This window comes from Pseudomonas sp. NY15437, assembly GCF_048068435.1.
In the GTDB taxonomy this organism is placed as follows: domain Bacteria; phylum Pseudomonadota; class Gammaproteobacteria; order Pseudomonadales; family Pseudomonadaceae; genus Pseudomonas; species Pseudomonas nitroreducens_B.
In genome coordinates this window covers 227,259-283,413 of record NZ_JBLUQC010000003.1, presented here as the reverse complement: position 1 = coordinate 283,413, position 56,155 = coordinate 227,259, and the positions used below count along the sequence as shown (strand labels likewise).

The 56,155-nt window shown below is 68.4% G+C and carries 49 protein-coding genes and 1 pseudogene (2 of these 50 only partly in view); 25 read left to right on the top strand and 25 right to left on the bottom strand.

Annotation, left to right across the window (positions count from 1 at the left end):
- From ACNFIA_RS08785 to gtdA, 5 genes are all read right to left on the bottom strand, one after another.
- A protein-coding gene (locus ACNFIA_RS08785) for a 3-hydroxybenzoate 6-monooxygenase (protein ID WP_416784120.1) crosses the window boundary here: on the bottom strand, positions 1–1,002 show its 5' portion. The gene continues 192 nt to the left of window position 1, outside the view; only the first 1,002 of its 1,194 coding nucleotides appear in the window; it begins with the start codon at positions 1,000–1,002; its stop codon lies off the left edge, out of view.
- A gap of 54 nt (positions 1,003–1,056) precedes the next feature.
- Complete coding sequence (maiA, locus tag ACNFIA_RS08780) at positions 1,057–1,698, bottom strand: maleylacetoacetate isomerase (RefSeq protein WP_416784118.1); 642 nt, start codon at positions 1,696–1,698, stop codon at positions 1,057–1,059.
- An 18-nt stretch (positions 1,699–1,716) separates the two neighbouring features.
- On the bottom strand, positions 1,717–3,066 hold the full coding sequence (locus ACNFIA_RS08775) for an MFS transporter (protein WP_416784116.1): 1,350 nt from the start codon (positions 3,064–3,066) through the stop codon (positions 1,717–1,719).
- Positions 3,067–3,148: 82 nt separating this feature from the next.
- Complete coding sequence (locus ACNFIA_RS08770) at positions 3,149–3,847, bottom strand: fumarylacetoacetate hydrolase family protein (protein WP_416784114.1); 699 nt, start codon at positions 3,845–3,847, stop codon at positions 3,149–3,151.
- A gap of 14 nt (positions 3,848–3,861) precedes the next feature.
- Positions 3,862–4,917 (bottom strand): gentisate 1,2-dioxygenase, encoded by a 1,056-nt coding sequence (gene gtdA, locus ACNFIA_RS08765; protein WP_259755559.1) that lies wholly within the window; start codon positions 4,915–4,917, stop codon positions 3,862–3,864.
- Between the two features lie 152 nt (positions 4,918–5,069).
- Here gtdA and ACNFIA_RS08760 point away from each other — a divergent pair, with 152 nt between their 5' ends.
- The gene (locus tag ACNFIA_RS08760; RefSeq protein WP_259755560.1) at positions 5,070–6,002 is read left to right on the top strand and encodes a LysR substrate-binding domain-containing protein; all 933 of its coding nucleotides are present in this window, start codon (positions 5,070–5,072) and stop codon (positions 6,000–6,002) included.
- A 125-nt stretch (positions 6,003–6,127) separates the two neighbouring features.
- Here ACNFIA_RS08760 and ACNFIA_RS08755 read toward each other — a convergent pair whose 3' ends face one another.
- From ACNFIA_RS08755 to ACNFIA_RS08735, 5 genes are all read right to left on the bottom strand, one after another.
- Complete coding sequence (locus ACNFIA_RS08755; RefSeq protein ID WP_416784112.1) at positions 6,128–8,092, bottom strand: heavy metal translocating P-type ATPase; 1,965 nt, start codon at positions 8,090–8,092, stop codon at positions 6,128–6,130.
- 55 nt (positions 8,093–8,147) lie between these two features.
- Positions 8,148–9,188, bottom strand: coding sequence for a protease modulator HflK (gene hflK, locus ACNFIA_RS08750; RefSeq protein ID WP_259755564.1), 1,041 nt, complete (start codon positions 9,186–9,188; stop codon positions 8,148–8,150).
- Entirely contained in the window at positions 9,175–10,221 is a 1,047-nt protein-coding gene (gene hflC / locus ACNFIA_RS08745; protein ID WP_416784109.1) for a protease modulator HflC, read from the bottom strand. Before hflC ends, hflK (ACNFIA_RS08750) begins: the two co-directional genes overlap by 14 nt.
- Positions 10,218–12,197: a protease modulator HflK gene (gene hflK, locus ACNFIA_RS08740; RefSeq protein ID WP_416784107.1), complete on the bottom strand. Its 1,980-nt coding sequence runs from the start codon at positions 12,195–12,197 to the stop codon at positions 10,218–10,220. The genes hflC and hflK (ACNFIA_RS08740) overlap by 4 nt, the downstream gene beginning before the upstream one ends.
- 355 nt (positions 12,198–12,552) lie before the next feature.
- Positions 12,553–13,647 carry an NAD(P)-dependent alcohol dehydrogenase gene (locus tag ACNFIA_RS08735; RefSeq protein ID WP_416784106.1) on the bottom strand — a complete coding sequence of 365 codons (1,095 nt, stop codon included), beginning with the start codon at positions 13,645–13,647 and terminating at the stop codon, positions 12,553–12,555.
- A 346-nt stretch (positions 13,648–13,993) separates the two neighbouring features.
- On the opposite strand from ACNFIA_RS08735, the gene ACNFIA_RS08730 reads away from it, so the two are divergent.
- From ACNFIA_RS08730 to ligD, 3 genes are all read left to right on the top strand, one after another.
- Complete coding sequence (locus ACNFIA_RS08730) at positions 13,994–14,683, top strand: GNAT family N-acetyltransferase (RefSeq protein ID WP_416784104.1); 690 nt, start codon at positions 13,994–13,996, stop codon at positions 14,681–14,683.
- Between the two features lie 139 nt (positions 14,684–14,822).
- Entirely contained in the window at positions 14,823–15,152 is a 330-nt protein-coding gene (locus ACNFIA_RS08725) for a DUF2892 domain-containing protein (protein WP_416784102.1), read from the top strand.
- Positions 15,153–15,167: 15 nt separating this feature from the next.
- On the top strand, positions 15,168–17,708 hold the full coding sequence (gene ligD / locus ACNFIA_RS08720; protein WP_416784100.1) for a DNA ligase D: 2,541 nt from the start codon (positions 15,168–15,170) through the stop codon (positions 17,706–17,708).
- 120 nt (positions 17,709–17,828) lie between these two features.
- On the opposite strand, the pseudogene ACNFIA_RS08715 reads toward ligD, so the two are convergent.
- Positions 17,829–17,978, bottom strand: a pseudogene (locus ACNFIA_RS08715) (general stress protein); the annotation flags it as partial.
- A 379-nt stretch (positions 17,979–18,357) separates the two neighbouring features.
- Here ACNFIA_RS08715 and ACNFIA_RS08710 point away from each other — a divergent pair.
- Entirely contained in the window at positions 18,358–18,540 is a 183-nt protein-coding gene (locus tag ACNFIA_RS08710; RefSeq protein ID WP_259755576.1) for a DUF3606 domain-containing protein, read from the top strand.
- 181 nt (positions 18,541–18,721) lie between these two features.
- On the opposite strand, the gene ACNFIA_RS08705 is transcribed toward ACNFIA_RS08710, so the two are convergent.
- The 3 genes from ACNFIA_RS08705 to ACNFIA_RS08695 all read right to left on the bottom strand — a co-directional run bounded on the left by ACNFIA_RS08705 (position 18,722) and on the right by ACNFIA_RS08695 (position 20,090).
- The gene (locus ACNFIA_RS08705) at positions 18,722–18,937 is read right to left on the bottom strand and encodes a hypothetical protein (protein ID WP_259755577.1); all 216 of its coding nucleotides are present in this window, start codon (positions 18,935–18,937) and stop codon (positions 18,722–18,724) included.
- A gap of 73 nt (positions 18,938–19,010) precedes the next feature.
- Positions 19,011–19,163 carry a hypothetical protein gene (locus ACNFIA_RS08700; RefSeq protein ID WP_416784098.1) on the bottom strand — a complete coding sequence of 51 codons (153 nt, stop codon included), beginning with the start codon at positions 19,161–19,163 and terminating at the stop codon, positions 19,011–19,013.
- A gap of 45 nt (positions 19,164–19,208) precedes the next feature.
- Entirely contained in the window at positions 19,209–20,090 is an 882-nt protein-coding gene (locus ACNFIA_RS08695; RefSeq protein WP_416784096.1) for a manganese catalase family protein, read from the bottom strand.
- Positions 20,091–20,313: 223 nt separating this feature from the next.
- Between ACNFIA_RS08695 and ACNFIA_RS08690 the strand changes: the two genes are divergently transcribed.
- A complete protein-coding gene (locus ACNFIA_RS08690) occupies positions 20,314–20,823 on the top strand; it encodes a ferritin-like domain-containing protein (RefSeq protein WP_259755581.1) in 510 nt (169 codons plus the stop codon).
- On the top strand, positions 20,820–21,116 hold the full coding sequence (locus ACNFIA_RS08685) for a DUF2061 domain-containing protein (protein WP_416784093.1): 297 nt from the start codon (positions 20,820–20,822) through the stop codon (positions 21,114–21,116). The genes ACNFIA_RS08690 and ACNFIA_RS08685 overlap by 4 nt, the downstream gene beginning before the upstream one ends.
- A gap of 63 nt (positions 21,117–21,179) precedes the next feature.
- Here ACNFIA_RS08685 and cydB read toward each other — a convergent pair whose 3' ends face one another.
- The 3 genes from cydB to ACNFIA_RS08670 form a co-directional block, all read right to left on the bottom strand.
- Positions 21,180–22,187: a cytochrome d ubiquinol oxidase subunit II gene (cydB, locus tag ACNFIA_RS08680; RefSeq protein ID WP_259755583.1), complete on the bottom strand. Its 1,008-nt coding sequence runs from the start codon at positions 22,185–22,187 to the stop codon at positions 21,180–21,182.
- 3 nt (positions 22,188–22,190) lie between these two features.
- Positions 22,191–23,621, bottom strand: coding sequence for a cytochrome ubiquinol oxidase subunit I (locus ACNFIA_RS08675; protein ID WP_416784091.1), 1,431 nt, complete (start codon positions 23,619–23,621; stop codon positions 22,191–22,193).
- Between the two features lie 125 nt (positions 23,622–23,746).
- Positions 23,747–24,001: a hypothetical protein gene (locus tag ACNFIA_RS08670; protein ID WP_259755586.1), complete on the bottom strand. Its 255-nt coding sequence runs from the start codon at positions 23,999–24,001 to the stop codon at positions 23,747–23,749.
- A gap of 218 nt (positions 24,002–24,219) precedes the next feature.
- On the opposite strand from ACNFIA_RS08670, the gene ACNFIA_RS08665 reads away from it, so the two are divergent.
- From ACNFIA_RS08665 to ACNFIA_RS08610, 12 genes are all read left to right on the top strand, one after another.
- Positions 24,220–25,986: a S8/S53 family peptidase gene (locus ACNFIA_RS08665; RefSeq protein WP_416784089.1), complete on the top strand. Its 1,767-nt coding sequence runs from the start codon at positions 24,220–24,222 to the stop codon at positions 25,984–25,986.
- 132 nt (positions 25,987–26,118) lie between these two features.
- On the top strand, positions 26,119–28,134 hold the full coding sequence (locus ACNFIA_RS08660) for a PAS domain-containing protein (protein WP_416784087.1): 2,016 nt from the start codon (positions 26,119–26,121) through the stop codon (positions 28,132–28,134).
- Between the two features lie 116 nt (positions 28,135–28,250).
- Positions 28,251–29,264 (top strand): ligase-associated DNA damage response exonuclease, encoded by a 1,014-nt coding sequence (locus ACNFIA_RS08655; RefSeq protein WP_416784085.1) that lies wholly within the window; start codon positions 28,251–28,253, stop codon positions 29,262–29,264.
- Complete coding sequence (locus ACNFIA_RS08650) at positions 29,261–30,916, top strand: ATP-dependent DNA ligase (RefSeq protein ID WP_416784083.1); 1,656 nt, start codon at positions 29,261–29,263, stop codon at positions 30,914–30,916. The genes ACNFIA_RS08655 and ACNFIA_RS08650 overlap by 4 nt, the downstream gene beginning before the upstream one ends.
- Positions 30,916–33,504, top strand: coding sequence for a ligase-associated DNA damage response DEXH box helicase (locus ACNFIA_RS08645; protein WP_416784081.1), 2,589 nt, complete (start codon positions 30,916–30,918; stop codon positions 33,502–33,504). The genes ACNFIA_RS08650 and ACNFIA_RS08645 overlap by 1 nt, the downstream gene beginning before the upstream one ends.
- The gene (gene pdeM, locus ACNFIA_RS08640; protein WP_416784079.1) at positions 33,501–34,187 is read left to right on the top strand and encodes a ligase-associated DNA damage response endonuclease PdeM; all 687 of its coding nucleotides are present in this window, start codon (positions 33,501–33,503) and stop codon (positions 34,185–34,187) included. The genes ACNFIA_RS08645 and pdeM overlap by 4 nt, the downstream gene beginning before the upstream one ends.
- 97 nt (positions 34,188–34,284) lie before the next feature.
- Positions 34,285–35,130, top strand: a complete 846-nt coding sequence (locus ACNFIA_RS08635) for an STAS domain-containing protein (RefSeq protein ID WP_259755594.1) — start codon at positions 34,285–34,287, stop codon at positions 35,128–35,130.
- Positions 35,131–35,140: 10 nt separating this feature from the next.
- Positions 35,141–35,566: an STAS domain-containing protein gene (locus ACNFIA_RS08630; RefSeq protein ID WP_259755596.1), complete on the top strand. Its 426-nt coding sequence runs from the start codon at positions 35,141–35,143 to the stop codon at positions 35,564–35,566.
- 4 nt (positions 35,567–35,570) lie between these two features.
- Complete coding sequence (locus ACNFIA_RS08625; RefSeq protein ID WP_259755597.1) at positions 35,571–35,924, top strand: anti-sigma regulatory factor; 354 nt, start codon at positions 35,571–35,573, stop codon at positions 35,922–35,924.
- Entirely contained in the window at positions 35,921–36,895 is a 975-nt protein-coding gene (locus ACNFIA_RS08620; protein ID WP_416784076.1) for an ATP-binding protein, read from the top strand. The genes ACNFIA_RS08625 and ACNFIA_RS08620 overlap by 4 nt, the downstream gene beginning before the upstream one ends.
- On the top strand, positions 36,888–38,651 hold the full coding sequence (locus tag ACNFIA_RS08615) for an ATP-binding protein (RefSeq protein WP_416784074.1): 1,764 nt from the start codon (positions 36,888–36,890) through the stop codon (positions 38,649–38,651). The genes ACNFIA_RS08620 and ACNFIA_RS08615 overlap by 8 nt, the downstream gene beginning before the upstream one ends.
- Positions 38,641–39,747, top strand: coding sequence for a response regulator (locus ACNFIA_RS08610; RefSeq protein ID WP_416784072.1), 1,107 nt, complete (start codon positions 38,641–38,643; stop codon positions 39,745–39,747). The genes ACNFIA_RS08615 and ACNFIA_RS08610 overlap by 11 nt, the downstream gene beginning before the upstream one ends.
- 132 nt (positions 39,748–39,879) lie before the next feature.
- On the opposite strand, the gene ACNFIA_RS08605 is transcribed toward ACNFIA_RS08610, so the two are convergent.
- Positions 39,880–41,292 carry an amino acid permease gene (locus tag ACNFIA_RS08605; protein WP_416784071.1) on the bottom strand — a complete coding sequence of 471 codons (1,413 nt, stop codon included), beginning with the start codon at positions 41,290–41,292 and terminating at the stop codon, positions 39,880–39,882.
- Between the two features lie 355 nt (positions 41,293–41,647).
- Here ACNFIA_RS08605 and ACNFIA_RS08600 point away from each other — a divergent pair, with 355 nt between their 5' ends.
- Genes ACNFIA_RS08600 through ACNFIA_RS08590 form a run of 3 tightly spaced genes read left to right on the top strand, consistent with a single transcriptional unit; the run spans position 41,648 to position 44,692 of the window.
- Positions 41,648–43,069, top strand: a complete 1,422-nt coding sequence (locus ACNFIA_RS08600) for a PLP-dependent aminotransferase family protein (protein ID WP_416784069.1) — start codon at positions 41,648–41,650, stop codon at positions 43,067–43,069.
- A 7-nt stretch (positions 43,070–43,076) separates the two neighbouring features.
- The gene (locus tag ACNFIA_RS08595) at positions 43,077–44,321 is read left to right on the top strand and encodes an NAD(P)/FAD-dependent oxidoreductase (protein ID WP_416784067.1); all 1,245 of its coding nucleotides are present in this window, start codon (positions 43,077–43,079) and stop codon (positions 44,319–44,321) included.
- A 17-nt stretch (positions 44,322–44,338) separates the two neighbouring features.
- Entirely contained in the window at positions 44,339–44,692 is a 354-nt protein-coding gene (locus ACNFIA_RS08590) for a RidA family protein (protein WP_416784066.1), read from the top strand.
- 54 nt (positions 44,693–44,746) lie between these two features.
- On the opposite strand, the gene ACNFIA_RS08585 is transcribed toward ACNFIA_RS08590, so the two are convergent.
- Both ACNFIA_RS08585 and glsB read right to left on the bottom strand, forming a co-directional pair.
- Positions 44,747–45,706, bottom strand: a complete 960-nt coding sequence (locus ACNFIA_RS08585) for a bifunctional helix-turn-helix transcriptional regulator/GNAT family N-acetyltransferase (RefSeq protein WP_416784064.1) — start codon at positions 45,704–45,706, stop codon at positions 44,747–44,749.
- A gap of 164 nt (positions 45,707–45,870) precedes the next feature.
- On the bottom strand, positions 45,871–46,779 hold the full coding sequence (gene glsB / locus ACNFIA_RS08580) for a glutaminase B (RefSeq protein WP_259755609.1): 909 nt from the start codon (positions 46,777–46,779) through the stop codon (positions 45,871–45,873).
- Positions 46,780–47,014: 235 nt separating this feature from the next.
- On the opposite strand from glsB, the gene ACNFIA_RS08575 reads away from it, so the two are divergent.
- Both ACNFIA_RS08575 and ACNFIA_RS08570 read left to right on the top strand, forming a co-directional pair.
- Entirely contained in the window at positions 47,015–48,595 is a 1,581-nt protein-coding gene (locus ACNFIA_RS08575; protein ID WP_416784061.1) for a bifunctional 3-(3-hydroxy-phenyl)propionate/3-hydroxycinnamic acid hydroxylase, read from the top strand.
- A gap of 64 nt (positions 48,596–48,659) precedes the next feature.
- Entirely contained in the window at positions 48,660–49,316 is a 657-nt protein-coding gene (locus ACNFIA_RS08570; RefSeq protein ID WP_416784059.1) for a TetR/AcrR family transcriptional regulator, read from the top strand.
- Between the two features lie 4 nt (positions 49,317–49,320).
- Here the strand turns inward: ACNFIA_RS08570 and ACNFIA_RS08565 are convergent, their stop codons facing one another.
- Genes ACNFIA_RS08565 through ACNFIA_RS08545 form a run of 5 tightly spaced genes read right to left on the bottom strand, consistent with a single transcriptional unit; the run spans position 49,321 to position 55,365 of the window.
- A complete protein-coding gene (locus tag ACNFIA_RS08565) occupies positions 49,321–50,550 on the bottom strand; it encodes an NADH:flavin oxidoreductase/NADH oxidase family protein (protein WP_416784057.1) in 1,230 nt (409 codons plus the stop codon).
- Between the two features lie 54 nt (positions 50,551–50,604).
- The gene (locus ACNFIA_RS08560; protein ID WP_259755613.1) at positions 50,605–51,678 is read right to left on the bottom strand and encodes an amidohydrolase family protein; all 1,074 of its coding nucleotides are present in this window, start codon (positions 51,676–51,678) and stop codon (positions 50,605–50,607) included.
- A 33-nt stretch (positions 51,679–51,711) separates the two neighbouring features.
- A complete protein-coding gene (locus ACNFIA_RS08555) occupies positions 51,712–52,092 on the bottom strand; it encodes a hypothetical protein (RefSeq protein WP_259755614.1) in 381 nt (126 codons plus the stop codon).
- Between the two features lies 1 nt (position 52,093).
- Positions 52,094–53,740: an FAD-dependent monooxygenase gene (locus tag ACNFIA_RS08550; RefSeq protein ID WP_416784054.1), complete on the bottom strand. Its 1,647-nt coding sequence runs from the start codon at positions 53,738–53,740 to the stop codon at positions 52,094–52,096.
- Complete coding sequence (locus ACNFIA_RS08545) at positions 53,737–55,365, bottom strand: bifunctional 3-(3-hydroxy-phenyl)propionate/3-hydroxycinnamic acid hydroxylase (protein WP_416784053.1); 1,629 nt, start codon at positions 55,363–55,365, stop codon at positions 53,737–53,739. Before ACNFIA_RS08545 ends, ACNFIA_RS08550 begins: the two co-directional genes overlap by 4 nt.
- Positions 55,366–55,628: 263 nt before the next feature.
- Between ACNFIA_RS08545 and ACNFIA_RS08540 the strand changes: the two genes are divergently transcribed.
- A protein-coding gene (locus ACNFIA_RS08540) for a TetR/AcrR family transcriptional regulator (RefSeq protein ID WP_416784051.1) crosses the window boundary here: on the top strand, positions 55,629–56,155 show its 5' portion. It continues 88 nt past the right edge of the window; only the first 527 of its 615 coding nucleotides appear in the window; it begins with the start codon at positions 55,629–55,631; the stop codon falls past the right edge of the window.

Genomic DNA, 56,155 nt, shown 5'->3' with positions numbered 1-56,155 from the left:
GAGGCGGAAGGCCGCTTCCAGGTCGCGGTCGCACGCCTTCACGGCCTGCCCGAGCACCACCGCATCCTCCAGTGCCATGCAGGCGCCCTGGGCCAGGTACTGGGTCATCGGGTGCGCGGCGTCGCCAAGAATGGTGGCGCGGCCCTCGCCCCAGCGCTCCACCGGGTCGCGGTCGGCGGTGGCCCAGCGGCGCCACGAGGTCGGTCGGTCGAGCATGCGCCGCGGGCGTTCGTGGATGCCTTCGAAGTAGGACAGCACTTCTTCCTTGCTGCCGTCGGTGACGCCCCACTGTTCCTCGTGGCGGCTGTGGAAGGTCACCACCAGGTTGTACTGCTTGCCGCCGCGCAGCGGGTAATGCACCAGGTGGCAACGCGGGCCCGCCCAGAGCATGGGGGCATTGACCCGCAGGTCCTCCGGCATGTTCTCCACGTCCACCACGGCGCGGTAGACGACCTGGCCGGTCACGCGCGCCGCATCGCCCACCAGCTTGCCGCGCACCAGCGACTTGCCGCCGTCGCAGCCGATCACCGCATCGGCCTGGTAGCGATTGCCACGGCTGTCGGTGAGGGTCACGCCGCGGTCGTCCATCTCCATGGCGGTGATCTGGGTGGAGGTCTGGAAGCGGATCAGCGGGTTCTTCTGCACCGCCTCGAAGATCGACAAGTGGATGTCGGCGCGGTGAATGACGCCGTAGGGATTGCCGAATCGCTGGCGGAACTTCTCGCCCACTTCCATCCGCCCCACTTCGTGGGCGTCGATGGCATCCATCATGATCAGGTGGTCGGTGAACACCGAGCGATTGCGCGCCGCCTCGCCGGCGCCCAGGGCGTCGAGGGCGGAGTAGGCGTTCGGGCCGAGCTGGATGCCGGCGCCGATCTCGCCGATCTGCTCCGCCTGTTCCAGCAGCAGCACCTGGATGCCTTGCGCGGTGAGTGCCTGGGCAGCGGCGAGGCCACCGATGCCGCCGCCGACGATGATGATCGATTGTTGTTGGGCAGTCATGATTCGGATCTCCACGGGAATGATTCGGGGTCCGCGCCGGGCGGACCGTTGTTCTTATTGGATGAAGTCAGGCTGGCGCTCGGGCGCGGCGCGCTGGAAGGCTTCCTGGGCCAGGCAGTGGCGATACACCGCGAGGATGCGCGGGTAGCCGTCCAGGTCGCAGCCCATGCGCAGGGCGTTGGCGACCTGGGGAACCAGGCAGCAGTCGGCCAGGGTCGGGGTGTCGCCAAAGCAGTAAGGACCGGTGCCGTGGCGCTGCAAGAGGACCTCCAGGGCCGAGAGCCCCTCGGCCACCCAGTGCGCGTACCAGCGGTCCTTTTCCTCGCCGCTGACCTCCAGCACCCGCTGCAGATAGCCCAGCACGCGCACGTTGTTCAGCGGATGGATATCGCAGGCGACCAGCAGGGCGGCCTCCAGTACCCGCGCGCGCAGCACCGGCTCGTTGGGCAGCAGCGGCGCGTGCGGGTAGCGGGCATCGAGGTAGTCGATGATCGCCAGGGACTGGGTCAGGCTGACGCCGTTGTCGTCCACCAGCACCGGCACGCCGCCAATCGGGCTGAGCTCGCGATGCTGGCTGGTGCGCTGCTCGCCGGCGCGCAGGTTGACGCCATGGTAGTGCGCGTCCAGCCCCTTGAGCGCCAGGGCGATACGCACCCGGTAGGACGTGGAACTGTTGAAGAAGCTATAGAGTTGCATGGCTGGCTTTCCGCAGGATCAGTAGGTGGCTTGGGTCTTGGCGTGCAGGGCGACGGGCCGCCCCGCGCCCTTGAGGAAGATCGCCACGGCGGCGACGAAGGCGGGCAGCATCAGCAGGGCGAACAGCGCCTGGAAGGACAGCCCGAAGCCGAGCACGTACGCACCGCCGAAGGTGCCGAAGACCGAGCCGATACGCCCCACGCCATGGGCCCAGCTGACCCCGGTGGCGCGGCTGCCGGTGGGGTAGAAGGCGGCCGCGAGGGCGTTGGCGCCGACCTGCGAACCGCTCACGCAGAAGCCCATGCCCAGCACGCTCAGCCCGAGCAGGCGGTAGTCGGCATGGCATTGGCCGATGGCGAAGAGGAACCCCGCGCCCGCCAGGTAAGCCGCCACCAGCACATGGTGCGGGTTGAAGCGATCCATCGCCGCGCCCAGGCAAACGGCGCCCAGGGTGCCGCCGATCTGGAACAGCGCGCTGATCAGCGCAGCCTGGCTCAGGGTCAGGCCGGTGTCCTTGATCAGCAGCGGCAGCCAGTTGGTCATGCCGTAGATGATCAGCAGGCTCATGAAGAAGGTCAGCCAGAGCGTGAGGGTGCCGCGACGCAGCGGCGCCGCGAGGATCTGCCGCACCGGCGAGTGCTGGGAGTCCGGCTCGTCGATGTGAAAGCCCTGCACGCCCGCCGGCAGCGGCGCGATGCGCTGGAGGATGGTGCTGGCCAGCGCGTCGTTCGGGTTGCGGCGCACGAGGTAGCGAACCGATTCGGGCAGCATCAGGCCCAGCAGCGGCAGCAACGCCAGCGGCAAGACCCCGCCCAGCACCAGCACGCTGCGCCAGCCCCAGGTCGGCACCATGTGCGCGGCCACCAGCCCGCCCAGGGCCGAACCCAGGGTGAAACCGCAGAACATCGCCGTAACCATCAGCGAGCGCCGGCGCTGCGGACAGTACTCGGAGGTCAGGGTGATGGCGTTGGGCATGGCTCCGCCCAGGCCCAGGCCGGTGAGCAGACGCAGCAAGGCCAGGCTGTGGAGATCAGGGGCGAAGGCGGCCGCCAGGCTGAAGACACCGAAGCAGGCGACCGACAAAATCAGCACGCACTTGCGGCCGAAACGGTCGGCGAGCGGGCCGGCGATGAACGCGCCGAGCATCAGGCCGATAAGCGCGGCGCCGAGCACCGGACCGAGATCCGTGGGCGTGAGGTGCCATTCTTCGCGCAGGGCCGGGGCGATGAAACCGATGGCAGCGGTATCCAGCCCGTCGATGGCGGTGACCAGGAAGCACAGCAGCAGGATTCGCCACTGGAAGCCAGCGACGCGGTGACCATCGATGAAGGCCTGTACATCCACCGTATTGTTCTTGTGTGTGGACACGAACGAATCCTCCGGGCCAGCGCCAGGGCGCGGGCCACGTCAGAAGAAAGAGGAAGGGGCCGGCAACGCCGGCCCGCTGCGGTCAGATGACCCGGACGCTCAGCTCGCCCAGGCCATCGACGCCGCCCAGCATCAGGTCGCCCGCCACCACCGGGCCGACGCCTTCGGGGGTGCCGGTCATGATCAGGTCGCCCGGCTGCAGTTCGAAGAAGCGCGACAGGTAGGCGATGGTTTCCGGGACCGACCAGATCAGCTTGTCGATGTCGCTGCGCTGCCTGTCGCTGCCGTTGACCTGCAGCCAGATGCCCGCCTGCGCCGGATGGCCGACCTGGCTGCTCGGATGCAGCGGGCCGATGGGCGCGGAGGCGTCGAACGCCTTGCCGATCTCCCAGGGGCGGCCCATTTCGCGCATCTTCATCTGCAGGTCGCGGCGGGTCATGTCCAGGCCCACGGCGTAGCCCCAGACATGCTCGTTGGCCTGCTCCAGCGGGATGTTGCTGCCGGGCTTGCCGATCGCTGCGACCAGCTCGATCTCGTAGTGGTAATTGGTGGTTTGGGCCGGGTATGCCAGCTCCAATATCTGCCCGTCTGCCACCGGCACCACCGCATCGGCCGGCTTGCAGAAGAGGAATGGCGGTTCGCGGTCCGGGTCGAACCCCATCTCGCGGGCATGCGCGGCGTAGTTGCGGCCCACGCAGTAGACGCGGCGAACCGGGAAGCGCGCGTCGCTGCCGGCGATGGCCAGGCTGGTCGGCGCGGCGGGTTGGAATACGTACGTCATGGCAGGGTCTTCCTTCAGTGGTTGTCGCGGGCTTCGCGCAGCAGGCCCAGGGCTTCCTGGACAGGCCGGTCGGAGTAACTGAACAGCACGCACTCCTCGTCCGCCTGCAGGCTCACCGCGGCCCAGCTGGGCACCACGAAGGTGTCCCTGGGTTCGAAGGCGAACACCTGCCCATCGATGATCGCCCGGCCGCGGCCTTCCACTACCGAGTACACGGTGGCGTCGGTGGCGCGCGAGGTCTTGCCGGAGAAGCCACGGGGCAGCAGCTGCATGAAGGTGCCGATGGTCGGCATCGCCCAGCCGCCGGTGGCCGGGTTGACGTAGCGCAGCTTCACGCCGTCCCACGGGTCGATATCGCCCTGCCGTTCGAGGCTGGCCAGCGCCTCACGGGTGCGCTCGTAGGGGTAGCTGAAGATCGGCGAGGTGACGCCGCGGACTTCGTGGCGCACCGGCAGCATGTTGGCGCCGTAGCGGGCCAGCGCGTTGCCCTCGGCGCGGGAGATCGGCTGGACCGGCACCGGGTAGTTCTCGGCGAAACCGGCGCCGAAGAAGCGCACGATGGGGATGTCCAGGCCATCCAGCCAGACCACCGGCTCGCCGCCTTCGGCCTCGGTGCGGTTGCCGTGGTCGTGCCAGGTCCAGGACGGAGTGATGATGAAATCGCCCGGATGCATGGTGGTGCGCTCGCCATCCACCGCGGTGTAGGCCCCCTGCCCTTCGACCACGAAACGCAGCGCCGACTGGCTATGGCGGTGGCTGGGGGCGATCTCCCCCGGCAGGATCAGTTGCAGGCCGGCGTACAGGCTCTGGGTGATGGCCGCCTGGCCACGGATGGCCGGGTTCTCCAGCACCAGCACGCGGCGCACGGCCTCCTCCGCGCTGATCAGCTGCCCCGCCTCCATCAGGTACGGGCGCAGCTCGCGGTAGCGCCACAGCGCCGGAACACAGGGCGTCACGGGGGTGGGCGTGACCAGGTTGTGCAGTTGCTCCCAGAGCGGGAACAGGTCCTGGGAGTCGATGCGCTGGTAGAAATCGGCGCGGGCGTTGCGGATGTTGTTGTCGTTATTCATCTCTTCACCTGTGCGGGCTGTGAAGTTGCAGTAGGGGTTCGCACACTCGGGCAGCGTCCCCTGGTTGCCCCGATTAAACGCCCGCAAGGCATACCCGAAAAATGATATTTTCAGATGGCTCCATATACTTTCAAATATAGGAACCCTGCCCCATGCACTGGACCCGCCGCCTGCGCCCACGCCATCTGCAACTGCTGGTGAACCTGGCCGAAACCGGCAGCCTGAGCGACACCGCGCGGCAGGCCCACACCACCCAGCCGGGCATGTCGAAGTGGCTCAAGGAGCTGGAGGAAGACGCCGGCGCGGCGCTCTTCGAGCGACACGCACGCGGCCTGCGGCCCACCGCAGAAGGCACGCTGCTGGTCAACCACGCGCGGCGCATCCTCAGCGAGATGGAGCGCGCGCAGAACAATCTCGATGCCCTGCGCGAAGGCAATACGCCGAGCGTGGCGATCGGCACCTCGCCCGCCTCGGCGCCCAGCCTGGTGCCGGACGCGGTCCTCTACTTCCTGCGCAAGCATCCCAACGCCCACGTCTCGCTGCAGGAAAGCACCATGAACGTGCTGCTGGAGCGCCTGCAGCTGGGGCAGCTGGACGTCGTGGTCGGCCGCGTGGACAACTACCAGCCCAGCCAGACACTCAACAGCGAAATGCTGTTCCGCGAACCCATGCAGGTGGTCGCCCGCCCCGGCCATCCCCTGCTCGAACGCCGCGGCCTGACGTGGCAGGACCTGTACCAGTACGACTGGGTGCTCTGGCCGCCGGCCACGCCGATCCGCAACCGCCTCGACGCGGCGCTGAGCAACGCCGGCCTCAAGCCGTTGCCCTGCCGGGTGGAGTCCTCCTCGCTGATGGGCAACCTGTGGTTGATGCAGAACAGCGACATGCTGTCGATTGCCTCCGGGCGCGTGGCCGAGCACTTCCACGGCCGCGGGCTGCTGCGCCGCCTGGATTTCGCCCTGGAGGCGGAAGGCTCGATCGGCATGTGCTGGCGCGACGAAACGCATCCGGACAGCGCCGTGCTCGACCTCCTCGACAGCCTGCGCGAGGCGGCGAGGACGCCGATCCGGCGGGAGGAGCCCTGAACGGGGCCAGCGGGCGGCCCTCCACCGCTTGCATGGATTGGTGCGGGGTCGACCTGCTGCCCGCCACCCCGCTGAACGCCCCGTAGACGGCTTGCCTGCGGACCATTCAGCGAAGCGTCGAGCCGCTACGCCGGCTGCGCCGCCAATGGGGCGCGGTGTTCCACGAGCCTCTCGTCATAGCGCAACAGGCGCCCGGCGTTGGTCAGCACCAGCAGCGTGCTGAGGTTGTGCAACAGCGCCGCGATCATTGCCCCCGCCGCGCCCAGCAGGCCGAACGCTGCGGCGACGACGATAGCCAGGGTCCAGCCCAGGCCGATCAGCACGTTCACCTGGAGCGTACGGCGGCACTGGCGGCTGAGGCGGATGCAGGTGCCCAAGCGCCGCAGGTCGCCGTTGATCAGCACGATATCCGCCGCCGCCAGGGCGATGTCGGCACCGCCCGCGCCAATCGCCACCCCCACGACACCGGCCTTGAGCGCCAGCGAATCGTTGATGCCATCCCCCACTACCAGTGGACGGAAACCGGCCTCAAGCTCCTCGTTGACCTGGCGCATCTTGTCTTCGGGCAGCGCCTCGGCCACCACCCGCGTGATGCCGACCTGCGCCGCAATGGCGTCGGCCACCCGGCGGCGGTCGCCGGTCAGCAGCAACTGCCGCTGCAGGCCGAGTTCGCGCAATTGCTGCATGGCCTCGGCGGACTCCGCACGCACGTTGTCGGCCAGCAGCAGCCAGGCGAGGAACTGTCCATTCAGCGCCAGGCCGGCAATCGGGCCATCGTGCTCGGGGACGGCAGGCACATTCAGACCGAGCTGGCGGAACAGCTCCGGACGCCCCAGCGCTGCCTCGCCGGCGGCCGTGCGGGCCACCACGCCGAACCCCTGGCGCTCATGGATATCCTCCAGTGGCAGGTGCTGGGCGTGCGCCACCAGCGCCGACAGCGCGCGGCTGACCGGGTGGCTGCTGGCAGCGCCCAGGCTGGCGGCGAGCGTCAGGATGTCGGCCCGCGAAGTGGCCTGCGCGGTGTCGCTCACGCTGTGCAGGCGCAGGTCGCCGTAGGTCAGCGTGCCGGTCTTGTCGATCACCAGCGACGACAGGTCGGCCAATTCCTCAAGGAAGGCCGAACCGCGGATCAGGATGCCGTGCCGGGCGGCCACGGCAATGCCCGCCACCGCCGTCGCCGGCGCAGACAGCACCAGGGCGCACGGGCAGGCGGCCACCAGCACGGCCAGCATGGCCTGGGCATCGCTGGTCACGAACCAGGTCACCGCGGCGATCAGCAGCACCAGCAGCAGGTAACGGCCGGCGTGGCGTTCGAGCAGACGGGTGATCGGCGGCTTGGCCTGCTCGGCCCGCTGCATCAGCGCAATCACTTTGCCCAGGGTGGAGTCGTCGCCGACACGGGTGATCTCCACCCGCAGCAGGCCGTCCAGGTTGATCGAGCCGCCATGGATATCCATGCCGGGGGACACTTCCCGCGGCACCGCCTCGCCCGTGATGGGCGCGGTGTCGAGGCTCGCCTGCCCCTCGAGGACGCGGCCGTCGGCAGGCACGCGGTCGCCCGCGCGGACCTCGACCTGGTCACCCGGCTTGAGGCTGGCGTTATCGACTTCGCGCACCTGGCCGCCGGCATCGATCAGCCGCGCCTGGCTGCGGGTCAACTGCCCGAGCGCCGCGATGGCCTCCTGCGAGCCCAGCACACTGCGCTCCTCGAGGATGTGGCCGAAGATCATGATGATCGGCAGCAGCGCCGCGGTAGCCAGGTCGCCGGTGGCCCAGGCGCCCAGCATGGCCAGGCCGATGAGCTGGTCGGTGAGGCCGTGCAGGCTGGGTTTCATCAGGCTGTACCAGGCCGAGCGCAAGACCGGGATGGCCACCAGCAGCGAGGCGATGCCCAGCAGCAACTGGCTCACGCCCTCCTGCGTCGGCACCAGCCAGCGCCAGACCAGCCCGAGGCTCAGGAGCCCCAGGGCCAGCATCGCCAGGCTCAACTGGCGTGCGGCCGTGCGTCGCTCGGCCTGCGTCAGCAAGCCGGAGGTCAGGTGCGCATGGCCGTGGTGATGATGGTCGCCATGGCTGTGATGAGTACTCATCGCGAGCAGCTCCCGCTGTGAAGGTGGGTCGAAACAGGTCGGCAGGATGCGCGGGTCATGGCGTGGGCCCCGGCAGGATCATGCGCCCGGCGTCTTCCTTGTCGACGGTGGTGACCGAGCCCGCGCGGGCAAGGATCGCCGGTACCCGCTCCCGGTAGAGGCGCAGCAACAGCTGCGGGTCCTGCTGCTGCGTCAGGCCGACGATGGTGGCGGTCTCGGCCTGTGCGCGGGACAGCCGTTCGCTCGCCTGCGCCTGCGCCACCTGCACCGTGCGATCGGCCGCCTGGGTGGCCTGCTGCATCTGCCGCGCGGCCTCGTTACGGGCCTTCGCCACGGCCTGCTCCGCCTGCTGGCTGGCGGTGAGCACCGCGTTGAAGGCGCTGACCGCGGACAAGGGCAAGGACGACTGCACATCGACCCGCACGACCTCGATGCCGAGGCTGACCCCGGACGAGCGCAGGCGCGCCAGGCTGGCATTGATGCCCTGCTGCAGGTCGCCACGCAGTTGCTCGCGGTGCGCGGCCAGCTGCGCGTCACCGCCGACCAGTTCGGGACGCGCGACGAGAATGGCGTCCATGTCGCGCGACGCGCAGATCTGCACGGCGTTGCGCTCCACCAGGCGGTCCAGGGCAGGCTCCACGTGCTGGCCCTGGCGGGTGAAGGCGTAGGGGTCGTTCACGGTGTAGAACACCCGCACATCCAGTTGCACGGCGCCCGAATCGCCGGTCAGCAGATAGCCCGAGCCCGCCGTCGCATCGCTGGCCAGCGAGCCGTCGCGGTCAGACTTCTGCGCAAGATCCGAGCGCAGCAGCAGTTCCACCCGGCGTTCGGTCACCCGCCCCGCCGAGGGCAGCATGACCACCTGCTCGAACGGCTGCGGCCAGGCGAGCAACAGGCCGGCATTCTGGATACGCTGCTCCGCGCCCAGTCGCAGCACGACCGCGCGGCTTTCAGGCCCCACCTGCCGCACATTGCCGAACAGCCAGCCGACCGCCGCCAGCAGCGTCACGGCGTACAGCGCGAGGAAGCCGATGCGTCCGGCCTGCAGCCAGGGGCCATCGGGCTGCCGGCTCGACCGCTGATCAGTGCTGCTCATGGGCCGCTCCGGCAGGCAGCGCTGGGCCATCGACGAGGGCCCGGAACGGCGCCGCATCGGTCCGCAGCACCAGTCGCGTGCCGGGGTTGATCACCGAACTCAGGGTGTCGAGCGAGCGCAGCAAGGTGTAGAGCTCGGGGGCACCGGCATAGGCCTTGCCATAGATCTCCGCCGCCTGGACCTGGGACTGGGCCTGGATCTGCGCCGCCTTGACGTTGGCGTCGGCCTCCAGAATCCTCGCGTCGCGCTCGGCAGCCGACTGGATCTCGGCAGCCTTGCGCTTGCCTTCGGCGGTGCGTTCGGTGGCGATGGTCTCGCGCTCGGCCCGCATGCGGTCGACGGTGGCGTCGAGGGTGACCTTGGGCAGGGTGAGGCGCTCGATTCCCACCTGCACCACGCGCACCCCGTAGGTGTTGATCAGCTGCTTCTCGATCTGCTCGCGCAGGCGCTGCTCGAAGGCATCGATCCGCACCCGGCTGGCATCGACGTTGACCAGGTCCGCCAGCTCGAATCCGCTGGCGGTGGTTTCCAGCGCCGACCCCACCAGGGTGCGGATCTGGCGGGCGGCCTCGTCGGGCTGGTTCTGGACGGCGCGCATGAACAACTGGATGCTCGGCGCGTCCGGCGCCACCTGCCAGGCGATGTAGGCCTGCACGATGATCCGCAGGCCATCGCGCGTGCCCACATCCTGCAGGCCGCTGGACGTCGTGCGCAGGCGCAGGTCGACCGGTACCGCGGTCTCGAACGGCACCGGCCAGCGCCAAGCCAGCCCGGGCTCGATCAGCACGCGGGAAGGGTTGCCGAAACGCGTGATCACCGTGGCTTCGCCAACGCGGACCTGGACGAAGCACGCCGTCGCGGCCATCACCAGGACAAGCAGCAGCGCCACGCCAAGACGCACCCAGACCGGGCGCGCGTGCTCATGGGCGCCACCCTGTTCGTGGTGGTCGTGGTCGTGGTCGTGATGGTCATGACCGTGGTGGTCGTGGCCATGATCGTGATGGTCATGGCCGTGCGAGGTATGGGAACTCAATGGTTACGCTCCTGCGGGCGTCCCGCTGCGGGATTGGACGGCGTAGGGTCGACCGGCGCGGTATAGCTGCGCAGGTCCAGGGTCGGGGCCTGGCTGGCCGCCAGGCGGTGATCGATGATCAGACTGTTCGCCCCCGCCAGCCCCTGGGACAAGCGGGCCAGGTACTGTTCGAGGATGAACGCCTGGCCTGCGTGCTGCCACGCCGTGCGCTCGGCATCGAAGCGCAGGGCGGCGGTGCTGGCGGCGGTCGCGGTTTCATGGGCGCCGGCCGTGGCCTTGTCGGTCAGCGACGTGGCGGTCAGGCGGGCCTGGTCGAGCTGCTGCGCGGCCAGCCCGCGATCACGGGCGATCAGCGCCTGGGCGGTGATCTGCGCGGCCTGCACGGCGTGGTAGGCATTCGCCGCACCGGCCGGCGGATGGATCGCCTCCACGGAGGTGGCCAGCAGCTCCACGCCACTGTCCATGCGGTCCAGGTCAGCCTGCACCGCGCGGCCGATGTCGCGGCCAAGCGCTTCCCGCTCGGCGCCGAGCAGGCCATCCAGCGAACGGCCGGCGAAATCGTGGACGAGCACGCGGTTGGCGACGCTGCGCAGCAATTGCGCCACGTCGGCGCTGTGGTAGGTCGCCGCCAGCGCCGCCGCATCGCTCAGGCCGATGCGGTAGATGAAGCGCACGTCCATGTTGACGATCTGGAAGCCCTGGCGGCCGCCGTCGGTGCCGGCGATGACCTGGGAATTCTCGCTCAGGTGGGTGGCATCCCACAGGCGATTGGCGGACGCCGGCGCGGCGCCTTCGGCCGGGGCCAGCGGTTCCGCCACGCCCTCCCCCGAGGTCGCCAGCTCGTGGACGACACTGTTGTCCACGCTCAGCACCTTGCCCAACGGCCATGGCAGGCCGACGTGCAGGCCCGGCTGATAGACCGCCACCGGCTTGCCGAAGCGCTCGTACACACCGCGATTGCCCATGGGCACCTCGACGATGCCCGTGAGCAGCCAACCGACCAGCGCCACCAGCGCCAGCACCGGCAGAAACGCCCGGCGCATGAAGGCGAAGGCCCATACCTGGCGCAGGTCGATGCCCAGTCGCTCGTGCAGTTCACTCTGCAGCATCGCCAACGGCCGGGGCGGCCATTGCAGGAGATCGCCCACCAGGCTGCGCGCCACCAGCGCCGGCTCCTCGCGCGGGCGCGAGGGGCGGAACATCGCCAGGACCGCCCGCGACAGCAGTTCGATGGCCGCCACGGCAGGCAGCACCCCGATCAACACCGCCATGCGCGCGGGCCACAGCCGCTCGCCATCGACGCACGCCAGGCAGACGATGGTCAGCACCTGCACGGCGATGACCAGCCTCAGCATGGCCGCCAGTGCGCCGGCCTCGGGCCAGGTCGTCGTGCTTTCCGCGCTCAGGTGGCGCTCGACCACGACCAGGCCGAACGCCAATACCGCCAGCACGCCAATCGCAACCCAGGTCACCTGGCCTGCCGCCTGCGGCAACGGCAGGTCGAGGCGCCAGGCGCTGCGCACCATGAGCAGCGCCAGGCCCGCCAGACCGATCAGCCAGGGCGTCTCGGCGCCAAGGCCGTGCAGGTGCCGCCGGCAGGCCCCGGCGATCTGCGCGAACCAGCGCTCGACCACGCTGAGCGACTCGGGGTCGACCGTTTCGCTGGCGGCACGGCGCCAGAAGAACAGCGGCGTGGGCTCCTGCACCATCGCAGCCACGCGCCAGCTTGCCACCTGCCAGGCGGACTGTGCCGTGGCGGCCAGCAGGAGCAGTGCGGCAGCGTTGACGGCCAGCAGAACGAGCCAATGGGAATCGGGGCTGAACACCCCGACCAGCCCCTGGACCACCGCGAACAGGATCACGATGGCCATCGCCAGGTAGCTGATCAGGACCAGCCGGCGCGTGTGGATCCTGGCGCGCTGGAAACGCGGCAACCCATCCAGGTCGGGAGCCTCGGTGTCTAGATCGACTCGCATGAACACTCCGGGAAGCACCCGCCGTCGCGCGTCGTCACTCGACGGACGGCAGGTATCAGACATAAACCGCAGTAACGTTATAACAACGGATGTAAAAAATCTGTCTGCAACGATTCAGCGCACGGGGCCGCCCCGACCGAGCAGCCCAGGGTATGTATTGCGGACAGTGGAGCGATCAGGCCGCTGGCGAACGGTCGGCCGGAGGCAGCGCTCCCTGCATAGCGGGCGTCATGGGCTGGATGCCCCGGGGTTTTCTTGCCTGACTACCGAGAGGATGCGCGGGGCCCATGCCGGGCCCCCATTGAATTCAGCACGGGGACAACCGCCGCAGGCAGGCGGCCGTCCCCTTCCCGCCTTACGGCTTGATGGCGACCTTCAGCACCCCGTCGCGCTGGTGGGCGAACAGGTCGTAGGCCTCGACGATGTTGTCCAGCGCATAGTGGTGCGTGACCAGCGAGCCGAAGTCGGCGCGGTTCGACTCGATGATGCTCATCAGCCGGCGCATGCGCTCCTTGCCGCCGGGGCAGAGTGCCGTGTTGATCTTGTGGTCGCCCAGGCCGGCGGCGAAGGCGGCCAGCGGTATCTTCACGTCGCTGGAGTACACGCCCAGGCTCGACAGCGTGCCACCGGGCTTGAGCACCTTCATCGCCTGCTCGAAGGTACTCGGCAGGCCCAGGCATTCGATGGACGAATCGGCGCCACGGCCACCGGTGAGCTTCATCACCTCCTCCACCACGTCGCACTGGGTGAAGTCCAGCGTGACGTCGGCGCCCATGCTGCGGGAGATGTCCAGCCGGTGCGCGTTGCCATCCACCGCGATGATGGTCGAAGCGCCCAGCAGGCGGGCGCCGGCGGTGGCGCACAGGCCGATGGGGCCCTGGGCGAAGACGACCACGGTGTCGCCGATGCGGATGTTGGCGTTCTCCGCGCCCTTGAAGCCGGTGGACATGATGTCCGGGCACATCAGCACCTGCTCGTCGGTCAGGCTGTCGGGAATCGGCGCGAGGTTGCCCTCGGCATCCGGCACCAGCACGTACTCGGCCTGGGTACCGTCGATCAGGTTGCCGAAGCGCCAGCCGGCGGTGGCCTTGTAGCCATGGCAGGCGCAGCGGCCGCTCTCGATCAGGTAGCTGCCATCCTGGGACGGCACGCCATCCTGCGCGGCGTAGGAGTTGAAGTTCGGGCAGATCGCCCCGGCGATCACCCGCTGGCCTTCGCGGTAGCCCTTCACGGCGCTGCCGAGCTTCTCGATCACGCCGACCGGTTCGTGGCCGACGGTAAGCCCCTTGGCCACCGGGTACTCGCCCTTGAGGATGTGCACGTCGGTGCCGCAGATGGTGGTGGTGGTGATGCGGATCAGCGCGTCGTTGGGACCGATTTCCGGGATGGGTTTGTCCGCCAGTTCGATGCGGCCCGGTTCCACGAAGATCGCCGCTTTCATCATTGCCATCGTTCTTTCTCCTTGCTTGGGGTGCGCCATGGATGAACCTGGCCGGAGGCGGCACAGCTGACAGCGCGTGCTCGCCCCTGGGCCGATTCGATCCAGTGTGCTCGGCCGAGGCGAATGCCCGTTGATGCATATCAAGCGCCGGGAAACTCGGCATCGGCCTGCCGACCGCCTCTCACCGACGGCGGCGCCGCCGGGATGGCTGGCAGCCCGGTAGAGCATTGACCCCGATGGCGGGAAAACAAGGTACGTGCGTCGGGTGGTGCTGGAATCCTTCGCGCCCCCCGCAGCGGTTACAATGGCGGCCGTGTCGATCCGCCCGGATCGACAAGCCCGGAGCCCGCCGTAGATGTTCACCCTTGCCACCCTCGACACGTCGCCCCCCGAATCCCTGAAGAGCCAGGTGCTGCAGATGGTGGTGGACTACTTCAGCGACGTCAGCCCGGTGCCCCTGACGCCGAGCAATCCGCTGTTCCAGTTATACCAGTACGTGATCGGCTACGAGGTGCACCTGTACCTGCAGGCCATGGACGGTGCCTCGCCGAGCGGCGCGCGGCTGATCCTCGCGCTGGACGATGAAGACCCGTCCCGCGTCCTGGGCTTCGCCCTCTACCTGCCCAGCGCTGACGACGCCGAGGCCTGCACCCTGGCCTACCTCGCCGTTCAGACCAGCCACCGCCGCCAGGGCATCGCCCGCGCCCTGCTGCGCAGGATGACCGAGCACCGCCCCCACGCCGAGCTGGCCTGCGCCGCGGGCAAGGTGCCGGTGTTCGAGGCGCTGGGCTTCCGGGTGCTGGCGGCGCAGGGTCCGCACGTCCTGCTGAACACCCGCGACCACCGCTCCGATGGCCTGGTCGCGGTGCAGGACCTGGCGCCGATCTACCAGTCCAAGGAGGTGCGACAGATCCACACCTACCTGGTCAAGCAGAACGGCAGCAAGGCCATGCGCGAGGCGGAGAAGAAGCGCGACCGCCTGCTCAACCAGATGACCTGGCAGGCGCAGGAGCTGGTGAAACAGCGCGTGCCGACGATTCACTGACCCACGCCGCTCGCTCCCTTCATCGCCACCCGCCCTGCCATCCATCCGCACCCTGCAAACGGGTTGAACGCTCCCGTGCCCGAGGCTTCCAAACTTCAGAGTTTCCAAGCTTCAAAGCCCAAGCACACTGGAGAACGACATGGCAGAGCAAAACCTGAGCGGCTTCGAACGAGCCACCTCGATCGCACTGGGCCTGGCGGCCATCGGCATGGGTATTCGCCGCGGCGGCATCAGCGGCTGGATGGGCGCGGCCGCCGGCGTACTGGCCGCCAAGCGCGGGTTCACCGGGCACTGTGCGATGAAGGCGGCGATCACGCCGGCCGATCCCGAGGTGCTGTCCCACCAGGACCACCCGGCCGCCGCTGCGGTGGCGCCGTCACCGGGCATCGCCGACGCGTCGGTTTCCGAGTCGCGCATCGACCACGCCCTGGAGGAGACGTTTCCCGCCAGCGATCCGATCTCGCCCTGATGCGGTCGCTCGCGGATGAAGAAGTCGCTGCAGGAGTACAACCGCAAGCGTGACTTCGACGCTACGCCGGAGCCCAGCGGCAGGCGCTCCGGCAAACCCCTCGAACATGCCCTGCAGTTCTGCGTGCAGAAGCACGACGCCACGCGGCTGCACTATGACTTCCGCCTGGAACTGGACGGGACCCTGAAGAGCTGGGCCATTCCCAAAGGCCCCTGTCTGGACCCGAAGGTGAAGCGCCTGGCCGTCCACGTCGAGGACCATCCGCTGGACTACGCCGCCTTCGAGGGGCACATCCCCGAAGGCCACTACGGCGCCGGCGATGTCATCGTCTGGGATCGCGGCATCTGGCTGCCCATCGGCGATGCGGCGGCGACCTATCGCAAGGGCCGCCTGAAGTTCGAGCTGCAGGGGGAAAAGCTCAGCGGCGTGTGGAACCTGGTGCGCACCCACATGGCCGGCGCCAAGGAGCAATGGTTCCTGATCAAGAGCCAGGACGCCGCCGCCCGCGACGAAGCCGACTACGACATCGTCAAGGCGCTGCCCGACAGTGTGCTGAGCGAGCGCACCATCGTGCCACGGCGTCGGCGGAAGACGGCGGAAGCGGGCACGGCGAGCGCCCCTACCGTGCCCCCTACGCGTCGAAAAAACGCGGCGCAGCCCCTGCAGGGCGCGCGCAAGAGCGAGTTGCCCGCGCTGATCAAGCCCGAACTGGCGAGCCTGGTGGAGTCGGCGCCGGACGGCGACTGGCGTTATGAAATCAAGTTCGACGGCTACCGCATCCTCGCCCGCGTGGAGGCCGGCACGGTGCGGCTGTTTACCCGCAACGGCCACGACTGGACCGAGCGCATGCCCGGCCAGGTTCGCGCCCTGGAAGCGCTGGGGCTGGACAACGCCTGGCTGGACGGCGAAGTGGTGGTGCCCGGCGAGGATGGCCGCCCGGATTTCCAGGCCCTGCAGAACGCCTTCGACGCCAACCGCAGCGACAGCATCGTCTACTACCTCTTCGACCTGATGCACCTCAACGGCATGGACCTGCGCCGGGTCGCCCTCGAACAACGGCGCGCCGCCCTGCGCGCCGTACTGCAGAACAACCAGGACGAAGCGCTGCGCTTCTCCGAGGATTTCGACGAATCCGCCCAGGCCATCCTCCACAGCGCCTGCCAGATGCGCCTGGAAGGGCTGATCGGCAAGCGTGCCGGCAGCCTGTACCTGTCACGCCGCAGCGACGACTGGATCAAGCTCAAGTGCCAGCACCGCCAGGAATTCGTGGTGGTGGGTTTCTCCGCCCCGCGCGGCAGCCGCGCGGCCTTCGGCGCCCTGCTGCTGGCCCTGCACGACGCCGACAGCGGCGAACTGCGCTACGCCGGCAAGGTCGGTACCGGCTTCAACGAGCACTCGCTGCGCCGCATCCACGAGCAGTTGAAACCGCTCCAGGTCAAACGGCCACCGGTGGCCAACCCGCCCACCGGCGTGGATGCCCGGGGCGTGCAGTGGCTGCGGCCACAGTTGCTCGCCGAGGTCGCCTACGCGCAGATGACCCGCGACGGCATCATTCGCCATTCGGTGTTCCATGGCCTGCGGGACGACAAGCCGGCCAGCGCCATCGTCCATGAACGACCGGCGCGGCCCGCCCGCCGGGCGAAGACCGTCGCCGCGCCCGGGCAAACGGCGCCGGCCGCGGAGCAGATCCGCATCACCCACGCCGGCCGCGTCATCGACGCCAGCAGCGGCACGACCAAGATGCAGCTGGCCGAATACTACGCCGCGATCGCGCCCTGGTTGCTGCCGCACCTCGCGCAGCGCCCGGTGGCGTTGGTGCGCGCGCCCGAAGGCATCGCCGGCGAGCTGTTCTTCCAGAAGAACCCCGCCAGCCTGGCCATCCCCGGCATCGAGAGCCTCGGCAAGGAGCATGCGGGGCAACCGGTGATGCTGATCAATCACCTCGAAGCATTGATCGGCGCGGTGCAGATGAGCGCGCTGGAACTGCACACCTGGAACGCCACGGCGGCCGACCTGGCGCGGCCGGATCGCTTCATCCTCGATCTCGACCCGGACCCGGCGCTGCCGTGGAAGACCATGGTCGAGGCCACCCAGCTGACCCTCGCGCTGCTCGACGAACTGGGCCTGACCGCGTTCCTCAAGACCAGCGGCGGCAAGGGCATCCACATCGTCGTGCCGCTGCGGCCCAAGGATGACTGGGAGAGCGTCAAGGCCTTCAGCAAGCGCATCGTGCAGCACATGGCGCGGCTGATGCCGGAGCGTTTCTCTGCGGTTTCCGGGCCGAAGAATCGCATCGGGCGGATCTTCATCGACTACCTGCGCAACAGCCAGGGGGCGACGACCGCCTGCGCCTACGCCGTCAGGGCGCGGGAGCACCTGCCGGTGTCGGTGCCGATCGGTCGGGAGGAGGTTCAGCAGATCAAGGGGGCGGCGCAATGGACGCTGCGCAACGTCGTACAACGTCTGGACGAACTCGGGGAAGACCCCTGGGCGGGCTACGGCAAGACCCGGCAGACCATCACCGCGAAAATGCGCCGGCAGTTGGGCATGGAGTGAATCGCTGGCACGACGCACTGGAGCAAAACGCCAGCGGTGATGACCCGGCCGCAAGCCGGGCACCACCGCGAGCACCTCTGCAGCCGGGCGCACGCCCGGCCCAGAGGTCAGCGCACAGCGTTAGCTGCGGCCGCCACCGTGGCTGTGCTGGCCACCTTTGCGGCCTGCTTCGGACGCCTTCTCACGGTCGTTGGCGAAGTTGCCGCCGCTGTTCTGGCCACCCTTCTTCCCTGCTTCGCTGGCCTTTTCCTTGTCGTTTGCAAAGTTGCCGGGGTTTTTGTTGGTCGTCATTTTCAGTACCTCGTTGGGCAGTGAATGATGATGCAAGGTCGAGAATTCGATGCCTTACAGGGGGTCTGAAAAACGGCCGGCGCCGATGTTCAAACCGATTGCCAGAGGACGACGAACGGATCGCCGCAACCCGCGAGCTAGCTGCCTCGCTTGGGTTTTCCAGCGTCGCAGAATGCACGGCATCCAGCGCCCCAGCGTGCAAATGTCCCTGCAGGCGAACGACGCGATGGGGGTTTGCGGCGTCCCGGGGTTGGCCTGCCCCTTGCTGCATTGCTCCAGTAGCGTTGGCTAGCGCAGAAGCGAGCCCGACGCGCCGGTAGCGACACCCCGTTTCGCCTGCCTTCAGGAGGTCACCACCATGGACAACCCCGACATTCGCGGCCCCGCCGACGCGTCGCGGATCAACCTCAACGAAGACTACGAGCGGCGTTACTGGGCCGAGGCCTTCGGTGTCAGCGAGCAGCGCCTGCGCGAGGCCGTGCATGCCGTCGGCGTCTCCACCGAGGCCGTGCGCCAATGGCTGCTGCGCCACCCGCAGTAGCGCTGCAACGGAATAACAGGGTCAGCCGCGCCCCCGGCCCCGGGACGACGAGCTGATCAAGAGGTTTCCGTCGTCGCGTGGGTCTGCCCGGCATCATGGCGGCGGGTTGGCCCATGCGGCGACGGAATCTTTCAGGCAGCGGACGACAAGCCGCCCGCTGCGCCTTTCACGGCTGACACATTCACGGCTGACGATAGTGCCCCGGCGTGGTGTCGCGCTCCTGGCTGCGCTGGTTACGGCTGAGCTGGATATCGGTGATGCGCGACGGGTCCAGCGTGCTGTGCAGGGACTGCACGTAGCGCCGTGCATCGTCCAGGGTCAGCTCCTCCTGATGCAGCACCGTGCTCATGGGCTGGTTGTCGAGAATGTAGCTGATGACATAGGCGGGCGTGGTCATGGGGGTGCCTCGCGGTGCGGGGCCGCCGCTGGGCGGCCCGGGTGAAGGGATGCGCAGCCGGTGCACCGGGCGGCTAGCCCGGATGCAACAGGTTGCGCGACAGCGGCCGCGACACATCGAAGGGCCGCTGCGGCGTGGTGGATTGGTCTTCGCGGTCGGGCATCTTCCGCGGCTGCGGACGTTCCGCCGGGCGTGGCGCCGGCGTCGGGTTGCGTTCAGGGGACATGGTCATCTCCGCAGGCGGCCGCTGGAAACCAGCGGCCGCCTTGGCTCAGGGTTGCTTGGGCACCAGCCCCGACCCCAGGTCGGCACCGGTGACGGGGTCGGCCATGGGGTCCGAGCGGGTGCGATCCTGCATCTGCTGGAGCAGTTCGCTGTCCTCCTCCGACAGCTGCACCGTGGCGCTGCCATCGCCGCCGTCCACGGCAGGTTCCGGCGACTCGATGTACTCCCAGTCGTCGCCTTCGTTCCATGGCCCTCGCGTGTCGCCCTCCCCCTGCGACAGGTTGAAGTAGCGGTTGGTGAACTCCGCCATCCCCGGCAACTTGCCCTGCGGGAAGTTCGGCTGGATGGCATGCAGCGCCTTCTCGAAGGACTGCTGGTGAGCCAGCTCGCGGGTCATCAGGAAGGTCAGCGCATCCTTGATGCCGGGGTCGTCGGTGACGTTGATCAGGCGCTCGTAGATCATCTTCGCCCGCGCCTCGGCGGCGATGTTCGAGCGCAGGTCCGCCGTGGGCTCGCCGATGGTGTCGATGTACGCCGCCGTCCAGGGCACGCCGCCGGAATTCACCAGCGCCGGCCCGCCGCCATAGAGGATCGAGGTGATGTGCGAGTCGTTGCCGGCCCCGGTGAGGGAGCGGTACAGCTCGGCTTCCTGGTCCACGCCTTCGGCCAGGCGGCCCTTGGCGCCCTTGTTCAGCATGCCGACGATGGAGCCGATGATCTCCAGGTGGCTCAGCTCCTCCGTGGCGATGTCCATCAGCAGGTCCTTGCGACCGGGGTCGCACTCGGCCAGGCCTTGCGTGAAGTAGCGCATCGCGGCGGCGAGTTCTCCCTGCGGGCCGCCGAACTGCTCCAGCAGCAGGTTGGCAAGGCCAGGGTCGGGCGCTGCCACCCTGACCGTGTATTGCAGTCGCTTGTTGTGCACGAACATGGATGATTCCTCCAGTCGTCTTGCGGGCTTCCCTGGGTAGGCGAAACGGGGACCTTTCCTGGCGCCCGATGGGTGGAAAAATCCCGGCGACGATAGTTCATAACTTCTCGCAAACGCCCGCTGCGCTTGGCGTTGCGCTTACCTGGCCATCGGCGAGGAAAACTGAACGAGGTGATTTCGTGCCACTCACAGCAGGCACAACCCACCCGAGGAGAACCTCACCATGACAAGCAAAAAAGACAACCTGCTGGACTGGCTGCGCGACGCCCACGCCATGGAACAGCAGGCCGAGAAGATGCTCGAGGCGCAGTCCGGCCGGCTGGAGCATTACCCGCAGCTGAAAACCCGCATCGACCAGCACCTGGAGGAAACCCGCGGGCAGCAGCGCCTGATCGAAGGCTGCCTGGAGCGCCTGGGCAGCAGCCCGTCGACGCTCAAGGACCTGGGCGGCAAGCTCATGGCGTTCGGGCAGGCGGTCGGCGGCATGACGGTGAGCGACGAGGTGGTGAAAGGCGCCATGAGTGGCTACGTGTTCGAGAACATGGAAATCGCCGCCTACACCGTGCTGATCGCCGCCGCCCAGGAAGTGGGCGACAGCGCCACCGAGGCGGCGCTGAAACAGATCCTGCCGCAGGAGGTCGCCATGGCCGACTGGCTGCGCGAGCACCTGCCGGAAATCACCCGCGCGTACCTGGCGCGCGACCACGTCGACGCGGACGAGGCCAAGCGATGAATTCACGCCTGTTCACGGCGTGCTGTGGCCCCGCGAAGAAGCCGGCGCCCCTGCTCAAGACCTGCACCTTCGCGGTCCTGCACTTCTCCATCGCCTTCTGCGTCGCCTACCTGCTCACCGGCTCAGCGCTGACCGGCGGATTGATCGCCCTGGTCGAGCCGGCCTGCAATACCGTCGCGTTCTACTTCCATGAGCGCGTCTGGAGCCGCTTCGGCGTGACGCCGGAGCAGGAGGTGGGCCTGGGGCACGGCAATCTGCTGTCCGGTGACGACCCGCACGACGAGTCCGCCTGATGCCTACATCATCACCACGGGGCCTGCGGGCCCCGCCTTTCCCTGCGGCCCAGCGCTGGCGTTTCAGTGATAGCCGCTGTCGACCGTGGTCTTGCCGCGGAACACGTAGTAGCTCCAGGCGGTGTAGCCGAGGATGAAGGGGATGATGAACAGCGCGCCCACCAGCATGAAGCCCTGGCTCTGCGGCGGCGCGGAGGCCTCCCAGAGAGTCACCGAGGGCGGCACGATGTGCGGCCAGAGGCTGATGCCCAGGCCCGCATAGCCGAGGAAGATCAGCGCCAGGGTGAGCACGAAGGGCCGCGCGTTGTCGTCGTTGGCCACCGAGCGCAGCAGCCGCCAGAAGCACAGCAGCACGAGCACCGGCACGGGCGACAGCCAGAACACGTTCGGCACGCTGAACCAGCGCGCGGCGATGGCCGGGTGGGTCAGCGGCGTCCACAGGCTGACGATGCCGATCACTGCCAGCAGCACCAGCGCCAGCGGCCGCGCCAGGTCGTGCATGCGCGCCTGCAGCGGGCCTTCGGTCTTGAGGATCAGCCAGGTGCAGCCGAGCAAGGCATAGGCGATCACCAGCCCCGCGCCACAGAACAGCGGGAAGGCGGCCAGCCACTCGAACGAGCCGCCGGCGAAACGGCCGTCGCGCACTTCCAGGCCATCGATGAAGGTGCCCAGCACCACGCCCTGGCAGAAGGTCGCCACCACCGAGCCGACGATGAAGGACAGGTCCCACAGGTGTCGCTTCTGCGCCCGCGCCTTGAAGCGGAACTCGAACGCCACCCCACGGAAGACCAGGCCCACCAGCATGATGATCAGCGGCAGGTAGAGCGCCGGCAGCACCACCGAATAGGCCAGCGGAAAGGCGCCGAACAGCCCAGCGCCACCCAGCACCAGCCAGGTCTCGTTACCATCCCACACCGGCGCGACGGTGTTCATCATCACGTCGCGGTCGGCGGTGTCGGGGAAGAACGGATAGAGGATGCCGATCCCCAGGTCGAAGCCGTCCATCACCACGTACATCATCACGCTGAAGATGATGATCACGGCCCAGATCAGCGGAAGGTCGATGCCCATGGTTCAGCTCCCCCTGTTGTCGGTTGAGGTGTCGTTGTCCGGATCGCCCGCCGCCGACAGCGGCCGCGCGGCCGTGCTCTGCTGGCCCGCGCCGCCCTGGGCCGGCGCCCTGCCCTCGGCGGTCTGCGGGCCCTTGCGCACCAGGCGCAGCAGGTAGGCGAAGCCCACGCCGAACACGGTGAAGTACACCACCACGAACAACAGCAATGTAAGAGTGAGCTGCGCCGCGCCGTGTGGCGCAACCGCGTCGCGGGTACGCATCAGCCCATAGACGACCCAGGGCTGGCGGCCCATCTCCGTGGTCACCCAGCCCGCCAGCAGCGCCACCAGGCCGGACGGCCCCATCCACAGCACCAGGTGCAGGAACGGCCGGCTGTCGTACAACCGCCCGCGCCAGCGCAGCCAGAGGCTGCACAGGCCGACGACGATCATCAGCAGGCCCAGCCCGACCATCAGGCGGAAGGTCCAGAAGATCACCGTGGAGTTGGGCCGGTCCTGCGCGGCGAACTCCTTCAGCGCCGGGATCGCCTCGGTGGTGCTGTGCCGCAGGATCAGGCTGCCCAGCACCGGCACCTCCACCTTGAAGCGGGTCTCCTCGCGCTGCATGTCGGGCCAGCCCACCAGGATCAGCGGCGTCGGCCCGCCCTCGGCGTTGTCCCAGTGCCCTTCGATGGCGGCGATCTTCGCGGGCTGGTGCTGCAGCGTGTTCAGGCCATGGGCATCGCCCACCAGCAGTTGCACCGGTGCCACCAGCAGCGCCATCCACATCGCCATGGAGAACATCGTGCGCACCGCCGGCGTGTTGCGGCCGCGCAGCAGGTGCCAGGCGCCGGAGGCGCCGACGAAGAACGCCGTGGCGAGGAACGCCGCGATGCTCATGTGCACCAGGCGGTAGGGAAACGACGGATTGAAGATCACCGCCAGCCAGTCGGCCGGGATCACCCGGCCATCGACGATCTCGTGGCCCTGCGGCGTGTGCATCCAGCTGTTGGAGGCAAGGATCCAGAAGGTCGACACCAGCGTGCCGATAGCCACCATCAGCGTGGCGAAGAAGTGCAGCCCCGGCCCGACCTTGTGCCAGCCGAACAGCATCACGCCGAGAAAACCCGCCTCGAGGAAGAACGCGGTGAGCACCTCGTAGGTCAGCAGCGGCCCGGTGATACTCCCGGCGAAGGCGGAGAAACCGCTCCAGTTGGTACCGAACTGGTAGGCCATCACCAGCCCCGAGACCACGCCCATGCCGAAGTTCACCGCGAAGATCTTCGACCAGAAGTGATAGAGGTCGCGGTAGACCTCCTCCTTGCGGCGCAGCCACAGGCCTTCGAGCACGGCAAGGTAGCTGGCCAGGCCGATGGTGATCGCCGGGAAGAGGATGTGAAAGGACACGGTGAAGGCGAACTGCAGCCGCGCCAGGTCCAGCGTTTCCAGATTCATCGCGCGCCTCATCGATGACAGGCAGGTTGCTGGCCGGCAGGTCCACCGGCCAGGCCGTATTCCGCTAAGAATCAGGGCCCGGGCAAATGTTCAGGCGAAATGACGACGGGTTGCCCGCCGCGTCCTCAATTGAGCCGTGACCTTCGCCGCTCCTGCTGGTAGAGCACCACCACCTGGCGGGCGAACTCCAGCGGGTCGATGTCCGTCCGCTGCGCTGACTCGCACAGCTCCGCCCAGCCTTTGCGCTGGCGGTGCAGATGCCGTTCAGCGGGAGTCGATCCCAGCGGGATGGTGCGTTCGATTTCCTGGGCCAGCGCCGGCACCAGCAAGAGAAAGGCAGCGACTGCTGCTTCCTTCAGCTCTTTGTCCGAGTCGTTCACGGCTAACCTCGATGGCTTGCTCACCTCACAGTCATGCCCTGAGCAGAACGGCCAGCAGGCCGCCTATCGAGTGGGCAGAAACAACATAGTCCAGTTTCCCGCCGCTGCTCCAGCCCCGCTGCCAGGGCGCGCCGGGACGGCCGGCGGCGCATTCGTCCTGAACGAATCGGCGCGCCCGGCAGTCCGAAACGCAGGAATCCCGCCACGGAATGCCGGCCATGCGATCACATCCCCTTCTGCTCGCCACGCTGCTGCCGACACTGCTCGCCAGCCCCCTCGCCAGCGCCGAGGAACCCCTGCGCCTGGCATCGCTCAAGCGCTGCGGCGACCTGCTGGATGCACAGCAGCAGGACTGGTGCCTGACGGTGCGCGGCCTCGGCGCGGCCCTGCCGCGCGTCCTGCTCGACGGCCGCCCGCTGGCGGACCAGGACATCCGCCGCGACGCCGACCAGCTGCGCATCCGCCTGAACAGCGCCCGGCAGCGCAGCGGCCCGCTCTGGCTGGAAGATGGCGCCCGCGCGAGCAACGCCGCCTGGCTGACCCTGCGCAACAGCCACGTGCTGGCGGCGGGCCCGGACGAGGTGGCGAAGAACCAGGACGGCCTGACCACCTACGTGGAACTGGTCAGCCTGCTGATCGAGGAAAACCACGACGGCCTGCGCGAAGCGCAGCGGCTGGCGCACAAGTATGGCGCCGAGGTAGTGGGCAGCATCGCCCCCTTGAATCTCTACCAGCTGCGCTTGCCGGCCAAGGACCTGGTGCAGCGCGACGCCCTCGTCCTGCGCCTGGGCAGCGAAACCAGCGTGGACGCCGTGGTGGTCGAGGAGTCGGCGGCGCAAAGGAGCGAGGAAGCGCCGGCCCGCCGCGAGCCGGAAAAACCCGCCCAGGACTCCGATGAATGGGCCGCCAACCGTTTCCTCGACGCGGTGAACTACTACCAGCGACGCATCCCCGCCAGCCAGGCGCCGATTCGCCCGCAACCGGTGCGCATCGGCCTGATCGAGCGTGACGTCGACTTCGACACGGCAGACTTCGCCGGCTTCTCCGGTGCCTGCGCGCCACCCCGCGTCTGCGTCTACGCCCGCGACGCCGAACGGCCCGACCAGCACGGCACCACCGTGGCCGGCATTCTCGCCGCGGGCTGGGACGATGGCGGCAACACCGGCTTCCTGCGGGCGCTGGAGCGGGCCGGCGGCGGCTTCGAGGTCATCGTCGAGCGCAACTCCGACGCCGGTATCACCGCCAATATCGCCGCCTCGGTGAACCTGGTGGAAGACGGCGTGCGGGTGCTGAACTGGAGCTGGGGCATCCACCGGGTCGGCGCCCGGAACGTCGAGGGCGACGAGGTGGATTCGCTGCTGCGCTCGGGCATCGCCATGGGCGGCTACGAAGAGTTGCTGGAAGAGTTCTTCCTCTGGCTGCGCCAAGAGCACCCCGACGTGGTGGTGGTGAATTCGGCGGGCAATGGCTCGTCCTTTTCCGGCACCGACGAATACCGCCTGCCCTCCTCCTTCATCACCGAACAGCTGATCGTCGTCGGCGGCCACCAGCGCAGCCAGCAGGCCGGCCTGGCGGTGGACGACCCGGGTTTCGCCGTCAAGCGACGCTCGTCGAACATCGACATGCGGGTCGACATCACCGCGTCGGCCTGTACCCATGCGTCGGTGCGCGAGCCCGGCGCCGCGGGCGCGGTGCATTGCGGCACCTCCTACGCCACGCCGATGGTCGCCGGGCTGCTGGCGGCGATGCTGTCGATCAACCCGCAACTGCAGCCCGAGCAGTTGCGCATGCTGCTGCGCCGCAGCGCCCTGAGCATCGGCGACAACTACGACTTCGAACCGACAGACGCCGAGGACCTCACCGCGCCCATCCTGCCGTCGGAGCGCAACTACCGGCTCGATGACCGGGACGTTGGCCGCTCCGCCCGACTGGACATGCAGAGGGCCCTGGAACTGGCGGTACAGAGCCGCGAACGGGTGCGCTGAGGCGGGGCACGGCAGGCAGCGGCATCCATTCGTAACCTGCCGCTGCCTGGCCGCGCGGAGCGAACTACGCTGAACATCCTTGAAACGGTCCGCCCGCACCTGCTGGCACGATGAGATCGCAAGGACATCAGCATGCCCAAGACTAATCTGGAGGCCCCGCCCCGCGTGGACTTCCGCCTTCCCGGCGACACCGGCGCCAGTGTCCACGACAGCGAGGTACGCTTCCGGGCGCTGGTGACTACCACCAGCACGGCGGTCTACCGCATGAGCCCGGACTGGCAGGAAATGCGCGAGCTGACCGGCCAGGGGTTTCTCGAAGACACCGCGCAACCGAACCTGAACTGGATCGAGAAGTACATCGAGCCGGAGGACCGCGCCCGGGTGCTGCGCGCCATTGCAAAGCCCATAGCCGAGCGCTCTACCTTCGAGCTGGAACACCGGGTGCGCTTCTCCGATGGCAGCCTCGGCTGGACGCTGTCGCGGGCGGTGCCGATCCTCGATGCGGCCGGCAACGTCGTGGAATGGTTCGGCGCCGCCTCCGATGTCACCCAGAAGCACAACGCGGTGACACGCCTGCGCGAAAGCGAAGCAGGCTTCAAGGCCATCGCCGACACTGCGCCGCAGTTGGTCTGGGTGACCGACACAGAGGGCCGCCTAGTGTTCTTCAACCAGCGCTGGAGCGAGTACTTCGGCAGCGCCGGCGAGCCGGAAAACCTCCGGCTGTTCGCCGCCGCGTGCATCCACCCCGAGGACCTGGAAAGCACCCTGGCCGCCTTCGACCAGGCACGCAGCAGCGGCTGCGTCTTCGAGGCCGAACACCGCCTGCGCGGCCGCGATGGCAACTACCGCTGGTTCATGGCCAGGGCCAACCCCTACGTGGACGAGGAAACCGGGGACATCCTGCGCTGGTACGGCATCTCCCTGGATGTGCACGAGCGGCACAACGCCGAATCGACCCTGCGCACCTTCAACGAGCGCCTGGAGGTCAAGGTCCAGGCCAGCTCCCGCGACCTGCAGGCGGCCGAGGCGCAGGTCCGGCAGATGCAGAAGCTCGAGGCCATCGGCCAACTGACCGGGGGCGTCGCCCACGATTTCAACAACCTGCTGACGATCATCCGCAACTCGGCGGAACTCCTGCGGCGCAAGGCATTGCCCGCCGACAAGCAGCAGCGCTACCTCGATGCCATCCTCGACACCGCCGATCGCGCCGCCACGCTGACCGCCCAGCTGCTCGCCTTCGCCCGCCGGCAAGCGCTCAAGCCGGCGGTGTTCGCCGTCGGCGAGCGCATCGAGCAGATCGCCGACATGCTGCGCAGGACGGTGGGCCCCAGGACTCGCATCGTGGTGCGCACGCCGCCGGGCGAGTACTTCGTCGAGGCGGACCTGAACCAGTTCGAAACCGCGCTGGTGAACCTGGTCATCAATGCTCGCGACGCCATGCACGGCGACGGCGTGGTCACCATCAGCCTCGAGGAAGCGACCACGGCGCCCTTGCAAGACGGCGGCGCCGGCAGCGTCGAGCAGGTCTGCATCGCGGTCACGGACGAAGGCCACGGCATCGCGCCGGAGGATATCGAGCGGGTCTTCGAACCCTTCTTCACCACCAAGGAAGTCGGCAAGGGCACGGGGCTCGGCCTGTCCCAGGTCTACGGCTTCGTGCGTCAGTCCGGCGGCGACGTGAGCGTGACCAGCGAACCGGGCCGGGGCAGCACCTTTCTCGTCACCCTGCCCCGGGTCGGCGCCCCGGCCACCAGCCAGGCCGACCCGGCGACGGCCCTGGTGCAACCGTCCAAGGGGCGCATCCTGGTGGTGGAAGACAATCCCCAGGTCGGCGAATTCACCGTGCGCCTGCTGGACGACATGGGCTACCAGGCGTGCCTGGCCAGCGACGCCGGCGTGGCGCTGAGCATACTGGAGGAGCGTCGCGAGCAGATCGACCTGGTGCTGTCGGACATCGTCATGCCCGGCATGACCGGCATCGAGCTGGCGCGGATCATCGGCGAGCGCTGGCCCGACCTGCCGCTGGTGCTCACCAGCGGCTACAGCCAGGCCTTCGCTGGCGAGGCCCAGCACGGCTTCGAGCTGTTGAAGAAACCCTATTCGTTCAACGAACTGCTCAGGGCCCTCGGCCGCGCCTTGAAGCGCTAACCCCGCCGCTGTGCCGTCCCCCCGTGCCCGGCAGGCGTCGACCGGGTGCGAAACAAGGAACCTCGGCTGGCCAGCGGCGCTCTCAGCATTAACCTTTCGTCGCCCAAGGTGCCCGCATGGATCTGGTCATCGCCCGCCCCGAGGGCCTGTACTGCCCGCCCGGCGATTTCTACCTCGACCCGTGGCGCCCGGTGGACCGGGCGGTGATCACCCATGCCCATGGCGACCACGCGCGCTGGGGCAATCGCCACTACCTGGCGGCGGCGCCGGGCGAAGGCATCCTGCGCTCGCGGCTGGGCCAGGACATCGACCTGCAGACCCTGCCCTATGGCGAGCGCCTGAACCACCACGGCGTGACGCTGAGCTTCCACCCCGCCGGCCACGTGCTCGGCTCGGCGCAGGTACGCCTGGAATACGGCGGCCAGGTGTGGGTCGCCTCCGGGGACTACAAGGTCGAGCCGGACGGCACCTGCGCAGCCTTCGAGCCGGTGCGCTGCCACACCTTCATCAGCGAGTCGACCTTCGGCCTGCCGATCTACCGCTGGCAACCCCAGGCGCAGCTGTTCGCCGACATCGACACCTGGTGGCGCGGCAATGCCGCCGCCGGCCGCGCCAGCGTGCTGTTCGCCTATGCCTTCGGCAAGGCCCAGCGCATCCTCCATGGCATCGACGCCAGCATCGGCCCGATCCTCGTGCACGGCGCGGTCGAGCCGTTGAACCAGGTCTACCGCGCCGCTGGGGTGCGCATCCCGCCCACGGCGTTCGCCACGGAGATCGCGCGCAACGATCCGCGGCTGCGCCAGGCACTGATCCTCGCACCGCCCTCGGCCGGCGGCAGCACCTGGATGCGCCGCTTCGGCGACTACAGCGACGCCTTCGCCAGCGGCTGGATGCTGCTGCGCGGGGCACGCCGGCGGCGCGGCGTCGACCGCGGCTTCGTGCTCTCCGACCACGCCGACTGGCCGGGCCTGCTGTGGGCCATCGAGCAGAGCGGCGCCGAGCGGGTGATGGTCACCCACGGCCAGGTCAACGTGCTGGTCCGCTACCTGGCCGAGAAGGGCCTCAACGCCCGCGCCTTCCAGACCGAATACGGCGAAGAGGACGACACCCTGGAGCAGGCCGCGCCATGAAAGCCTTCGCCGAACTCTACGCCCGGCTCGATGCCACGACCTCCAGCAACGCCAAGCTGGCCGCCCTGCAGGACTATTTCGCCAGCGCCCCGCCGCAGGACGCCGCCTGGGCCGCGTACTTCCTCGCCGGCGGCCGGCCCCGGCAGGTGGTGCCGACGCGCCTGCTGCGCGAACTGGCGACGCGCCTGTCGGGCCTGCCGGACTGGCTCTTCGAGGAGAGCTACCAGGCCGTGGGCGACCTGGCGGAAACCATCTCGCTGCTGTTGCCCGAATCCACCCAGGCCTCCGAAGAAGGCCTGGACTGGTGGCTGGAGCAACTGCTGCCGCTGCGTGGCCTGCCGCCGGAGGAACTGGCCGAACGCCTGCAACTCCTGTGGGCGCGCCTGGACCGGCAGAGCCTGATGGTCAGCATCAAGCTGCTCACCGGCGCGTTCCGCGTCGGCGTCTCCAAGCTGCTGGTGACCCGCGCCCTCGCCGCGCTGGCGGGCGTCGAAGCCAAGCGCGTGGCGCAGCGCATGGTCGGCTACACCGACCTGTCGCACCGGCCCACGGCGCAACGCTACCTGGCGCTGATCGCCGCCGAGTCCGGCGAGGAGCACGCGCAACGCGGCGGCCAGCCCTACCCGTTCTTCCTCGCCCATCCGCTGCAGGAGCCGGTGGAGCGCTTCGACGCGCTGCTCGGCCCGGCGCAGGACTGGCTGGTGGAATGGAAGTGGGACGGCATCCGCGCCCAACTGGTCAAGCGCGACGGCCGCGCCTGGCTCTGGTCCCGCGGCGAGGAGCTGATCACCGAGCGCTTCCCCGAACTGGACGCGCTGGCCGCCGCTCTGCCCGACGGCACCGTGCTCGATGGCGAGCTGGTGGTGTGGAAGGAACCCGCCCCAGGCAGCGGCTCGACCTTCGGCATCCAGCCCTTCGCCCTGCTGCAGCAACGCATCGGCCGCAAGACCCTGAGCAGGAAACTGCTGGACGAGGTCCCCGCCGCCCTGCTGGCCTACGACCTGCTGGAGTGGCGCGGCGAGGACTGGCGCAGTCGCCCCCAGGATGAGCGCCGCGCGCGCCTGGAGCAGCTGGTGGCGGAGGTCGGCGACAGCCACCTGCACCTGTCCCCGCGACTGGACGGCGCCGACTGGCAGGACCTCGCCCGCCAGCGCGAGGCGTCGCGGCAGCTGGGGGTCGAGGGCATGATGCTCAAGCGCCGCGACTCCCTCTACGGCGTAGGCCGCACCCGCGACCTGGGCCTGTGGTGGAAGTGGAAGATCGACCCGTTCAGCGTCGACGCCGTGCTAATCTACGCCCAGCGCGGCCATGGCCGCCGCGCCAGCCTCTACAGCGACTACACCTTCGCCGTGTGGGACGACTCCGCACCCGGCGAGCGCGTCCTGGTGCCCTTCGCCAAGGCCTATTCCGGGCTGACCGACGAGGAGATGCGCAAGGTCGACGCGATCATCCGCAAGACCACGGTGGAGAAGTTCGGCCCGGTGCGCAGCGTCACCCCCACGCTGGTGTTCGAGCTGGGCTTCGAAGGCATCTCCCTGTCGAAGCGCCACAAGAGCGGCGTCGCGGTGCGCTTCCCGCGGATGCTGCGCTGGCGCACCGACAAGTCGGTGGAGGACGCCGACACCCTGGCCACCCTGCAGGGGCTGCTCTGATGGCGCCGCGCCCGTCGGCCCAGTGGTTCGCCGCGCGCGGCTGGAAGCCCTTCGCTTTCCAGAAGGAGGTCTGGCGCGCCGTCGCGGCCGGCGAGTCGGGGCTGCTGCATGCCTCCACCGGCGCCGGCAAGACCTATGCGGTGTGGTTCGCCGCGCTGGACCGCTTCGCCCAGGCGGCGCCGGCCGGCGGAGCAACCCGGTCGCGCAAGCCCGCCGTGGCGCCGCTGACGCTGCTGTGGATCACCCCCATGCGCGCGCTGGCCGCCGACACCGCCCGTGCCCTGCAAGCGCCCCTGGACGACCTGGCAATCGACTGGAGCGTCGGCGTGCGCACCGGCGACACCGACAGCGCCGCCCGCGCCCGCCAGGATCGCCGCCTGCCCAGTGCACTGATCACCACGCCCGAGAGCCTGACCCTGCTGCTGACCCGCGCCGACGCACACGAAGCCTTCGCCCACCTGCGCCTGCTGGTGGTGGACGAATGGCACGAACTGCTGGGCAACAAGCGCGGCGTGCAGCTGCAGCTCGCCCTCGCCCGCCTGCGCCGCTGGCGGCCGGAACTGCAGGTGTGGGGGCTGTCCGCCACCCTCGGCAACCTGGCCCACGCCCGCGAGGTGCTGATGCCCAGCGGGCGCCTGGTGCAAGGCAAGACCGCCAAGGACCTGCGCATCGACACGCTGCTGCCGCCGGGCATCGAGCGCTTCCCCTGGGCCGGGCACCTGGGCCTGCGCATGCTGCCGCAGGTGGTCGACGAGCTGGACGGCAGCGCCACCACGCTGGTGTTCACCAACACCCGCTCCCAGGCGGAAACCTGGTACCAGGCGTTGCTGGACGCGCGCCCCGACTGGGCCGGGCTGCTCGCCCTGCACCACGGCTCGCTGTCGCGGGAGGTGCGCGACTGGGTCGAACTGGCGCTCAAGCAGGGCCAGCTCAAGGCGGTGGTGTGCACCTCCAGCCTGGACCTGGGCGTGGACTTCCTGCCGGTGGAGCGCGTGCTGCAGATCGGCTCGGCCAAGGGCGTGGCGCGCCTGATGCAGCGCGCCGGGCGCTCCGGCCACGCGCCGGGGCGCGCCTCGCGGGCGACCCTGGTGCCGACCCACAGCCTGGAGCTGCTGGAGGCCGCCGCCGCCCGCGCGGCGGTGGCCGAGGGCAAGGTCGAGGCGCGGCTGGCCCCGGAGCGCCCGCTCGACGTGCTGGTCCAGCACCTGGTGAGCATGGCCCTGGGCGGCGGCTTCCACGCCGAGGCGATGCTCGCCGAGGTGCGCAGCGCCTGGTCCTACCGCGCGCTGAGCGACGGCGAATGGCAATGGGCGCTGGCCTTCATCCGCCACGGCGGCCATTCGCTCACCGCCTACCCCGACTATCGCCGCGCCGAGCCCGACGCCGACGGCCTCTGGCAGGTGCCCGATGCGCGCCTGGCGCGGCGCCACCGCATGAGCATCGGCACCATCGTCAGCGACGCCAGCCTGACGGTGCGCTTCTGGGGCAAGGCCGGCGGCGGCTCGCTGGGCAGCATCGAGGAAGGCTTCATCGCCCGCCTGCGCCCCGGCGACACCTTCCTCTTCGCCGGCCGCACGCTGGAGCTGGTGGAGGTGGACAACATGACCGTCTACGTGCGCCGCGCCACCGGCCGCAAGGCCGCCATCCCGCGCTGGAACGGCGGGCGCATGCCGCTCTCCGGCGAGCTGGCCGATGCCATGCTGGAGCAACTCGACGCGGCGGACCAGGGCCGCTACGCCAGCGCCGAGATGCGCCTGCTGCGGCCGCTGCTCGACACCCAGAAGGCCTGGTCGGCGCTGCCAGGCAAAGCCACCTTGCTGGCCGAAACCCTGAAGTCCCGCGAAGGCTGGCACCTGTTCCTCTACCCGTTCGCGGGGCGCTCGGTGCACCTGGGGCTGGCCAGCCTGCTCGCCTGGCGGCTGGCGCGCGACACGCCGCTGAGCTTCTCCCTCGCGGTCAACGACTACGGCCTGGAGCTGCTGTGCGCCAGCCCGGTGGATTTCGCCAGCGCCCTGACCCCGGCGCTGTTCGACAGCACGGACCTGCTGCCGGAGGTGCTCGCCAGCCTGAATGCCGGCGAGCTGGCGCGGCGGCGCTTCCGCGAGATCGCGCGGATCGCCGGGCTGGTGTTCACCGGCTACCCGGGAGCGCCGAAAAGCGCGCGCCAGTTGCAGGCCTCCAGCGGCCTGTTCTTCGAGGTGTTCAAGCAGTACGACCCGGACAACCTGCTGCTGGTGCAGGCCCAGCAGGAAGTGCTGCGCCAGGAACTGGACGTGCAGCGCCTGCAACAGACCCTGCAGCGCATGCAGTCGCTGCGCCTGGATCTGCATGCCGTCAGGCGCGCCACGCCGTTCGCCTTCCCGTTGCTGGTCGAGCGCTTCCGCGAAAGCCTGAGCTCGGAGAAGCTCGCCGACCGCATCCGCCGGATGGTCGCCGACCTCGAACAGGCCGCCGGTCCCGGTGCCTATGTCGGCGACCCGAGCGTGCCGCTGAGCGTGGACAACGAGCACCGCCCGCCCCGGCCGCGCCGGCCCCGGCTCACCAAGGATGGCCGGCCGCGGCCACCCCGGCAGCGGCCTGAGCGATGAGCACGCTGCATTCGTCCTCCCGGGCCGTGCAGGTCGCCGGCCACGAGCTCTGGCTGCTGGCGGAAAAGGCGATCTGGTGGCCGCAGCAGCAGGTGCTGATGGTCGCCGACATCCATTTCGGCAAGGCGGCCAGCTACCGCGCACTGGGCCAGCCGGTACCCGGTGGCACCACCGCTGGCAACCTGCAGCGACTGGACGCCCTGCTGGCGCGCCTGCCGTGCCGGCGGCTGATCTTCCTCGGCGACTTCCTGCACAGCCGCGAGGGGCGCACCGAGCGCACCCTCGCCAGCCTGACCGAGTGGCGCAGCCGGCATCCGTCGCTGGCCATCACGCTGGTGCGCGGCAACCACGACCGGCACGCGGGCGACCCGCCCGGAGAGCTGGCCATCGAGGTGGTGGCGGAGCCGCTGCTGCTGGGCCCCTTCGCACTGCAACACGAGCCCGCCCGCTGCCCCGGCCATCATGTGCTGGCCGGGCACCTGCACCCGGCATTCGTCCTGCGCGGGCGCGGCCGGCAACAGGTGCGCCTGCCCTGCTTCGTGATCGGCGACGGGCTGAGCCTGCTGCCCTCCTTCGGCCACTTCACCGGCGCGATGACCTGGCAGCCTGACGCCGACCAGCGGATTTTCGTGGTGGGCGACGGCGGCGTCTGGGAGGTGCCGGGCCCGCCGAACGAGCGATGAAGCAAGCACCTTCGTGCAAATAATCTGAACTTCGGCGTTTTCCCATGAGTCGGTTCCGCGATGCCGTTTCGCCATTTCACCCACAGGACGCCCGCACATGACCGACACTTCGCTTGCAGAACTCTTCAAACACAACGAACAACAGCTCCTCGCCCAGTGGCTGGAAGCGCAGCGCGCCGTAGGGCTGCGGCTGGACCTGATCGACGAGCGCACGGTGCAGCAGAACTCCCAGGAACTGCTCAAGACCTTCACCATGGCGCTGGCCCAGGGCGCGCGGGACTTCGACTCGCCGGCCTGGAAGCCGCTGAAATCCCAGCTCGAACGCCTGTCCCTGGCCCAGGCGCGGCAGGGCTTCAGCCCGTCGGAGACGGCGACCTTCATCTTCTCCCTGAAGGAGCCGCTGTTCACCCTGCTGCAGCAGCAGCAGCCCGATACGTCCATCGAGGCGGTGTGGCAGATCAGCAAGCTGATCGACCAGCTCGGCCTGTTCAGCCTGGAATATTTCATGACCGGCCGCGAGGCGGTGATCCGCGAACAGCAGGAAAGCCTGCTGGAGCTGTCCACGCCGGTGGTGGAACTCTGGGACGGGGTGCTGGCGGTGCCGCTGATCGGCGCGCTGGACAGCAACCGCACGCAGATCGTCATGGAGTCGCTGCTGCAGAAGATCGTCGAGACCGAGTCGGACCTGGCGATCATCGACATCACCGGCGTGCCGACCGTGGACACCATGGTCGCCCAGCACCTGCTCAAGACCATCACCGCCGCCAAGCTGATGGGCGCGCGTTGCATCATCAGCGGCATCCGCCCGCAGATCGCGGCGACCATCGTGCACCTGGGCGTGGAGCTCGGCGACGTGGTGACCAAGGCCTCCCTGGCGGATGCGTTCAAGCTGGCGCTCAAGCAACTGGGCGTGCGCATGGTCAGCCCGGCCAAGGCCCACTGAGGACACCCCGATGGTAGATCGTATTCCGATCCTCAAGATGGGCCGCTACCTGCTGCTGAGCATCCAGGTGGACATGCATGACCAGCTGGCCATGGACCTGCAGGAAGACCTCACCGAGCAGATCGTCCGGCACAAGGCGCGCGGCGTGCTCATCGACATTTCGGCGCTGGAAATCGTCGACTCCTTCATCGGCCGGATGCTCTCGCATATCGCCAACGTGTCGCGGATTCTCGATGCCAAGGTGATCGTGGTGGGCATGCAGCCGGCGGTGGCCATCACCCTGGTGGAGCTGGGCCTCTCCCTGGAAGGCATCGCCACGGCGCTGAACATCGAGAAAGGCATGCGCTGGCTGGAAAACAGCCTGGATGAAGAGGACGACGACGGGGGGCCGGAGAGTGACGACGACACAAACGCTCCCTCTGAAACAGGAAACTGACATCGTGGTCATCCGCCAGAAGGTCCGCCAGGCGGCCGAGCAGATACGGCTGGGGCTGGTCTCGCAGACCAAGATCGTCACTGCCGCCAGCGAGATCGCGCGTAACGCCCTGCTCTACGGCGGCGGCGGGCAATGCGTCGTGGAAATCACCCAGCGCGACGGCCGCGCGGCGGTCCGCCTGGTGATCAGCGACCAGGGGCCGGGCATCGCCAACATCGAACAGGCGCTGGTGGACGGCTACACCACGGGCAACGGCCTGGGCCTGGGGCTCAGCGGGTCGCGCCGGCTGGTGGATCAGTTCGCCATCCAGAGCGAACCAGGGACAGGTACGACCATCGAACTATGGAAGTGGAAATGAACGACGCGGCGCTACAGTTCAATCTCGCGGTATCGCACAGCGCGCATGTCGACGCCGCGCGCCGCGCGGCGGTCAACCTGGCGCGCGACGCCGGCGTCGGCCAGGCGCTGCTCGACCGCCTGACCCTGGTGGTGCAGGAGATGGCGCGCAACCTGGTGTTGCACGCCAGCGGCGGGGAGATGCTCTATTTCCAGGACGACGACCACCTGCAACTGCTCGCCGTGGACCGCGGGCCGGGCATGCAGGACGTGGCGCGCTGCCTGAGCGACAGCTTCTCCACCGCCGGCACCATGGGCGCCGGCCTTGGCGCGATCCGGCGGCAGGCCGACACCTTCGACCTCTATTCGGTGCCCGGCCAGGGCACGGTGCTATTCGCCGGCTTCGACCTGCACGAGCGCAACGACCCGCTGCAGGTCGCCGGCATCAGCACGCCCTACCCCGGCGAAGAAAGCTGCGGCGACGCCTGGGCGCGCAAGGGCAACCGCCTGATGGTCTGCGACGGCCTGGGCCATGGCCACGCCGCCAGCCTGGTCGCGACGCGGGCGCGGGAGATATTCCTGCAACATGATCTGAACCTGCCGCAGGAAACACTGCTCGAACGTATGCACCATGCTCTGGCTTCCACCCGTGGCGGCGCCGTGGCGCTGGCCGAAGTCCTGCCGCAACAGGCGGAGGTGCGCTTCTGCGCCATGGGCAACATCCTCGGCGTGCTCGATGACGGACGCAGCCGCAGCATGGTGTCGGGCAACGGCACGGTGGGGTACCGGATCGGCCGGATCAAGAGCTTCAGCTACCCCTGGTCGCCGTCCACCGTGCTGCTGATGGCCTCCGATGGCATCGGCACGCGTTTCAACCTGAGCGCCTATCCGGGCCTGGCCTCCCGCCATCCCGCGGTGATCGCGGGCGTTCTGCAGCGCGACTTCCGTCGGCACAACGACGACGCAACCCTGGTGGTGCTCAAACATGCCTGACCACTTTCGCATCGCCACCGTCCGCATCCGCGAGGAAATCGACGTGGTGACCTGTCGCCAGAGCGCGCGGCAGATCGCCAGCTGGCTGGAGCTGCCGCACCTCGAGCAGATCCGCTTCGCCACCGCCGTGTCCGAACTGGCGCGCAACACCTACCAGTACGCCGGCGAAGGGCTCTTTCATTTCGACATCAGCAGCAACGCCCAGGGCCTGCTGGAGCGCCTGTGCCTGGAAGCCCTGGACAACGGGCCGGGCATCGCCGACATCGAGCGCATCCTCGACGGCAGCTATGTCTCCCACACTGGCATGGGCCTGGGGCTGCGCGGCGCCCGGCGGCTGATGGACGAGTTCGACCTGCGCACCGGCGCCGAGGGCACGCGCATCCGCGCCTGCAAGTACATTACCGGCGCCCGCGCCACGCCCACCCCGGCGCGCATCCAGAGCATCCGCCAGCAACTGCAGCACAGCGGCGCCGCCGACCCCTTCGTCGAGCTGCAACTGAGCGGCAGCGAACTGCTGCTCACCGCCGGCGAACTGCAGGACAAGCAGCGGGAGCTCGAAGCCATCAACCTCGAACTGGAGAACACCAACAAGGGCGTGGTGGCGCTCTATTCGGAGCTGGAGAAGGCCAACGAGGAAGTGCGCGAGGCGAGCGCCTCCAAGAGCCGCTTCTTCGCCAACATGACCCACGAGATCCGCACGCCGATCAATATCGTCGAGAACATCAGCAAGCTGCTGCTCAACGGCCACGACGGCCCGCTCAACCCCGAGCAGCAGCGCCAGGTGGGCTTCATCAGCGAGGCCGCCGCCGAACTGTCGGGGCTGGTCAATGAACTGCTCGACCTGTCCAAGGCCGAGTCCGGCCGCAGCGAGATCTCGCCCTCGCACTTCACCCTGGCCGAGTTCACCGAGCAACTGCGCCAGTGCGCCGGCGCCATCGCGCTGCGTTACCCGCAGTTGCAGTGGCAGGTCGCGGCGCCCGCCAGCGACGTCGCCCTGCAGACCGACCGGCACCTGCTGTTCCAGGTGATGCGCAACCTGATCGACAACGCCTTCAAGTACACGCCGCAGGGGCGCGTCAGCGTGCGCACCTACCTGCCCGACGACGAGACGGTCGAGTTCCTCGTCGAGGACACCGGCATCGGCATCGCCCCGGAAAACCAGGGCAAGGTCTTCGAGGAATTCCTGCGCATCCGCAACCCGGAACTTGCCAAGGTACAGGGCACCGGCCTGGGCCTGCCGCTGGCGCAACGCCTGGCGAGCCTGCTGCACGGCTCCATCAGCCTGGACAGCAGCCGCGGCCGCGGCAGCCGCTTCCTGCTACGCCTGCGCCGCCGGCACGACGAGGCGACCGCCAGCGATGCACCGCTGGACCTGAGCGGCATCAACGTGCTGGTGGTGGATGACAGCGAGGCGGACCGCTACCTGCTGAACAAACTGCTGAGCCCCTACCAGGCCTCGGTCCACGAGGCGCGCAACGGCGCCGCCAGCATCGAGATGCTCTACGAGGTGCGCCCCGACCTGATCTTCCTCGACCTGGACCTGCCGGACATCGCCGGCGAGGACCTGCTCGACAACATGGACTGGGGCCTGCACGCCCGCGTGGTGATCAACACCGCCAAGCCTTTGGACGACGCCGCCCGCCAGCACCTGGCGCGCCATTCGCGGGCCATCGTGCAGAAGTCGGCGACCGATTATGGCGAACAGGTCCTGCGCGAGGTGTCGCGCCTGATGGAGGAGCACCACCATGGGCGCTAAGAAGGTCCTGGTCATCGACGACCTCGAAGCCAACCGCTACATCCTGCGCAAGATCGTCGCCGGCGGATCGCAATACGAAGTGCTGGAAGCGGCCACCGGCGCCGAAGGCCTGGAGCTGATCCTGCAGGGCGTGGACGTGGTCATCCTGGACATCAACCTGCCGGACATGACCGGCTTCGAGCTGATCCAGCGGGCCGAGAAACGCCTGGGGCCCAAACGCCTGCCGGCGATCATCAACATCTCGGCGACCTTCGTCAGCGGCAAGGACAAGGCCACCGGCCTGAACGTCGGCGCCCGCGCCTACCTGACCCACCCGATCAACCCCGACGAGCTGATCGCCACCATCGGCAGCCTGCTCAAGAGCAGCACCCGGCTGCAGCGGGTCGAACGTCAGCGCGACTGGGCCGAGGCGCGTACCGAGCAGATCAGCACCGAGAAGATCATGCTCGAGCGCTTCATGCGCTCCTTCAGCCACGACCTGCGCTCGCCGCTCGCCGCCGCCACCATGGCCACCGGGCTGATGCTGCGCAGCCCCACCCGGCGCACCGACGAATTGCTGAAGATCGTCGAGGACAACCTGCGCCGCGTCGACAACATGGTCGCCAACCTGCTGGACATCTCCCATGTCAGCGTCGGCGGCGGCATCCAACTGCGCGGCGAGGCGACCGACCTGGGCGCCTGGATGCACGACGCCATCGCCACCCTCGGCCTGCAGGTCAGCAACCCGCTGGCGCTGCAGATCGACGGCGCGCTGGGCGAAGTGATCTGGGATACCACCGCCTTCCTGCGCATCCTCGAGAACCTGGTGGGCAACGCCGCCAAGCATGGCGCGCCGGAGCAGCCCATCTGCCTCGCGCTGTCCCGCCAGGAGCAGCACATCTGCCTGCGCGTCAGCAACACCGGCAGCTTCCCGGTGGAGGTGCTGAACAACCTCGCCACGCCCTACTTCATCTCCACCCGCAGCGACACCAAGGGCTGGGGCCTGGGGCTGCCCATCGTCAAGGCGCTGTGCGAAAGCTTCGGGGGGCAGGTGGGGTTCTGCAACGAAGGCAGCCGCGCGGTGGTCGACATCACCTTGCCGGCGCGGCTGGAATGAGGCGGCGTGCGCCGACAGCGCTGCGCCCTGAGCGGACCTTCATCAGGACCTTCAGGGAGTGCCACATGACGACCGAATGCGACCGCCGCATTGAACGAAAAACCCCGGAACAAGCCGGGGTTCTTCGTCTCATCAGCCGCGCCCTACCGCCACGCGCGACTCGCTGACCTTCAGGCGCGAACGTCGCCGACGCACCAGCAAATGCGCCGCCGAGACCACCGCCAGGCTCACCAGGCTGGCCAGCAGCTGGATGCGCAGATCATCCTGGAAGGCCATGGCCAACAGCACCCCGACGATCGAGGCGATCACCGCGTAGGACAACCCCGGGAACAACCACATGCGCAGCGTCAGGCGCTGCGGCGCTTCGCGCTCCAGCTGGCGACGCAGACGCACCTGGGCGACGGCGATGGCCAGGTAGACGAACAGCATGATCGCCCCCGACGCGTTCACCAGGAACAGGAACACCCCCTGTGGCGAGGCAATGGCGGCGGCGATGGCGATATAGCCGATCACGCTGCTGAGCAGCACTGCCATGCGCGGGACCTTGCGGCCGGTCAGTTGCGACAGCGAGGCCGGCGCATCGCCGCGCTCGCTGAGGCCGAAGAGGATGCGCGAGGACACATAGAGCCCGGAGTTGAGCGCCGAGAGCACCGCCACCAGCACCACTCCTTGCATGATCAGGGTCGCGCCCGGCACCTTCATCACTTCCATGGCCGCAACGAAGGGAGAATGCCCCGGTACGATGCTGCCCCAGGGCACGATGCAGACGATCAGCAGGATCGACGCGACGTAGAAGGCGATCACCCGGAAGATCACCGAGCGCGTCATGGCGGCGACGCTCTTGGACGGATCATCCGACTCGGCCGCGGCGATGGTGGCAATCTCCGCGCCGCCCACGGCGAAAATCACCGTCGGTACGCCGGCCAGCACCGCGCCGATGCCATAGGGCATGAAGCCGCGGTCGTTGACCAGGTTGCCCAGCAGCGTGCTGGTGCTCGGCGCCCAGCCGAACAGGTAGGCGCAGCCCAGACCGATGAAGACGATGATGGCGAACACCTTGAGCGAGGCGAACCAGTACTCGAATTCGCCGTAGGACTTCACCGACAGGCAATTGATGGCGGTCATGATCGCCAGCAGGCTGAGGCCGATGGCCCAGGCCGGCAGCGGGATCCACTGCTTGAGGATGTCGGCGCCGACCACCGCCTCCACCGCCACGACAATCACCCAGAAGTACCAGTACAACCAACCGCTGGTGAAGCCCACCCAGTTGCCCAGGCCCAGGCGGGCGTACTCGGTGAAGGAGCCGACGCCGGGAATCGCCACCGCCATCTCGCCCAGCATGCGCATCACCAGCATCACCACGATGCCGGCGGCGAGATAACTCAGGAAGGCTGCCGGGCCGATGGCGCCGATGGTGGCGCTGCTGCCGACGAACAATCCCGCGCCGATGATGCCGCCCAGCGAGATCATGGTGATGTGGCGCTGGCGCAATGCACCGCTCAGGCGGCGCTCGCGCGGGGCGTCGAGCTTCAGTGGCCGGCTCATGGGTGCACCTCCGGGTGGGTTGTATCGGCGAACAACCAGGACTCGTCAGCCGAGACAATGGTTGATGGAGTGTAGAGCGACGCTGGATACTCTGGGCGCCCACCGGTACCCGCCGAGTTCAGCAAGCGCGCTGGCGCCCTGACGGGAGCGGGCACGCGGCGATGGAGCGGCTGTTCTGTCATGTCGAATTCCTGCCATAAGGTGCGTTGTTTTTGTAATGCATGACAAGCAATACAATTCGAAGCTAACAAGCGATATATTGCTTGTCAACATGGATTGTCATGGATAAAAATGCATGACAAGTGATGTTTTTATCCTGTTAACTGCAGGATAAGTACAAGGAACCCCTCAGGCCATGAGCCCATTCGAAACCCTTCTGACTGCCCTCAAGACCGACGCCCTGCTGCAGCGCGACGGCGCCGAGACGCTCTATGCGCAGCTGGCCGGCGCCCTGACCGAGGCGATCCGCAGCGGCGCCCTGCAGCCGGGTGAGCGGTTGCCGCCGCACCGCGAACTGGCCAGCGAGCTGGGCATCAACATCACCACCGTGACCCGCGCCATGGCTGTGCTGCAGGAGCAGGGGCTGATCGAAAGCCGCCCGGGCCGTGGCACCCAGGTCGCCCATCCGCGCCAGCCCGCGGTGCAGTTCCAGTCCGCGCCCAGCGATGCGCCGGGGTTGATCGACCTGAGCGTCAACCGCCCCGCCACCGACGCCTACAACAAGGCGCTGGTCGCCCTGCTGCCGCGTCTTGGCAACGACCCACGCTTCAACGGCATGAAGGACTATCACCCTTCCGAGGGCATGCCCTGGGCGCGCGAGGCGGCAGCGCACTGGCTGCGGACGCTGGACGTCCCCGCCGAGGCCGGCAACCTGATCGTCACCGAAGGCGCGCAGCACGGCATTGCCTGCATCCTGCGCGCGATGACGGTGGCCGGCGACACCGTGCTGGCCGATAGCATCACTTACCAGGGCATCAATGCCCTGTGCCGCTCGCTGGGCCTGAACCTGGTGGGCGTGGACGGCGACGCGCGCGGCATGAGTCCGCAGGCCCTCAGCGAGGCCATCGCAACCCACGCACCGCGCCTGCTGTTCCTCGTGCCGTCGATCCACAACCCCACCGCCATCACCCTCGATGCGCAACGTCGCGCGGAGTTGCTGGCGGTGATGGACCCTCACGACGACCTCTGGCTGATCGAAGACGACGTCTACCGTGCGTTGCTCGAACACCGCGACGACACCTTTATCGCCCACCGTCCGCAGCGCACGTTCTACGTCACCGCGCTTTCCAAGTGCATCGCTCCCGGCCTGCGCATGGGCTTTGTGGTGGCACCGCCCGCCCAGGTGCAGAACATCGCCGCTACCTTGCGCATCGACTGCTGGAGCACCTCGCCGCTGAACGCGCTGATTGCTACCCGGTTGATCGAAGAGCGTGTCAGCGACGAGCTGATCGCCCACCAGCGCGAGGAACTGCGCGCCCGCCAGGCGCTGCTGGCCGAGCACCTGAAGGGGCTGCGCTACCAGGCCAGCGACGTCGGCACCCACGCCTGGCTGCACCTGCCCGAGCCCTGGAATGCCTCGCGCTTTGCCCGTCTCTGCCAGGAACAGGGCGTCGGCGTGCTGCCCGGCGGTGCCTTCAGCCTGCGCCAGGACCAGTCACCCAACGCGGTGCGCATCAATCTTTCCGCGGCCAAGTCGCGCGAGCAGCTGGTCCAGGCCCTGGACGTCATCGCCCGTCTCGCGCAGCAAGGCCATCTCCACATGCACGACAGGGTCTGAAACCTCGATGAAATTGCCGGAACGTTGTGAAGTTGCCGTCGTCGGCGCCGGAGCGGTGGGCGTCGCCACCGCCCTCTGGCTGCGCCGCCAGGGCTATCAAGTGATTGTGCTGGAGCGCGACGCGGTCGCCGCCGGCGCCTCCTACGGCAATGCCGGCACCTTCGCACCCTACGGCTGCATGCCCATCGCGCAACCGGGCCTGCTCAAGGACATTCCGCGCCTGCTGTTTTCACCTGACTCGCCCTTCGTCATCCGCTGGTCGCGCCTGCCGCGGCTGATGCCCTGGCTGCTGCGCTTCCTCGACCAGTGCCGACCGCAGAACTTCCAGCGCAACGCCACCGCCCTCGCCCAACTGCTGCAGCACACCTACCAGGGTTACGCGCCACTGCTGGATGAGGCGCCCGCTGCCAACCGGCATCTGCGCCACAAGGGCTGCATCTACGCCTATGCCAGCCAGGACAGCCTGCGCGCCGCGGATGCCGGTTACGCCCTGCGCGAGCGATTCGGCATTCCCCAGCAACGCCTGGGCCGCGAGGAGCTTGAGGCACTTGAACCGGCGCTGGCGGGCAAGAGCGTGGGCGGCATCCTGTTCCCCGAGTCGTCGCACCTGGACGATCCACAGCGCTTCTTCGAGGACCTGGCTGCCCCGCTGCTGGCCGAGGGCGCCCTCCACTTCAATGCCGTGGAGCGGCTCAGCCGGCAGAGGAGCGGTCTGCAACTGGATTGCGCGGATGGCCAGCGCCTGCTCGCTGATCGCGTGGTGCTCTGTGGCGGCGCCTGGTCCGCCGCCCTCGCCCGCCAGGTGGGCGACCGCATCCCGCTGGACACCGAACGGGGCTACCACCTGGAGTTCGACCTCGACGACACCCTGCTTGAGCGACCCTGCTGCCCGGTGGAAAGCGCCTTCTACATGACCCCCATGGCCGGCCGCCTGCGCGTGGCCGGCACCGTGGAACTGGGCTCGATCCGCGACGCGGCCAACCCACAGCGCTTCGACTACCTGGAACAGCGGGTGCGCCGCGTGCTCGGTCTGCGCGCCCCGGTGGCGCGGCGCTGGCTGGGCTTCCGGCCGTCGCTGCCGGACTCGCTGCCGGTGATCGGCGCTTCCCCCAATGAGCCACGGCTGATCCACGCCTTCGGCCACCAGCATCTCGGCCTCACCCTTGCTGGCGCCACCGGGCAACTGGTCGCCCAGATCCTCGATGGCAGGGCGCCGGACTGGCTCGACAGTTTTTCCGCACGACGCTTCTGACCCGAGGAGTTCCACCCATGAGTATCCAGCGCAAGCAGACCGGCCCACGCATGAGCCAGATCGTCATCCACCGCGACACCGTTTACCTCGCCGGCCAGGTCGGCGAGGTGCACCAATCGGTGGCGGAACAGACCCGCACCGCACTGGCGCGCGTCGACGCCCTGCTCGATGAAGCCGGCACCACGCGCCAGCACCTCTTGCAGACCATCATCTGGCTCGCCGACATGGCCGACTTCGCCGAGATGAACGCCGTGTGGGATGCCTGGGTGCCCGCCGGCCACGCTCCGGCGCGGGCCTGCGGCGAAGCGAAACTGGCAGACCCTCGGTTGCGGGTAGAGGTGATCGTTACCGCAGCCATCGAAGCTGCCTGATATCCAGCCACAAGGAAGCCAGTCACGGAGGCAGCGACAAGCCCCGATCGTTCGTCAGCTGCGACGGGTGAGTTCGAGTGTGAACTGTTGCTCCGTGACGCTCGTACCCCATTGGTCGCCCTGCGCTTCGCGGGTCAGTTCGAAGCCGAACGACTCGTAGAGCCGGCGCGCCGCATCCAGGCCCTTGAATGTCCAGAGCTGGACGGCCGAGAAGCCCTGCTCGGCGCAGAAGGCCATGGCTTGCTCCAGCAGGCGGCGCCCCACGCCCTGGCCCCGGCAGTGCTCGTCGAGGATGAACCAGCGCAGGTGCGCCTCGCCGTTGCCCAGGTCCTCGCCGTCGATGGCGACCGAGCCGACTATTCGCGAACCCTGCTCGGCCACCCAGATGCCATTGCGTGGCTGGTTCAGGCGTCCGGCGAAGGCTGCGATGCCGGTTGCCACCTGGCTTTCGAAGAACTGCCCGAAGCCGGAGTGCCGCGAGTAGAAGCTCGCGTGCATTTCCGTCACGCGCCCGATCAGCCCGGGACGATACCCCGACGACACCCGGATGACCGAACCGGCCGGCTGTTCCGCGCCGAGGCGCTGTGCCGTCAGGGCCTGCGCGTAGGCCTCCAGCCCCTGCGCGATGGAACGCTGTTGGGCGCCGTCCAGCGGTGCCAGCGCGGTCGTCACCTGCCGCTGACCGTAGGCATGGATGGCGCCGACCGTGCGCGTTCCCTGGGCCGTCAGGCTGAGTCGCTTGGTTCGCGCATCGTCATCCGACGCGGTCTCTTGCACCTCACCGGAGCGAACGAGCTTCGCCACCAGGCGGCTGACGCTGGATTTCTCCAGTCCGAGAACCTGCACGAGCTGCGCGGCACTCAGCGTACCGCGGGCGCTCAACTCCAGCAGGGTGTGCACAGCGGAGGGCGAGTAATCGGTACCCGCCAGGGTCGTGCGCATGAACCCCAGCTCGCGGACCATGGTGCGCGACGCGGCGCGAACCTGCTCCACCACGGATGGATCGATCGTCATGGCATTTCCCCGGCCTAAGTAGTTGCACGATACAACCATATCGGAGCAGATCGGTCGAGAGCGACACGACCAGCTGCTTGTTGCGGCGGCGGCGTCGAACCGCCTCCGCAGCGGGCCCGGCGGTCAGAGCGCGACGAATCGCCCGGCAGCACGCCTGCCCGGCATCAGAACACCGACCAGCCGATCCGCGAGCTGAGCAGTTCAAGCGCCGCCATGCCAGCGAGGGAGTTGCCCGCCGCATTCAGCTCCGGCGACCACACGCAGACGCTGAACTGCCCGGGTACGACGGCCACGATCCCGCCGCCGACGCCGCTCTTGCCGGGCAGCCCCACGCGGTAGGCGAAGTTGCCCGCTTCGTCGTACAGCCCGCTGGTGGCCATGATCGAGTTGACCTGCTGGGTCTGGCGCCGGGTCAGGATCTGCTCGCCGCTGTGCTTGCAGAACCCGTCGTTGGCCAGGAAACAGAACGCCCGGGCCAGGTCGAGGCAGGTCATCTGCAGCGCGCAGTAGCTGAAATAGCTGCGCAGGACTGTCTCGACCTCGTTGTGGAAGTTGCCGAAGGACTGCATCAGGTACGCCATGGCGGCGTTGCGCGCGCGGAACTGGTACTCCGAATCGGCGACACGGGCATCCATCGTCACGTGGGGATTGCCCGACAGGCGGCGGACGAAATCGCGCATCGACAGGATGGGGGCGGCAAAGCGCGACTGGTTGATATCGCAGATCACCAGCGCACCGGCATTGATGAACGGATTGCGCGGACGCCCGCGTTCGAACTCCAGTTGCACCAGGGAGTTGAACGGCTGGCCCGAGGGCTCATGGCCGAGGCGTTCCCAGATGGCTTCCCCGGAATGGCCGATCGCCTGAACCAGGCTGAACACCTTGGAAATACTCTGCACCGAGAACGGCACCAGCGCGTCGCCGGCGCAGTAATAACTGCCGTCGTTGCCATAGACGGCAATGCCCAACTGCTGGGCCGGCACGTCCGCCAGCGCGGGGATGTAGTCGGCCACTTTGCCCTTGCCGATCAAGGGGCGTACTTCTTCGAGAATCTCGTTCAACAGCGTTTGCATGGCAGGCCCTGTTATCAGTCCCCAGACAACGGCGCGGGGCAGATTCCTTGACGCAGGTCGAACCGGGGAAATCACATCGTCGGGCTCAAAATGGCAGGAGGGAGGCGGCGGGAAGGATTCGACCGCAGAGGTCGCATTTGTGACTCAACATCCAATATTGAAACATTCGTCAATTTTGATAGAGTCCGAAACGGGACCTCCCCGGTCCGCCCCACTCCGTTTCAGGACCCGCCCCATGCATAACAACAACAAGCAACTGCCCTGCTCGATTGATGTCCTGGTCATTGGCAACGGCCCGGTCGGCGCGACACTCGCCGCGCTGCTCGGCCGCTACGGCGTCAATGCCCTGGTCGTGGACAAGGTCCATGACGTCCTGCTGATGCCGCGTGCCATCGCGCTGGACAACGAGGCGCTGCGCATCCTGCAGCTCGCCGGCCTGGCGGAAGACGCCTTCGATACCCTGACCATCGGCCAGGTGAAAATGCACTGCCCGCTGGTGGGGCAATTCGGCCAGGCCAACACCCGCGGCCGGATCGACGGCCACCCCAAGCTGGTGACCTTCTATCAGCCGGACCTGGAGCAGGCGATGCGCAAGCAGGCCGCGCATTACGCCAACGTGCAGTTCCAGGGCGGCCTGACGCTGCGGGACCTGGCGCAGGACGGGACGGGCGTGTCCGCCTCGCTGGAAGACGACAGCGGCCAGGTCCACCAGGTCCGCGCCGCGTATCTGGTCGGGGCCGACGGCGCCAGCTCGAAGGTCCGCACGCTCATTGGCCAGGACTTCGAAGGGCAGAGCTACGCCGAGGACTGGCTGATCGTCGATGCCGGTTCCCGCCACGGGCAGGCGATCGACCACGTCGAGTTTCTCTGCGATCACCGTCGCCCCACACCGCACATGCCCGCGCCAGGCGGCCGCGAGCGCTGGGAGTTCATGCTGCAGCCGGGCGAAACCCGCGCCGAGATGGAAAGCGACGAGCGCATCAGCCAGCTCCTGCAACCCTGGATTCCCGCAGGCCAGCTGCACATCGAACGCAAGGCCGTGTACCGGTTCCACGCGCGCTGCTGCGACTCCTTCCAGAAGGGCCGGGTCTTCCTGATCGGCGATGCCGCGCACATCACCCCGCCCTTCGTTGGCCAGGGCCTGGTGGCCGGTCTGCGCGATGCCGCCAACCTGGCGTGGAAGCTGAGCTGGGTACTCCAGGGCCGGGCGTCGCAGGCGATTCTCGACACCTACGATGAGGAACGTCGCCCTCACGCCCGCGAGATGATCGCGCTGGCCAAGCTCATGGGCCGCCTGGTGATGCCCGGCAACGCCTGGGCAGCCGCCACGATCCACGGCCTGATGAAGGCGCTGCGCCTGATCCCGGCCGCGCGCCGGCATTTCGAGGAACTCGACATCAAGCCGAAGAACCGCTTCAAGCGTGGCCTGTTCACGCCGGACAAACGCCGCAAGGGCCCAGCCAACGGCGCCCTCTTCCCGCAGGGCTGGGTGCGCCACCAGGGCCGGGTCTGCCTGAGCGATGACCTGCTGGGTGACCGCCTGCAACTGGTGGGCCTGGGCACGAACCCGCGCAGCTGGCTGGACGCACACCAACAGCAGCAGTGGGAGGCAATGGGCGGTAGCTTCCTGCAGATCGGGCTGGAACGCAGCGGCGGCGCTGCGGAATTCGCCGAGGAACTGGACGGCAATCTGCTGGGCGCCTGGGCCGCGCCGACCCTCGCGGTGGTGCGCCCGGACCGCATCATCATGCACCAGGCGCCGGCCCACCGCGCCGACGACCTGTTGCAGCGCTGCCAGGCGCTGCTGCGCGCCTGAAGCAGTACCCCATGGCAGCGGGCTTCCCTTATCATCGGCGCAGTTCCGCTGCCAGGTTCGCCCCATGACCGATCGCCCTGCTTCGCCCCGCCCAGAGTCTCCCGTCGAGCCGTTGACGCGCGGCCACAAGAAGCGTGCGCGCACGCGCCAGGGCCTGCTGGACGCGGCACTGCGCCTGTTCTCCCGGCAGGATGTGGCGGCCACGGCGTTGCAGGAACTGGCCACCGAGGCAGAGGTGTCGACGGGCACCATCTACAACTACTTCCGCACGCGCGAGGAGTTGGCCGAGGCGGTCGGCCTGGCGCTGGCCAGCGAGTTTTCCGAGACCATCACGGAACTCAGCGAGGGCGTCTCCAGCGGCGCCCAGCGCCTGGCCATCGGTGTGCGGATGTTCATTCGCCAGGCCCAGGCGGACCCGCAATGGGCCAGCGCCCTGGTGCGGGTGATCCACTTCGACCGCGCCATGCATTCCAAGCTCGCCGGGTATGTGCTCAACGACCTGCGCGCGGGGCTCGCGGAAGGAACGCTCCGCTATACCGACGAAGGCATCGCGCTGGACCTGGTGGTGTCCGCCGCCACCGGCGCCATGCGCGCGACCCTGGATGGCCGGGCGATTCCTGACCACGACGTGCGGGTCACCGAGATGATCCTCCTCGCCCTCGGCGCGACTGCGGCAAAGGCGAAGAAAATCGCCGCCCTGCCCCTGCCGCTGGGCGACTGACGCTTCAGGCCTGGGCCACCCAGCGTCGATAGCGGCGCGACTGCCGGCTCGTCTTCAGCTGGTTGCCGATCAGCGCCAGCAACGGCGAGATGCGCGGATTCGTCGGTCGGCCCTGGCTGAGCAGTGTCAGTTGCTTCTTGACGATCGACTGCGTGGCGGCGGAGGCAAATGCCTTGTTCTTCCACGGCACCCGGATCGGCTCGATCGACGCCCCTTCGCCATTGCGCCAGCGCCGCGGCAACGCAGGGTCGACCGCCAGCGCGGTGGCCATGCCCACCATCGAGACCGGCCCCTGGAGCACCTGCTCCGCCACCTCGCGTCGGCGAATGCCACCGGTGACCATCACCGGCATGGCGGCCGCCGCGGCGATGCGCTCAGCGAACTCGAGGAAGTACGCCTCGCGCGCCAGGGTACTGCCGTCCCGCGTCTGCCCCTGCATCGCCGGGCTCTCGTAGCTGCCGCCGGAGATCTCCACCAGGTCGACGGAGCGCTCGTTGAGCATGCGCACCACCGCCTCGGCGTCGTGCGCCTCGAAGCCGCCGCGCTGGAAATCCGCCGAGTTGAGCTTCACCGCCACGCAGAAGGTCGGGGCCACCTGGGCCCTGATCGCCTCCACCGTGCGCAGCAGGATGCGCGCGCGGTTGTCGAGGCTGCCGCCCCATTGGTCGTCACGCCGATTGCTCAGCGGCGAGAGGAACTGGCTGAACAGGTAGCCATGCGCGGCATGCACCTGCACGCCGGTGAAGCCGGCTCGCTCGGCCAGCCGGGCGGCCTCCACGTAGCGCTGAATCAGCCCGGTGATTTCCGCCTCGGCGAGCGCCCGCGGCTGGGCGAACAGGTTCTTCAGGCCCGGTATGTCCACGGCGATGGCTGACGGCCCCAGCGCCGGCTGCCCCAGCGCCGCCATCAGCTGACGGCCCGGATGATTGATCTGCATCCAGGCCTGGGCTCCGTGGCTGCGGCAGACTTCGGCCCAGGCGCTGAAGCGGCGCAGCAGCCGGTCGTTTTCCAGGACCACGCCGGCCGGCCCGGTCAGCGCGCGGCGATCGACCATCACGTTGCCGGTGATGATCAGCCCCGCGCCGCCCTCCGCCCAGCGGCGATAGAGACAAGTCAGCGACTCCCCCGGCGCATGGTCGGCATCGGCCAGGTTCTCTTCCATCGCGGCCTTGGCGATGCGGTTGGGGATCACCTGGCCGTTGGGCAGGTGCAAGGGTTCGAACAGGGTGCTCATGGGTTCAATCCTTCGGATTCGGTGGCTGGGCGTTGCAGGTGGTGACGGCCTGGGTCAACGGCTGCGTACCCGCTCGACGTAGGCGCCCAGCGGCCGGGTCAGCCTGCGCTTGAGCCGGCTGCCGAAGGATTCGCCCCGAAAGACCGGCGCCGCGACCACCTGCTCCTGCGCCTCGCGGTACTGCGGAAAGAGGCGCAGGGCATGGCCGCGATTGATGCCGTAGCGCTGCTCCGCCGACCACAACGGGTTGGCTTCCAGGGTCTGGCAGGTCAGGGTCGTGACCGGCGCCGGGGCGAAGGGGAAATCGCTGCCGAAGAGAATCTGCGACGGCGCCACCAGCTCCTTCAGCGCCGCCATGGAATAGCGCGAGGGCGACAGCGCGGTGTCGTAATAGAAGCGCTGGAGGTAGTTCATCACCCCTTGCGGCGCCTTGTCCTGGAACTGCGGCAGGGCATTGGCCAGCGACACGCGCCAGGCCACGTAGGGCAGGAAACCGCCGCCGTGGGCCAGGATCCAGCGGATGCGCGGGTACTTCTCCAGGGTGCCGGTGAGGATCAGGTTGACCGCCGCGCGGGTGGTGTCGCAGAGGAACTCGACGAGAAAACCCGGTGCGGCGATGCCGAGCTTCTCGCTGCTCTCGTGCATGTTCGGGTGCACGAAGACAATGGCCGCCCGGCGGTCCAGCTCGGCCATCAGCTCGTCGAAGCGCGCATCGCCGAGGAACACGCCGTCGGTACTGCCCAGCAGCACCACGCCGTCGGCCGCGAGTTCGTCCAGCGCCCGGACCGCTTCGCGGCAGGCGGCCTCGGTGAAGGGTGTCGGCAGCACGGCGAAGTTGCCGAATCGGCCGGGATGGTCGCTGCGCATCTGCGCGGCGAAATCGTTGCAGCGCATGGCCAGCTCGCGCGCCTGCTCCACCCCGCCGCCGAAATGCACGCCCGGCGCCGACAGCGAGGTGATGGCCGTCTGGATGCCGTTGAGGTCCATCACCTCGATGGACTTCTGCGGCGTCCAGGTCGGCAGTGGCGCGCCGGCGACCATGGTCAGCCCCTTCTTCGCCATGGTGTCGACGAAGGCCGGCGGGATGATGTGGTGGTGCACGTCGATTCGTCCGTGCTGGATCGTCATGGTGGTTGTCCTTGTGCTGATCCGGGGGCGGGCCTAGGCGGTCCGCGCGATCTTCATGGCTTCGTTGAACCACAGGGCCACCGCGAAACGGCCCTGCAGCCGGCACTGGCCGGCCTCGACGGCGCGCAGCATGTCCGTTTCGTCGCGACTGAGCATGACCCGCAAGGCATCGCCGCTGCTGCGCCAGTGCTGGGTGAAGTCCGGCCGGCGATGCACGCCGCGATGCAGGCTGAGCACGCCGCCGCGCAGCTGGTAGTAGCCGCCGACGCCGTCGGCGGAGAGTACCTGCAGCACGAAGGATTCCTCGTGCAGCAGTTCCTTGAAGCGCGCCGAACGGCGCTCGGCACGGCGCAGCAGGGGGATCGAGGCCAGCATCAGCAGCCGCAGTTTCAGGGAATCGAAGAAGGCGCTCATGTCAGCGGGCTCCACGCAGGCGGTTGAACAGCGAATGGCAATCCATCGGCAGGCTGTCGCCGCGCCAGCACACATGCTGGTCCGGGCGCACCAGGACGAAGCGCCGCTCGTACAGCGCGGCCAGGTGGCGCTCGTGCAGCGGCAGCACCGCCAGCGGCACGCGGCATTCGTCGGCGGCCGCCTGCAGCGGCGCGTAATCGTCGGCGTCGGCGTTGAACGCCAGGAGGGTGAAGCGATCCATCGGCAACTGGTCGAACACCGCCGTGCCGTCGTCACGAAACGCACTGGGCAGGCGCGCGCCGGACCAGGTGGTGGGCGTGTAGCGAATCTCGTCGTAGGCGGGTTCGCTCGCGTGGTCGGCTTCGATCACCGGCGAGCCGTGGTAGCGATAGCCGATCTCGATGCCCAGGGATTCGTACAACCGCGAGACCTTGCGCTCGAACTCCGCACCAATGGCCCGGCGCGCCGATTCGCCCGCCGGCCCGTCGAGGAGCAACGCATCGGTGCTGTGCATCTGCGCCTCGAAGGTCGCCGCCGCGCACTTCTTCACGTGGTCACGGTTGCGCCGGGCGACGGGTAGGCGCTCGGCCTCGTAGCTCTCCAGCAGTTTCGGCCCGCCCCAGCCGGCCAGGCAGGCGGCGAGCTTCCAGGCCAGGTTGTGCGCTTCGGCGACGCCGGTATTCATGCCCAGGCCGCCGGTGGGCATGAACTGATGCGTGGCATCGCCGGCGATGAACACGCGCTGCCGGCCGAATGAGCGAGCCACCAGGAACTGCGGACGCCACGGCCCGGACTGGACGATCTGGTAGTTGAGCTTCACCCCCAGTGCAGCGTCGATCACGCTTTCCAGCGCCTCGCCCGGACGCGGTGCGAACGGCCGGTGCAGCACGTAGTCGTTGCGGCTGGCATCGGGCGACACCAGCAGCCCGGCGAAGCCCGGACGGGTCAGCCAGGTGTGCCAGTACGGCTGGTTGCCGGGGAACAGCTTGGCGATCTCGTCCGACCGCAGGTGGATGATGAAGAGTTCACCGACCAGGTCGCGGGTGCCGTCGTAGTCGATGTTGAGGAAGTTGCGCACGCGGCTGTTGGGGCCGTCGCAGCCGATCAGGTATTGGGCGAAGAACTGCTGCGCCTCGCCGCTATTCACCTCATGGGCCATCGCCACCACGCCGGTGGAGCCCTGTTCGAAGCCGTACAGGCGCCAGCCCATGCGCAGCTCGATGTTGGGGTCGGCCTCGACCTCGGCCATCAGCACCGGTTCCAGGTGCATCTGCGCGATGCGCTGCATCGACTCCAGCGGCAGGCTGCCATCGCGGCAGGCGCGGATGATTGCTTCCGCCTGCTGCACCGGCTGGTAGATCAGGTGCCGGTCGGCCATGACGGTGTAGAAAGGACCGCTGGCCGAGGCCGCCATGGCCGAATACTGGTTGGCCGTGAGCGGGTTGCCCGCGGCTCGGATGCGCTCGGACAGGCCGAGCTGGCGGAAGATTTCCATCGAGCGGCAGTTCACCACGTCCAGCTTGGGATGGCGGGTGGTCTCCTTGCGATCGTTCAGCAGCACCGAACGCACGCCCAGGCGGCTCAGCGCCAGCGCCAGGGTCAGGCCGACCGGGCCGGCGCCACTGATGAGTACGGGGACGTCGATCATGCCGCCACTCCTTGAAGTTGGTTGCTGTGGTGCACCAGCGACAGGCCGGCGAGGAAGCGCGCGGCGACGCGATCGAACTGGTCGGCGCGGCCTGCATCGAAAACGTAGCGGTCAGGGCGGATCAGCACGAAGTCCATGCCGGCGCCATCGAACCAGTCCTGCAACGCGCCGGTGGGGTCGCCCAGTACCGGGCCGTCCGGGTCCTCGGCGAACTCCAGCACGCGCAGGTCCACCTGCTGCGCCAGTCGTTCCAGCACGGCGCCGTGGCTGGCCAGGCGACCGCGCCGGGCCAGGACGGCAAAGCCATGGCCCAGGGCTTCGTCGAGCAGCACCCGCTCGCCCTCCTCGCCTCGCGTCACCTTCGGCTGCAGCGCCAGGTGACCGGACAGCCGGTGCCCCCAACCGCAGAAACCGGCGGCCAGCGGCTTCTTGCGATTGGCCTTGTCGGTGAACGCCTTGTTGGCGAACGGCACCAGCCCGGCGATGCGGAACAGCAGCCAGTCGCGCAGGAAGGCCACGCCACGATGGCGGGTCTGGATGACGTTGCCCAGGAACATGGCGCCGTTGATGATCTCGCGCACATGGGCCGAACGCTCGGCCACGTAGTCGTCGAACAGCGCCGGCCGCGCCGTGCCGCGCAGCACCAGGTCCAGGCGCCAGCACAGGCTGTGGGCGTCACGGACGCCCGAGCACATGCCCTGGCCGAGGAACGGCGGCATCTGGTGCGCCGAGTCGCCGGCCAGGATGATCCGACCATTGCGCCAGTCGTTGGCCCACAGGCCGTGGAACTTGTAGTAGGCGATGCGGGTGATCTCGATCTTGTCGAGATCGACGAAGTCGCGCAGCTGTTCGCGCACCAGCGCAGGGTCGGTGGCCTCGCGCTCGGATTTGCCGCCGGTGACCATGAACTGCCACTCGTAGTACGGGCCGGCCATCGGCACGTAGGTGACCGGCTGGGCCGGGTTGCACACCTGGGAATGGTTGGCTGGCAGCAAGGCGTCCTTCTGCCCGGAACGGGTCTTGGTATCCACCACCACCCAGGCCTCGTCGAAGTCCGCCGACTCCAGGCGCAGCCCGGCTTCGCGGCGGACGAAGCTCTTGCCGCCATCGCAGCCGATCAGGTAGCGCGCCTGGAACACCCGCTCGCTGCCATCGCGCTGCACGGCCGTGGCGCGCACGCCTTCGGCGTCCTGCTCGACGCCGGTGACGCGGCAGCCATACACCGGGGTGACGTTGGGATAGCGCTTGAGACCGTCGTGGAAGTGCCGCTCCAGGGTCGGCTGGTGGAACCACCAGGCGCCGGGATGGCCGTAGCGGCGGTCCTGGCTGCCGATGCGCGAGCGCGTCACCGGCTTGCGTCCGGGGCGCAGGATGATCTCCATGTCGGTGAACGACTCGCTGGTGCGGCCGATGTCGTCGGCCAGGCCGGCGAACTGGAAGATGCGCATGATTTCATCGTCGAAATGCACGGCACGCGGGACGTAGTACAGGTCCTCGTCGCGCTCCAGGCCGACCACCGACCAGCCATAGCGGCCCAGCAGGTTGGCCAGCACCGCCCCGGTGGGGCCGAGGCCGACGATGATCACGTCACAGGTTGTCGTTCTTGTTGTGGTGGACGGTTGCATTGCTTGCTCCAGTGGAAGACATCGCCGGATCATTTTGAACACTCGTGTTCAATTCAGTCAACTGGAGATCAATTTTTAATCTATCGGCTGGGCCAAACCCGCCGCGCAGAGCCTTTCCCGGACAGCGCGCATCGGCTGCAAAGGCCCATAAAACGGGGCGAACCAGGAAAAAGGCAGGCAAATTGACCTCGCATGCACCCTGTTGACTTATTTTGAACGCACGTGTTCAATCACCCCACGCTTGACCCTGGAGCCATCTCTTCATGGAAACCCTCAACCCCGTACAACGCCGCATCCACCAGGCCGCCCTGCGCCTGTTCGCCGAGAAGGGCGCCAGCCAGGTGAACATCAGCGACCTCGCGCAGGAAGCCGGCGTGGCCCGGGGCACCGTCTACAACAACCTGCGGTCCATCGATGACCTCTTCCAGCACGTGGCCAGCCACCTCTCGGTGGAAATGCACCAGCGCGTGGTGAAGAGCTTCGGCGAAACCGCCGACCCCGCCCTGCGCCTGGCCAACGGCATCCGCTTCTTCATCCGCCGGGCCCATGAGGAACCGCATTGGGGCGCCTTCATCAGCCGCTTCTCGATGAGCGAGGATTCGCTGCGCGGCATGTGGTTCGGCCCGCCCACCGCCGACCTGCTCAGCGGGCTCGCCAACGGCCGCTACAGCTTCCGCCAGGAGCAGCTGCCGTCGGTGATCTCGATGATCGCCGGCACCGTGCTCAGCTCCATGTTCCTGGTCCTGGAGGGCCACCGGACCTGGCGCCAGGCCGGCAGCGACGCAGCGGA

Excerpts from the sequence above, each read along its gene's own strand:
- ACNFIA_RS08695 (WP_416784096.1), bottom strand. The coding sequence starts at position 20,090 with ATGTTCGTGCACAACAAGCGACTGCAATACACGGTCAGGGTGGCAGCG.
- ACNFIA_RS08690 (WP_259755581.1), top strand. The coding sequence starts at position 20,314 with ATGACAAGCAAAAAAGACAACCTGCTGGACTGGCTGCGCGACGCCCAC.
- cydB (WP_259755583.1), bottom strand. The coding sequence starts at position 22,187 with ATGGGCATCGACCTTCCGCTGATCTGGGCCGTGATCATCATCTTCAGC.
- ACNFIA_RS08620 (WP_416784076.1), top strand. The coding sequence starts at position 35,921 with ATGAACGACGCGGCGCTACAGTTCAATCTCGCGGTATCGCACAGCGCG.
- ACNFIA_RS08545 (WP_416784053.1), bottom strand. The coding sequence starts at position 55,365 with ATGCAACCGTCCACCACAACAAGAACGACAACCTGTGACGTGATCATC.
- ACNFIA_RS08600 (WP_416784069.1), top strand. The coding sequence starts at position 41,648 with ATGAGCCCATTCGAAACCCTTCTGACTGCCCTCAAGACCGACGCCCTG.
- ACNFIA_RS08605 (WP_416784071.1), bottom strand. The coding sequence starts at position 41,292 with ATGAGCCGGCCACTGAAGCTCGACGCCCCGCGCGAGCGCCGCCTGAGC.
- ACNFIA_RS08595 (WP_416784067.1), top strand. The coding sequence starts at position 43,077 with ATGAAATTGCCGGAACGTTGTGAAGTTGCCGTCGTCGGCGCCGGAGCG.
- ACNFIA_RS08710 (WP_259755576.1), top strand. The coding sequence starts at position 18,358 with ATGGACAACCCCGACATTCGCGGCCCCGCCGACGCGTCGCGGATCAAC.
- glsB (WP_259755609.1), bottom strand. The coding sequence starts at position 46,779 with ATGCAAACGCTGTTGAACGAGATTCTCGAAGAAGTACGCCCCTTGATC.
- ACNFIA_RS08655 (WP_416784085.1), top strand. The coding sequence starts at position 28,251 with ATGGATCTGGTCATCGCCCGCCCCGAGGGCCTGTACTGCCCGCCCGGC.
- gtdA (WP_259755559.1), bottom strand. The coding sequence starts at position 4,917 with ATGAATAACGACAACAACATCCGCAACGCCCGCGCCGATTTCTACCAG.
- ACNFIA_RS08705 (WP_259755577.1), bottom strand. The coding sequence starts at position 18,937 with ATGACCACGCCCGCCTATGTCATCAGCTACATTCTCGACAACCAGCCC.
- ACNFIA_RS08560 (WP_259755613.1), bottom strand. The coding sequence starts at position 51,678 with ATGACGATCCAGCACGGACGAATCGACGTGCACCACCACATCATCCCG.
- ACNFIA_RS08590 (WP_416784066.1), top strand. The coding sequence starts at position 44,339 with ATGAGTATCCAGCGCAAGCAGACCGGCCCACGCATGAGCCAGATCGTC.
- ACNFIA_RS08645 (WP_416784081.1), top strand. The coding sequence starts at position 30,916 with ATGGCGCCGCGCCCGTCGGCCCAGTGGTTCGCCGCGCGCGGCTGGAAG.
- ACNFIA_RS08735 (WP_416784106.1), bottom strand. The coding sequence starts at position 13,647 with ATGGCAATGATGAAAGCGGCGATCTTCGTGGAACCGGGCCGCATCGAA.
- hflK (WP_259755564.1), bottom strand. The coding sequence starts at position 9,188 with ATGAGCAGCACTGATCAGCGGTCGAGCCGGCAGCCCGATGGCCCCTGG.
- ACNFIA_RS08650 (WP_416784083.1), top strand. The coding sequence starts at position 29,261 with ATGAAAGCCTTCGCCGAACTCTACGCCCGGCTCGATGCCACGACCTCC.
- ACNFIA_RS08630 (WP_259755596.1), top strand. The coding sequence starts at position 35,141 with ATGGTAGATCGTATTCCGATCCTCAAGATGGGCCGCTACCTGCTGCTG.
- ACNFIA_RS08685 (WP_416784093.1), top strand. The coding sequence starts at position 20,820 with ATGAATTCACGCCTGTTCACGGCGTGCTGTGGCCCCGCGAAGAAGCCG.
- ACNFIA_RS08570 (WP_416784059.1), top strand. The coding sequence starts at position 48,660 with ATGACCGATCGCCCTGCTTCGCCCCGCCCAGAGTCTCCCGTCGAGCCG.
- ligD (WP_416784100.1), top strand. The coding sequence starts at position 15,168 with ATGAAGAAGTCGCTGCAGGAGTACAACCGCAAGCGTGACTTCGACGCT.
- ACNFIA_RS08770 (WP_416784114.1), bottom strand. The coding sequence starts at position 3,847 with ATGACGTACGTATTCCAACCCGCCGCGCCGACCAGCCTGGCCATCGCC.
- ACNFIA_RS08555 (WP_259755614.1), bottom strand. The coding sequence starts at position 52,092 with ATGAGCGCCTTCTTCGATTCCCTGAAACTGCGGCTGCTGATGCTGGCC.
- ACNFIA_RS08700 (WP_416784098.1), bottom strand. The coding sequence starts at position 19,163 with ATGTCCCCTGAACGCAACCCGACGCCGGCGCCACGCCCGGCGGAACGT.
- hflK (WP_416784107.1), bottom strand. The coding sequence starts at position 12,197 with ATGCGAGTCGATCTAGACACCGAGGCTCCCGACCTGGATGGGTTGCCG.
- ACNFIA_RS08550 (WP_416784054.1), bottom strand. The coding sequence starts at position 53,740 with ATGATCGACGTCCCCGTACTCATCAGTGGCGCCGGCCCGGTCGGCCTG.
- ACNFIA_RS08615 (WP_416784074.1), top strand. The coding sequence starts at position 36,888 with ATGCCTGACCACTTTCGCATCGCCACCGTCCGCATCCGCGAGGAAATC.
- ACNFIA_RS08725 (WP_416784102.1), top strand. The coding sequence starts at position 14,823 with ATGGCAGAGCAAAACCTGAGCGGCTTCGAACGAGCCACCTCGATCGCA.
- ACNFIA_RS08760 (WP_259755560.1), top strand. The coding sequence starts at position 5,070 with ATGCACTGGACCCGCCGCCTGCGCCCACGCCATCTGCAACTGCTGGTG.
- pdeM (WP_416784079.1), top strand. The coding sequence starts at position 33,501 with ATGAGCACGCTGCATTCGTCCTCCCGGGCCGTGCAGGTCGCCGGCCAC.
- ACNFIA_RS08660 (WP_416784087.1), top strand. The coding sequence starts at position 26,119 with ATGCCCAAGACTAATCTGGAGGCCCCGCCCCGCGTGGACTTCCGCCTT.
- ACNFIA_RS08755 (WP_416784112.1), bottom strand. The coding sequence starts at position 8,092 with ATGAGTACTCATCACAGCCATGGCGACCATCATCACCACGGCCATGCG.
- ACNFIA_RS08635 (WP_259755594.1), top strand. The coding sequence starts at position 34,285 with ATGACCGACACTTCGCTTGCAGAACTCTTCAAACACAACGAACAACAG.
- ACNFIA_RS08730 (WP_416784104.1), top strand. The coding sequence starts at position 13,994 with ATGTTCACCCTTGCCACCCTCGACACGTCGCCCCCCGAATCCCTGAAG.
- ACNFIA_RS08585 (WP_416784064.1), bottom strand. The coding sequence starts at position 45,706 with ATGACGATCGATCCATCCGTGGTGGAGCAGGTTCGCGCCGCGTCGCGC.
- maiA (WP_416784118.1), bottom strand. The coding sequence starts at position 1,698 with ATGCAACTCTATAGCTTCTTCAACAGTTCCACGTCCTACCGGGTGCGT.
- ACNFIA_RS08610 (WP_416784072.1), top strand. The coding sequence starts at position 38,641 with ATGGGCGCTAAGAAGGTCCTGGTCATCGACGACCTCGAAGCCAACCGC.
- ACNFIA_RS08675 (WP_416784091.1), bottom strand. The coding sequence starts at position 23,621 with ATGAATCTGGAAACGCTGGACCTGGCGCGGCTGCAGTTCGCCTTCACC.
- ACNFIA_RS08575 (WP_416784061.1), top strand. The coding sequence starts at position 47,015 with ATGCATAACAACAACAAGCAACTGCCCTGCTCGATTGATGTCCTGGTC.
- ACNFIA_RS08565 (WP_416784057.1), bottom strand. The coding sequence starts at position 50,550 with ATGAGCACCCTGTTCGAACCCTTGCACCTGCCCAACGGCCAGGTGATC.
- ACNFIA_RS08665 (WP_416784089.1), top strand. The coding sequence starts at position 24,220 with ATGCGATCACATCCCCTTCTGCTCGCCACGCTGCTGCCGACACTGCTC.